This is a genomic window from Aeromicrobium sp. Leaf289, assembly GCF_001423335.1.
Classification (GTDB): Bacteria; Actinomycetota; Actinomycetes; order Propionibacteriales; family Nocardioidaceae; genus Aeromicrobium.
Genome location: NZ_LMNK01000002.1, coordinates 446,340 through 500,699, shown reverse-complemented (window position 1 = coordinate 500,699; position 54,360 = coordinate 446,340). Strand labels below are relative to the sequence as shown.

Annotated in this window: 60 protein-coding genes and 2 tRNA genes (2 of these 62 running past the window's edge); 27 read left to right on the top strand and 35 right to left on the bottom strand. The window is 71.5% G+C overall.

Features of this window, described 5'->3' with window-relative positions; genetic code table 11:
- Together ASF37_RS06365 and ASF37_RS06360 are read right to left on the bottom strand one after the other, a co-directional pair.
- On the bottom strand, positions 1 to 232 hold the start of the coding sequence (locus tag ASF37_RS06365; RefSeq protein ID WP_056579550.1) for an MBL fold metallo-hydrolase. It extends 401 nt beyond the left edge of the window; only the first 232 of its 633 coding nucleotides appear in the window; its start codon is at positions 230 to 232; the stop codon falls past the left edge of the window.
- On the bottom strand, positions 232 to 1,320 hold the full coding sequence (locus tag ASF37_RS06360; protein WP_055962495.1) for an S-(hydroxymethyl)mycothiol dehydrogenase: 1,089 nt from the start codon (positions 1,318 to 1,320) through the stop codon (positions 232 to 234). The genes ASF37_RS06365 and ASF37_RS06360 overlap by 1 nt, the downstream gene beginning before the upstream one ends.
- A gap of 297 nt (positions 1,321 to 1,617) precedes the next feature.
- Here ASF37_RS06360 and ASF37_RS06355 point away from each other — a divergent pair, with 297 nt between their 5' ends.
- Positions 1,618 to 2,082, top strand: a complete 465-nt coding sequence (locus ASF37_RS06355) for a PGPGW domain-containing protein (protein ID WP_056574056.1) — start codon at positions 1,618 to 1,620, stop codon at positions 2,080 to 2,082.
- A gap of 13 nt (positions 2,083 to 2,095) precedes the next feature.
- Here ASF37_RS06355 and ASF37_RS06350 read toward each other — a convergent pair whose 3' ends face one another.
- Positions 2,096 to 2,422 carry a GNAT family N-acetyltransferase gene (locus ASF37_RS06350; protein WP_056579548.1) on the bottom strand — a complete coding sequence of 109 codons (327 nt, stop codon included), beginning with the start codon at positions 2,420 to 2,422 and terminating at the stop codon, positions 2,096 to 2,098.
- A gap of 24 nt (positions 2,423 to 2,446) precedes the next feature.
- The gene (locus ASF37_RS06345) at positions 2,447 to 3,436 is read right to left on the bottom strand and encodes a pirin family protein (protein WP_056557260.1); all 990 of its coding nucleotides are present in this window, start codon (positions 3,434 to 3,436) and stop codon (positions 2,447 to 2,449) included.
- A 162-nt stretch (positions 3,437 to 3,598) separates the two neighbouring features.
- Between ASF37_RS06345 and ASF37_RS06340 the strand changes: the two genes are divergently transcribed.
- A complete protein-coding gene (locus ASF37_RS06340) occupies positions 3,599 to 4,330 on the top strand; it encodes a DUF3152 domain-containing protein (RefSeq protein WP_156368135.1) in 732 nt (243 codons plus the stop codon).
- 24 nt (positions 4,331 to 4,354) lie between these two features.
- On the opposite strand, the gene ASF37_RS06335 is transcribed toward ASF37_RS06340, so the two are convergent.
- The 3 genes from ASF37_RS06335 to ASF37_RS06325 form a co-directional block, all read right to left on the bottom strand.
- Positions 4,355 to 4,642, bottom strand: a complete 288-nt coding sequence (locus ASF37_RS06335) for a hypothetical protein (protein WP_056556845.1) — start codon at positions 4,640 to 4,642, stop codon at positions 4,355 to 4,357.
- Between the two features lie 72 nt (positions 4,643 to 4,714).
- On the bottom strand, positions 4,715 to 5,626 hold the full coding sequence (locus ASF37_RS06330; protein ID WP_056579547.1) for a cation diffusion facilitator family transporter: 912 nt from the start codon (positions 5,624 to 5,626) through the stop codon (positions 4,715 to 4,717).
- The gene (locus ASF37_RS06325) at positions 5,626 to 6,057 is read right to left on the bottom strand and encodes a metalloregulator ArsR/SmtB family transcription factor (protein ID WP_235499961.1); all 432 of its coding nucleotides are present in this window, start codon (positions 6,055 to 6,057) and stop codon (positions 5,626 to 5,628) included. Before ASF37_RS06325 ends, ASF37_RS06330 begins: the two co-directional genes overlap by 1 nt.
- Before the next feature lie 143 nt (positions 6,058 to 6,200).
- Between ASF37_RS06325 and ASF37_RS06320 the strand changes: the two genes are divergently transcribed.
- The gene (locus ASF37_RS06320; protein WP_056579545.1) at positions 6,201 to 6,761 is read left to right on the top strand and encodes a copper resistance CopC family protein; all 561 of its coding nucleotides are present in this window, start codon (positions 6,201 to 6,203) and stop codon (positions 6,759 to 6,761) included.
- A 9-nt stretch (positions 6,762 to 6,770) separates the two neighbouring features.
- Here ASF37_RS06320 and ASF37_RS06315 read toward each other — a convergent pair whose 3' ends face one another.
- The 12 genes from ASF37_RS06315 to gyrB form a co-directional block, all read right to left on the bottom strand.
- Positions 6,771 to 7,136 (bottom strand): DUF1330 domain-containing protein, encoded by a 366-nt coding sequence (locus ASF37_RS06315; RefSeq protein WP_056556852.1) that lies wholly within the window; start codon positions 7,134 to 7,136, stop codon positions 6,771 to 6,773.
- A 57-nt stretch (positions 7,137 to 7,193) separates the two neighbouring features.
- Positions 7,194 to 7,997, bottom strand: coding sequence for a phosphatidate cytidylyltransferase (locus ASF37_RS06310; protein WP_200931187.1), 804 nt, complete (start codon positions 7,995 to 7,997; stop codon positions 7,194 to 7,196).
- Positions 7,997 to 9,724, bottom strand: coding sequence for a histidinol-phosphate transaminase (locus ASF37_RS06305; RefSeq protein WP_056579543.1), 1,728 nt, complete (start codon positions 9,722 to 9,724; stop codon positions 7,997 to 7,999). The genes ASF37_RS06310 and ASF37_RS06305 overlap by 1 nt, the downstream gene beginning before the upstream one ends.
- Positions 9,725 to 9,776: 52 nt before the next feature.
- Entirely contained in the window at positions 9,777 to 10,379 is a 603-nt protein-coding gene (locus tag ASF37_RS06300; RefSeq protein WP_056579541.1) for a response regulator transcription factor, read from the bottom strand.
- Entirely contained in the window at positions 10,376 to 11,506 is a 1,131-nt protein-coding gene (locus ASF37_RS06295; protein WP_200931186.1) for a sensor histidine kinase, read from the bottom strand. Before ASF37_RS06295 ends, ASF37_RS06300 begins: the two co-directional genes overlap by 4 nt.
- 17 nt (positions 11,507 to 11,523) lie before the next feature.
- Entirely contained in the window at positions 11,524 to 12,321 is a 798-nt protein-coding gene (locus tag ASF37_RS06290; protein WP_055962467.1) for an ABC transporter permease, read from the bottom strand.
- Positions 12,318 to 13,301 (bottom strand): ABC transporter ATP-binding protein, encoded by a 984-nt coding sequence (locus ASF37_RS06285; protein ID WP_056579539.1) that lies wholly within the window; start codon positions 13,299 to 13,301, stop codon positions 12,318 to 12,320. Before ASF37_RS06285 ends, ASF37_RS06290 begins: the two co-directional genes overlap by 4 nt.
- Positions 13,302 to 13,419: 118 nt before the next feature.
- A tRNA-Ala gene (locus ASF37_RS06280) sits at positions 13,420 to 13,492 on the bottom strand.
- A gap of 150 nt (positions 13,493 to 13,642) precedes the next feature.
- Positions 13,643 to 13,720, bottom strand: a tRNA-Ile gene (locus ASF37_RS06275).
- Between the two features lie 141 nt (positions 13,721 to 13,861).
- Positions 13,862 to 14,881: a DUF3566 domain-containing protein gene (locus ASF37_RS17570; protein ID WP_235499960.1), complete on the bottom strand. Its 1,020-nt coding sequence runs from the start codon at positions 14,879 to 14,881 to the stop codon at positions 13,862 to 13,864.
- Positions 14,878 to 17,436 (bottom strand): DNA gyrase subunit A, encoded by a 2,559-nt coding sequence (gene gyrA / locus ASF37_RS06265; RefSeq protein WP_235499984.1) that lies wholly within the window; start codon positions 17,434 to 17,436, stop codon positions 14,878 to 14,880. Before gyrA ends, ASF37_RS17570 begins: the two co-directional genes overlap by 4 nt.
- Before the next feature lie 189 nt (positions 17,437 to 17,625).
- A complete protein-coding gene (gene gyrB, locus ASF37_RS06260) occupies positions 17,626 to 19,734 on the bottom strand; it encodes a DNA topoisomerase (ATP-hydrolyzing) subunit B (protein ID WP_369815221.1) in 2,109 nt (702 codons plus the stop codon).
- Positions 19,735 to 19,955: 221 nt separating this feature from the next.
- Between gyrB and ASF37_RS06255 the strand changes: the two genes are divergently transcribed.
- The gene (locus ASF37_RS06255) at positions 19,956 to 20,795 is read left to right on the top strand and encodes a phosphatase PAP2 family protein (protein WP_055962458.1); all 840 of its coding nucleotides are present in this window, start codon (positions 19,956 to 19,958) and stop codon (positions 20,793 to 20,795) included.
- A 26-nt stretch (positions 20,796 to 20,821) separates the two neighbouring features.
- Here the strand turns inward: ASF37_RS06255 and ASF37_RS16785 are convergent, their stop codons facing one another.
- The 5 genes from ASF37_RS16785 to dnaA all read right to left on the bottom strand — a co-directional run bounded on the left by ASF37_RS16785 (position 20,822) and on the right by dnaA (position 26,629).
- Positions 20,822 to 21,433, bottom strand: a complete 612-nt coding sequence (locus tag ASF37_RS16785; RefSeq protein WP_082480387.1) for a DUF721 domain-containing protein — start codon at positions 21,431 to 21,433, stop codon at positions 20,822 to 20,824.
- A gap of 1 nt (position 21,434) precedes the next feature.
- Entirely contained in the window at positions 21,435 to 22,568 is a 1,134-nt protein-coding gene (recF, locus tag ASF37_RS06245; RefSeq protein ID WP_055962455.1) for a DNA replication/repair protein RecF, read from the bottom strand.
- 3 nt (positions 22,569 to 22,571) lie between these two features.
- On the bottom strand, positions 22,572 to 23,492 hold the full coding sequence (gene gnd / locus ASF37_RS06240; RefSeq protein ID WP_055962451.1) for a phosphogluconate dehydrogenase (NAD(+)-dependent, decarboxylating): 921 nt from the start codon (positions 23,490 to 23,492) through the stop codon (positions 22,572 to 22,574).
- A gap of 45 nt (positions 23,493 to 23,537) precedes the next feature.
- Entirely contained in the window at positions 23,538 to 24,680 is a 1,143-nt protein-coding gene (gene dnaN / locus ASF37_RS06235) for a DNA polymerase III subunit beta (RefSeq protein WP_055962449.1), read from the bottom strand.
- Positions 24,681 to 25,120: 440 nt separating this feature from the next.
- Complete coding sequence (dnaA, locus tag ASF37_RS06230) at positions 25,121 to 26,629, bottom strand: chromosomal replication initiator protein DnaA (protein ID WP_055962446.1); 1,509 nt, start codon at positions 26,627 to 26,629, stop codon at positions 25,121 to 25,123.
- A gap of 346 nt (positions 26,630 to 26,975) precedes the next feature.
- Here dnaA and rpmH point away from each other — a divergent pair, with 346 nt between their 5' ends.
- Genes rpmH through ASF37_RS06195 form a run of 8 tightly spaced genes read left to right on the top strand, consistent with a single transcriptional unit; the run spans position 26,976 to position 31,791 of the window.
- Positions 26,976 to 27,113 (top strand): 50S ribosomal protein L34, encoded by a 138-nt coding sequence (gene rpmH / locus ASF37_RS06225; RefSeq protein ID WP_055962443.1) that lies wholly within the window; start codon positions 26,976 to 26,978, stop codon positions 27,111 to 27,113.
- Positions 27,114 to 27,116: 3 nt separating this feature from the next.
- Positions 27,117 to 27,500 carry a ribonuclease P protein component gene (rnpA, locus tag ASF37_RS06220; protein ID WP_082495337.1) on the top strand — a complete coding sequence of 128 codons (384 nt, stop codon included), beginning with the start codon at positions 27,117 to 27,119 and terminating at the stop codon, positions 27,498 to 27,500.
- Complete coding sequence (gene yidD / locus ASF37_RS16780; protein WP_082506424.1) at positions 27,497 to 27,790, top strand: membrane protein insertion efficiency factor YidD; 294 nt, start codon at positions 27,497 to 27,499, stop codon at positions 27,788 to 27,790. Before rnpA ends, yidD begins: the two co-directional genes overlap by 4 nt.
- Positions 27,775 to 28,746, top strand: a complete 972-nt coding sequence (gene yidC / locus ASF37_RS06215; RefSeq protein ID WP_055962440.1) for a membrane protein insertase YidC — start codon at positions 27,775 to 27,777, stop codon at positions 28,744 to 28,746. The genes yidD and yidC overlap by 16 nt, the downstream gene beginning before the upstream one ends.
- Positions 28,747 to 28,753: 7 nt before the next feature.
- Complete coding sequence (locus ASF37_RS06210) at positions 28,754 to 29,227, top strand: R3H domain-containing nucleic acid-binding protein (protein ID WP_055962437.1); 474 nt, start codon at positions 28,754 to 28,756, stop codon at positions 29,225 to 29,227.
- Positions 29,228 to 29,282: 55 nt separating this feature from the next.
- Positions 29,283 to 29,858, top strand: a complete 576-nt coding sequence (gene rsmG, locus ASF37_RS06205; RefSeq protein WP_235499959.1) for a 16S rRNA (guanine(527)-N(7))-methyltransferase RsmG — start codon at positions 29,283 to 29,285, stop codon at positions 29,856 to 29,858.
- Complete coding sequence (locus ASF37_RS06200) at positions 29,855 to 30,892, top strand: ParA family protein (RefSeq protein WP_369815220.1); 1,038 nt, start codon at positions 29,855 to 29,857, stop codon at positions 30,890 to 30,892. Before rsmG ends, ASF37_RS06200 begins: the two co-directional genes overlap by 4 nt.
- Positions 30,889 to 31,791, top strand: a complete 903-nt coding sequence (locus tag ASF37_RS06195) for a ParB/RepB/Spo0J family partition protein (protein ID WP_055962427.1) — start codon at positions 30,889 to 30,891, stop codon at positions 31,789 to 31,791. The genes ASF37_RS06200 and ASF37_RS06195 overlap by 4 nt, the downstream gene beginning before the upstream one ends.
- 669 nt (positions 31,792 to 32,460) lie before the next feature.
- On the opposite strand, the gene trxA is transcribed toward ASF37_RS06195, so the two are convergent.
- The 6 genes from trxA to ASF37_RS06165 all read right to left on the bottom strand — a co-directional run bounded on the left by trxA (position 32,461) and on the right by ASF37_RS06165 (position 37,539).
- Entirely contained in the window at positions 32,461 to 32,784 is a 324-nt protein-coding gene (gene trxA / locus ASF37_RS06190) for a thioredoxin (protein WP_055966076.1), read from the bottom strand.
- A gap of 47 nt (positions 32,785 to 32,831) precedes the next feature.
- Positions 32,832 to 33,830, bottom strand: coding sequence for a thioredoxin-disulfide reductase (gene trxB, locus ASF37_RS06185; RefSeq protein WP_055962424.1), 999 nt, complete (start codon positions 33,828 to 33,830; stop codon positions 32,832 to 32,834).
- 82 nt (positions 33,831 to 33,912) lie between these two features.
- Positions 33,913 to 35,493, bottom strand: a complete 1,581-nt coding sequence (locus tag ASF37_RS06180) for a protein kinase family protein (RefSeq protein ID WP_055962418.1) — start codon at positions 35,491 to 35,493, stop codon at positions 33,913 to 33,915.
- A gap of 80 nt (positions 35,494 to 35,573) precedes the next feature.
- A complete protein-coding gene (locus ASF37_RS06175) occupies positions 35,574 to 36,011 on the bottom strand; it encodes an HNH endonuclease (protein ID WP_056556876.1) in 438 nt (145 codons plus the stop codon).
- Positions 36,012 to 36,087: 76 nt separating this feature from the next.
- Entirely contained in the window at positions 36,088 to 36,426 is a 339-nt protein-coding gene (locus ASF37_RS06170; protein ID WP_055962411.1) for a hypothetical protein, read from the bottom strand.
- Between the two features lie 21 nt (positions 36,427 to 36,447).
- Positions 36,448 to 37,539: a YihY/virulence factor BrkB family protein gene (locus tag ASF37_RS06165; RefSeq protein WP_056579529.1), complete on the bottom strand. Its 1,092-nt coding sequence runs from the start codon at positions 37,537 to 37,539 to the stop codon at positions 36,448 to 36,450.
- Between the two features lie 194 nt (positions 37,540 to 37,733).
- Here ASF37_RS06165 and ASF37_RS06160 point away from each other — a divergent pair, with 194 nt between their 5' ends.
- From ASF37_RS06160 to ASF37_RS06145, 5 genes are read left to right on the top strand one after another with little or no spacing between them, the layout of a single operon-like run.
- Positions 37,734 to 39,257 carry a circularly permuted type 2 ATP-grasp protein gene (locus tag ASF37_RS06160; protein WP_056557273.1) on the top strand — a complete coding sequence of 508 codons (1,524 nt, stop codon included), beginning with the start codon at positions 37,734 to 37,736 and terminating at the stop codon, positions 39,255 to 39,257.
- Positions 39,257 to 39,349: an alpha-E domain-containing protein gene (locus ASF37_RS17105; RefSeq protein WP_082495336.1), complete on the top strand. Its 93-nt coding sequence runs from the start codon at positions 39,257 to 39,259 to the stop codon at positions 39,347 to 39,349. The genes ASF37_RS06160 and ASF37_RS17105 overlap by 1 nt, the downstream gene beginning before the upstream one ends.
- Entirely contained in the window at positions 39,343 to 40,269 is a 927-nt protein-coding gene (locus ASF37_RS06155) for an alpha-E domain-containing protein (protein ID WP_055962403.1), read from the top strand. Before ASF37_RS17105 ends, ASF37_RS06155 begins: the two co-directional genes overlap by 7 nt.
- Positions 40,266 to 41,150: a transglutaminase family protein gene (locus ASF37_RS06150; protein WP_200914418.1), complete on the top strand. Its 885-nt coding sequence runs from the start codon at positions 40,266 to 40,268 to the stop codon at positions 41,148 to 41,150. The genes ASF37_RS06155 and ASF37_RS06150 overlap by 4 nt, the downstream gene beginning before the upstream one ends.
- 22 nt (positions 41,151 to 41,172) lie before the next feature.
- Positions 41,173 to 41,799 (top strand): hypothetical protein, encoded by a 627-nt coding sequence (locus ASF37_RS06145; protein ID WP_056579527.1) that lies wholly within the window; start codon positions 41,173 to 41,175, stop codon positions 41,797 to 41,799.
- Between the two features lie 67 nt (positions 41,800 to 41,866).
- Here ASF37_RS06145 and ASF37_RS06140 read toward each other — a convergent pair whose 3' ends face one another.
- Complete coding sequence (locus tag ASF37_RS06140; protein WP_056579525.1) at positions 41,867 to 42,289, bottom strand: hypothetical protein; 423 nt, start codon at positions 42,287 to 42,289, stop codon at positions 41,867 to 41,869.
- Positions 42,290 to 42,432: 143 nt separating this feature from the next.
- Positions 42,433 to 42,948 (bottom strand): hypothetical protein, encoded by a 516-nt coding sequence (locus tag ASF37_RS06135; RefSeq protein WP_056579523.1) that lies wholly within the window; start codon positions 42,946 to 42,948, stop codon positions 42,433 to 42,435.
- A gap of 64 nt (positions 42,949 to 43,012) precedes the next feature.
- Between ASF37_RS06135 and ASF37_RS06130 the strand changes: the two genes are divergently transcribed.
- Complete coding sequence (locus ASF37_RS06130) at positions 43,013 to 44,143, top strand: aldo/keto reductase (protein WP_056579521.1); 1,131 nt, start codon at positions 43,013 to 43,015, stop codon at positions 44,141 to 44,143.
- Positions 44,144 to 44,257: 114 nt separating this feature from the next.
- On the opposite strand, the gene ASF37_RS06125 is transcribed toward ASF37_RS06130, so the two are convergent.
- Positions 44,258 to 44,944, bottom strand: a complete 687-nt coding sequence (locus tag ASF37_RS06125) for a pyridoxamine 5'-phosphate oxidase family protein (protein ID WP_055962388.1) — start codon at positions 44,942 to 44,944, stop codon at positions 44,258 to 44,260.
- A 55-nt stretch (positions 44,945 to 44,999) separates the two neighbouring features.
- Here ASF37_RS06125 and ASF37_RS06120 point away from each other — a divergent pair, with 55 nt between their 5' ends.
- Positions 45,000 to 46,382 carry a PLP-dependent aminotransferase family protein gene (locus ASF37_RS06120; protein WP_055962385.1) on the top strand — a complete coding sequence of 461 codons (1,383 nt, stop codon included), beginning with the start codon at positions 45,000 to 45,002 and terminating at the stop codon, positions 46,380 to 46,382.
- Between the two features lie 40 nt (positions 46,383 to 46,422).
- Positions 46,423 to 46,761 carry an MGMT family protein gene (locus ASF37_RS06115; RefSeq protein ID WP_055962382.1) on the top strand — a complete coding sequence of 113 codons (339 nt, stop codon included), beginning with the start codon at positions 46,423 to 46,425 and terminating at the stop codon, positions 46,759 to 46,761.
- Positions 46,762 to 46,774: 13 nt separating this feature from the next.
- Here ASF37_RS06115 and ASF37_RS06110 read toward each other — a convergent pair whose 3' ends face one another.
- Positions 46,775 to 47,383, bottom strand: coding sequence for a hypothetical protein (locus ASF37_RS06110; RefSeq protein ID WP_056579519.1), 609 nt, complete (start codon positions 47,381 to 47,383; stop codon positions 46,775 to 46,777).
- 183 nt (positions 47,384 to 47,566) lie between these two features.
- Here ASF37_RS06110 and rpsF point away from each other — a divergent pair, with 183 nt between their 5' ends.
- From rpsF to ASF37_RS06080, 6 genes are all read left to right on the top strand, one after another.
- Positions 47,567 to 47,857 (top strand): 30S ribosomal protein S6, encoded by a 291-nt coding sequence (gene rpsF / locus ASF37_RS06105; protein WP_055962375.1) that lies wholly within the window; start codon positions 47,567 to 47,569, stop codon positions 47,855 to 47,857.
- Positions 47,858 to 47,970: 113 nt separating this feature from the next.
- Positions 47,971 to 48,528 carry a single-stranded DNA-binding protein gene (locus ASF37_RS06100; RefSeq protein ID WP_055962371.1) on the top strand — a complete coding sequence of 186 codons (558 nt, stop codon included), beginning with the start codon at positions 47,971 to 47,973 and terminating at the stop codon, positions 48,526 to 48,528.
- A gap of 41 nt (positions 48,529 to 48,569) precedes the next feature.
- The gene (gene rpsR / locus ASF37_RS06095) at positions 48,570 to 48,806 is read left to right on the top strand and encodes a 30S ribosomal protein S18 (protein ID WP_055962368.1); all 237 of its coding nucleotides are present in this window, start codon (positions 48,570 to 48,572) and stop codon (positions 48,804 to 48,806) included.
- A 15-nt stretch (positions 48,807 to 48,821) separates the two neighbouring features.
- A complete protein-coding gene (gene rplI / locus ASF37_RS06090) occupies positions 48,822 to 49,268 on the top strand; it encodes a 50S ribosomal protein L9 (protein ID WP_055962365.1) in 447 nt (148 codons plus the stop codon).
- A gap of 116 nt (positions 49,269 to 49,384) precedes the next feature.
- The gene (locus ASF37_RS06085; protein ID WP_162239944.1) at positions 49,385 to 51,025 is read left to right on the top strand and encodes an ABC transporter family substrate-binding protein; all 1,641 of its coding nucleotides are present in this window, start codon (positions 49,385 to 49,387) and stop codon (positions 51,023 to 51,025) included.
- Between the two features lie 23 nt (positions 51,026 to 51,048).
- Positions 51,049 to 51,867 carry a siderophore-interacting protein gene (locus ASF37_RS06080; RefSeq protein WP_056579515.1) on the top strand — a complete coding sequence of 273 codons (819 nt, stop codon included), beginning with the start codon at positions 51,049 to 51,051 and terminating at the stop codon, positions 51,865 to 51,867.
- A 19-nt stretch (positions 51,868 to 51,886) separates the two neighbouring features.
- Here ASF37_RS06080 and ASF37_RS06075 read toward each other — a convergent pair whose 3' ends face one another.
- Positions 51,887 to 53,194, bottom strand: coding sequence for an MATE family efflux transporter (locus ASF37_RS06075; RefSeq protein ID WP_055962356.1), 1,308 nt, complete (start codon positions 53,192 to 53,194; stop codon positions 51,887 to 51,889).
- 434 nt (positions 53,195 to 53,628) lie between these two features.
- Between ASF37_RS06075 and dnaB the strand changes: the two genes are divergently transcribed.
- Positions 53,629 to 54,360: the 5' portion of a replicative DNA helicase gene (dnaB, locus tag ASF37_RS06070; protein WP_200931213.1), read on the top strand. It continues 666 nt past the right edge of the window; 732 of the gene's 1,398 nt are visible here — the first part of the coding sequence; the start codon lies at positions 53,629 to 53,631; its stop codon lies off the right edge, out of view.

Sequence of the window (54,360 nt, the reverse complement as noted above, 5' to 3'; positions counted from 1 at the left end):
CGCGCAGCTGCACCGAGGCGTTCAGGTGGTCGTTGTGACCGTGCGTGAGCACGATGGCCCGCACCGTGCGACCGTCGACGGCCGCGGCGATGGCCTCGGCGTCGTGCGGTGCGTCGACGACGACCACCTCGCTGTCGTCACCGACGATCCACACGTTGTTGTCGACGTCCCAGCTGCCGCCGTCGAGCGCGAACTGCCCCGACGTGACGACCTTCGTGACCTGTGCCGACATCAGATCATCACCACCGAACGCAGGACGTCGCCGCCGTGCATCTTGTCGAACGCGGCCTCGACGTCGTCGATGCCGATGCGCTCGGTGACGAAGGCGTCGAGGTCGAGCCGGCCCTGGCGGTACAGGTCGACGAGCATCGGGAAGTCGCGGCTCGGCAGGCAGTCGCCGTACCAGCTGGACTTGAGCGAGCCGCCACGACCGAACACGTCGATGAGCGGCAGCTCGGGGACCTTCATGTCCGGCGTGGGCACGCCGACCAGGACCACGGTGCCGGCGAGGTCGCGAGCGTAGAAGGCCTGCTCCCAGGTCTCGGGGCGGCCGACCGCCTCGATCACGACGTCGGCGCCGAACGTGTCGGTGAGCTCCTGCACCTTGGTGACCACGTCGTCCTTGGACGCGTCGATCGTGTGCGTGGCACCGAGGGCCGTGGCCTGCTCGAGCTTGCGCGGGTCGAGGTCCACGGCGATGATCTTGGCCGCTCCGGCCAGACGAGCTCCGGCGACCGCGGCGATGCCCACGCCGCCGCAGCCGATGACGGCCACGGAGTCACCGCGACCCACGTTGCCGGTGTTGATCGCGGCACCGATGCCGGCCATGACGCCGCAGCCGAGCAGGCCGACGGCGGCCGGGTCGGCCTCGGGATCGACCTTGGTGCACTGGCCGGCAGCCACGAGGGTCTTCTCGGCGAAGGCGCCGATCCCGAGCGCCGGAGAGAGCTCGGTGCCGTCCTCCAGCGTCATCTTCTGCTCGGCGTTGAAGGTGGAGAAGCAGTACTGCGGGCGGCCCCGCTTGCAGGCCCGGCAGTCACCGCACACGGCACGCCAGTTGAGCACCACGAAGTCGCCCGGGGCCACCTCGGTGACACCCTCGCCGACGGACTCCACGACACCCGCGGCCTCGTGGCCGAGCAGGAACGGGAACTCGTCGTTGATGCCGCCCTCGCGGTAATGCAGGTCGGTGTGGCAGACCCCGCAGGCCTGGACGGCCACGACCGCCTCACCGGGCCCCGGGTCGGGCACGACGATGTTCTCGACGGTGACGGGTGCGCCCTTGCTGCGGGCGACGACGGCCTTGACGGTCTGCGGCATCGGGTTCCTCCTGGGGGTGGCGTGGCTCACCGCCGACGCTAGCGGAGGCGTGGGCGGCTCGCTCGGTCCCGCTGGGCGGGAGTCGAGGTCTGCCGTGCGGGACGGCCCGAACGGGCCTACCGTTCAGGCACCCACGCGACCGGCGCGTGCGGTCGAAGGAGCGTCCCATGCGCATCGTCCTGCTCATCCTCGTGGTCGTCGCCGTCATCTACCTCGTCCGGATGCTGATGGCCAAGCGCTGAGCCACCTGTTCAGATCCACCCGCTACGCTCCGGCCAGCGACGACGGAAGGACCACATGGGCGTCATCGACCACGGCAAGACCCTCGCGCTCGAGGTGCTCGGCTGGATCATGGTCCTGCTCGGCCTCGCCGCGATCTTCCTCCCCGGGCCCGGCCTGCTGCTGCTGTTCGGCGGCCTGGCCCTGCTGTCGCAGCGCTACGAGTGGGCGCGCCGACGCGTCGAGCCCGTCAAGGACGCGGCCCTGCGCACCGCTGCGCAGGGCGTGCAGACCTGGCCAAGGGTCGCGCTGTCGCTGCTCGGCGTCGTGTGGCTCGCGGGGCTCGGCGTCGTGTGGGGGCTGCGTCCGCCGGCCCCCGACTGGTGGCCGCTGCGCGAGTCCTGGTGGCTGCTCGGCGGCTGGGGCACGGGCGCCACGCTCATCTTCTCCGCCGCCATCGCGCTGGCGACGATCGTCTACAGCTTCCGCCGCTTCCGCGGTCGACCGATGGCCGACGTCGAGCGAGAGATCGCCGAGAGCTAGACCGGGCCGAGCCTCAGGCGGGCCAGTCGACGAGGTCGTCGAACCGACCCTCGTGCTTGCGGATCCAGCCCGCGACGTAGGGGCAGTGCGGCACGATGCGCAGGCCCGCCGCGCGCACGTCGTCGAGGGCGAACTGCACCAGCACCGACGCGAGCCCACGCCCGCCGTAGGCGTCGTCGACCTCGGTGTGCACGAAGTCCCGATGGGTGATGGTTCCGTGCGGCTCCAGCTCGCGGTAGTCGGTGTGGCCGATCACGTCCTCGCCGTCGACGAGCTCGTAGCGGTGCCGCTCCGGGGCGTGGCGGACGACGATGCCGTCGTGCTCGACAGGGAGGCTCATGGATGCTCGCTCTCGCTCGGTGGGTCAGCTGCGGGGTCGGATGCGGGCGTTGGGCAGCTCGGGGGCGGGGAGGGCACGCTCGGGGTCGCCCTCGGGCAGGCCGTACGGACCGTCGGACGAGGCACCGGCCGCCTTGCCGTCGATCTCGTCCATCCACGCGGCGCGGTACTCCACGACGTCGTCGTGGCTGCGGCCGACGAAGTTCCACCACATGACGATCTGCTCGCCGAACGGCGGCCCGCCGATGAGCAGCACCCGGCTGTCCTCGCTCGCGCGCAGCGTGATGCGGTCACGGCCGGGGGCGAGGTACCCCAGCTCGTCCTTCGCGATCGGGTCGGCGTCGGCGAGGACGGCGCCGGTGTCGACGAGCACGCCGTGCTCGAACGTCGGGTCCACGTCGAGCTGCAGCACCGTGCCGGCGTCGAGGCGCAGCTCGGCACCCAGCAGCGGGGTGTGGGTGGAGATCGGGGACGTGGAGCCCAGCAGGCTGCCGAGGAACACCTGCGCGCGCCAGGAACCTCCGTCGGAGCTGCCCTCGAGGGTCGGTGGGGCGTAGTGCTCGAAGGTCTTGTCGACGAAGCGCGCCTCCTGCGGCAGCGCCACCCAGAGCTGGGCACCGTGCAGCACCGTCGTGTCGTGCGTGGAGCGCTCGGAGTGGCTGATGCCGCGGCCCGACGTCATGAGGTTGAGCTCCCCGGGTCGCACGTCGGCGTGGAACCCGGCGCTGTCGCGGTGCTCGATGGTTCCCGAGAACAGCCAGCTGACGGTCTGCAGCCCGGTGTGCGGGTGGGGCGGCACGTCCATGCCGCCGGACTCGGACACGTCGTCCGGTCCGTAGTGGTCGAGGAAGCACCAGGCGCCGATGAGGGATCGCTGACGCTGGGGCAGCGTGCGGCGCACGGTCATCGCGCGCGGCCCGCCGAGCGGCACGTCACGCGGCGTGAGGACCTGCAGCTCGGCGGCGGAGTCCTCGCCGCACACCAGCTCGTCGGGCGATGTCTCGGTGTTGCTCATGGGCTGCTCCACCCCTTCGTCGCGACGGTGCCGTGTCGCGTCACCGGTCGTCGCCAGAGTAGCTCCGCGTAGTCTGTGCAGGTGACAGAGCGCGAGCCCGACCCCTCGCGCCGCGCGAGCTCCACCGCCGTGGGTCGCCACCGCGCGGCGAGGCAACGTGCCATGCGTCGACGTCGCCGGCGGGCGGCTGCGCTCGGCGGATCGATGCTCGTCACCCTCGTCGTGGTGGTGCTGGCTGCCGTCCGTCCGTCGTCGGACGAGCCCGCCGCCTCGGCCGCCACGAACGTGTCGTGGGCCGACGACGCCGTCATGCCGACGCTGACCCCGGCACCGAAGCCCACTCCGAGGAAGACCACGCCCGCTCCGGAGCCGACGGACTTCCCGCAGAGCGGCGAGGGCACGTTCGCCACCGCCGCGGTCGCCGACGTGGCGGGGGCCGGCTCCGGACGCAACCGTCGCTACTCCGTGGAGGTCGAGGGAGGCCTGCCCCAGGACCCCGATCGCTTCGCCCGGCAGGTCGCGCAGGTGCTGGGCGACGAGCGCGGCTGGCGCTCGGACGGCTGGTCCTTCGAGCAGGTCGAGGGCGGCGGCGACTTCCAGATCATGCTGGCGAGCCCCGACACCGTCGACCGGCTGTGCGCCCCGCTGCTCACTCGGGGCGAGGTCTCGTGCCGCAGCGGCTCGCGGGTCGTGCTGAACGTCAAGCGCTGGGCGCTGGGCGTCCAGTACTACGGCGCCGACCTCAGCGGGTACCGCACCTACCTCGTGAACCACGAGGTCGGGCACGCCCTCGGCAAGTACCACGTCGGCTGCCCGGCGCCCGGGGCGAAGGCACCCGTCATGCTGCAGCAGACCAAGGGCCTGCAGGGCTGCGTGAAGAACCCCTGGCCTTAGTCGCCTACCGCCGGTCCCCGTGCGTCAGGTCCCGTGCTCGCCTAGCGTCGTGCGCATGCGCCGAATCGTGATCAGGCGGAGCATCGCGCTCGACGGCTCATCGCCCCCAGCGCTGCAGGACGACCACTCCGGAAATGATCCACGGCCATGAATCTCAAGATCCTCATCGGCGCGCTCGTAGCGATCGTCGTCGTCGCGACGCTCGACCACGTCATGGGTGTCGACGACCGAGTTCTTCAGGTCGTCGCCTTCATGGGCATCGCCTTCGTCGGTGGGACGCTCGGCGATCGGGTACGACGACGCCGGCGTCATGAAGACCCGAACGGACCCGGGAACCTTACGTGAAGACCGCCGGCAACGCCTGAGGACGAGTGACAGTCGGCGTCACCAGTCGACGCTGTGGCACTCCGGTGCGCGGGCGCCCTCGACCTGCAGGGTCGCGTGCTCGACGTCGTGCCGGTCGCGCAGCGCGGCTCTGGCCTCGGCGAGGATCACGTCGACGTCGGCGCTGCCGTCGGCGACGAGGTGGGCGGTGGCCACGTTCATGCCGGAGGTGAGAACCCAGACGTGCAGGTCGTGCACGTCGCCGACGCCCTCGATCGCCCGCAGGTCGGCGACCACCTCGTCCACGTCGAGGCCCTCGGGGGCGTGCTGGCCGAGCACGGCGAGGACCTGTCGTCCGAGCATCACCGCCCGCACCGCCACGAAGGCCCCGATCGCCAGGGCGACGCCGGCGTCCCACCCGGTCTGCCCCGTGGTGGCCACGAGGACACCGGCGACGACCACGCCGACGGACCCGGCGGTGTCAGCGACGACCTCGAGGTACGCGCCGCGCATCACGAGCGACTCACCGGCGCCCGCGCGAAGCATCACGAGGGCGACGACGTTCACCACCAGCCCGAGCGTGCCGACGACGATCATCGGCCGGGTCTGGACCTCGACCGTGGAGCCGACCCGGGCCAGCGCCTCGACCACGACGTAGACGGACACCCCGAGCATGACGAGCACGGCGAACCCCGACGCGAACACCTCCGCACGGTAGGAGCCGAACGTCCGTCGTCCGGTGGTGTCGGGCCGGGTGGCCACCTTGGTGGCGGCGAGCGCGGCACCGAGCGTGACGACGTCGGCGGCCATGTGACCGGCGTCGGACAGCAGGGCGAGGGATGACGCGAGGATGCCGTAGACGAGCTCGACGACGAAGAACGCGGCGATGATGACGAACACCACGGTCAGCCGCCCGCGGTGCCGACCGCTGGCGGGTCCCCCGGCGTGACCGTGCGCATGGCCGTGACCCATCAGGCCGCTCCGGTCGGCTCGGTCGCGTCGGGGCCCGGGGTTCCGCCGACGGTGCGGTCGAGCAGCAGGCTGCTCGTCCGCAGCAGCGCCTCGGTGGCCTCCGGGTGGGCCAGTCGGTAGTACGACGAGCGACCCTCGTGGCGCACGTCGAGCAGGCCGCAGTCGCGCAGGCACGCCAGGTGGGCCGAGACCGTGGACTGGGCGAGCCCCAGGTGGGCGGTCAGCTCGACCACGCGGTGCTCGCCGAGCCGGAGGTGCTCGAGGATCCGCAGCCGGCCCGGGTCGGCGAACCCGTGGAGCAGCCGGGCGACCAGGTCGGTGCCGTCGGTCCCGACGTCGAGGTCGGCGTGCCGGTGCTGCTCGTGGGTGCGCGCGCCCGCTCCGGTCCGCCGGGTGACGTGGCCGTCGGACGGGTGATGCTTCATCGCCATACGACGATGATAGCGTCGTCCGGCGCTGATGTTCCACCCTCGAGGCACCTGCCACGAGCCGCACTGCGTCCCGGCGCTCAGGCGAGCGCTACTACAGTGCGTCGTAGCCGACCTGTTCCCGCCGCCGCTCCTGGAGGTAGCCCGTGCGCTCGTTCGTCCTCGGTCTCGTCGCGACCCTTGCGTTGCTCGCCGTGCCGACGCCGGCCCTCGCGCACGCGTCCGTCGAGTCGTCCGACCCCGCCGACGGCGCCACCCTCAGCGCGCTGCCGCAGACCGTCTCGGTGACGTTGAACGAGGAGATCGGCAGTGGCGCGGTGCTGCGCGTGATCGACTCCTCGGGCACCCGGCTCGACGACGGCGAGGTGACGGTGGCCGGACGTCGGGTCCTCGTGGGCGTGCGCACCGCCGACGCCGAGCCCGGCGCCTACCGGCTCGTCTACCGCGTCGTCTCGGCCGACGGCCACGCCGTGAGCGGCCAGGTCGGCTTCACGGTGAGTGCCGGCGCGAGCGCCTCGGAGCCGTCGGCGTCGGCCGGCACCTCCGGCAGCTCCCAGGACGACGTGACCATCACCGAGGTCGAGGACGAGCCCACGCAGAAGTGGGCGCCGCTGTGGGTCCTGGGCTTCCTCGTGATCTCGTCGGCCCTGATCGTCTACATCGTCAAGGCCGGCCTCACGTCGGCCGACGGCGAGGACGAGGCCTGAGCCGGTCCGTCAGCCCCACGCCGAGGTCGGCTGCAGCACGGCCTCGCTGAGCGCCTCGGTCCGCAGGTGGGTGACCTGCTGGTACTCCGGGTCCGCGACCATGCGGGCGAAGGCCGCGCGCGAGGGGTAGCGGACCAGGAGGACGGCGTCCCAGGCCTGACCGTCCTCGGCGACGAGTGCGGCGTGGCCCCGGCCGGCGTACACCACCTCACCGCCCACCCGCGGCAGGAACGTCGAGACGACGGCGCGGGAGTACTCGGCGTACAGCTCGCGTCCGCCGGGGGCGAAGCGCAGCAGGTTGAGCATCACGACCGGTCCCTCGTCGTCGGCCGCGAGGAAGGCCTTGAGGTCAGAGCCGGTGGGGTCGACGGCCATGGGTGGTCCTCTCGTCGGGGTCGGTCCAGTGTGCCCAAGGGTCAGCCCAGCACCAGGTCAGCCCAGCACCAGGACGACGGCCAGGGCCATCAGCAGCGAGTCGATGCGGTCGAGCAGCCCGCCGGCGCCGGCCATCATCGTGCCGGAGTCCTTCACCTTCGCGCCGCGCTTGACCATCGACTCGAACAGGTCACCCACCGGCCCGCCCACGGCGGCCGCGGCCGCGGTCGGCCAGGTGAGAGCACCCAGCGCGGCCAGGGCTGCCACCGCCGCGAGCGACCCTGCGAGGGTCCCGCTCCACCGCTTCCCCGGGGAGAGGGGAGAGAGGTGTGGACCCTTCAGCAGAGGGCCGGCGAAGTAGGCGACGACGTCGGCCACCGACACCGCCACGAACAGGGCGAGCGCCGTGGTGCCGAGCGAGCCGAGCCCGGCCAGGGGGACCAGCCACGCCAGACCGAGCAACCCGGCCAGGACCCTGCGCAGCCCGTGCTCGGCATCGCCGGTCAGGACGGGCACGGCGACGACGGCGAGGGCGCCACCACCCGCCACCTGGACGACGTGCTCGGGCGCGAGCCACGCGGTCAGCACGACGGCGACGAGCGCGGCCGCGAGCACCAGCCGGTCGGGCCGCGGGACGTCGAGCATGGCGCCCAGCTCCAGCGCGGCCACCACCACGACCACCACGGCGAGCAGCGCCAGGCCGGGCTCGCCCCACCAGAAGAGCGCCAGCACGATCGGCACCGCCACCGCCCACAGGCACCACCGGCGCAGCAGGTCCCGCCGACCCGACACCGCGATCGCGACCCCGGCCACCGCGATGAGGCCCCCGATCCACGGGGCGACCTCGACGACGTCGACCATCAGGAGGCGCCCGCCCGCACCGACGGACGCAGCACCTCCATGGCCCGCAGGCAGGCCGCGACGATCCGCGCGTTCTCGGCCTCCTCGCGCACGGCGATGCGCACGGTGCGCCCCTCGTACGACGGGGAGAGCGGAGACAGGTCACGCACGTACACGTCGTCCTGGCGACACTGCTCGACGAAGCGTGTGGCGCTGGGACCGTCGGCCGGCAGGCGCAGGCACACGAAGTTGGCCACCGACGACTCGACCTCCACCCCGTCGAGGACGGCCAGGTCGGCCACCAGCGCCTCGCGCAGGTCATGGGTGCGCTGCCACAGCGGCGGGTAGTGGTCGACTTCGCGCAGGGCAGCCACCGCAGCGAGCTGCGCGGGAAGACCCAGCTGCCAGGGCGGTGTGAGCCGGCGCATCGTCGCAGCGACGGTGGGCTCGGCGACGAGGTACGCCGCGCGGACGCCCGACAGCGCGTACATCTTCGACATCGACGTGCACACCACCAGTCGCGGGTCGGTGGCCGCGAACGGGGCCAGCGACTCGTGCAGGCCCACGTAGCCGACGTAGGCCTCGTCGACCCACCAGCGGGTGCCAGCAGGGGACGCCTCGACCGCGGCCCGCAGCTCGGCGGCCGGGGCGTGCCGGCCGGTCGGGTTGTTCGGGTTCACCACGACGACGAGGTCGTACGCCCCGTCGCCCACCGCTTCGGCGAGCCGCTCGGTGTCCAGACGCCACCCCTCGGCATGGCGCAGCCGGAACCGGTCGACCTGGCAGCCGATCACCCGCTCCGTCACGTGGGCGTACTCGCCGTAGCCGGGGTCGACCAGGAGCACCCGGCTCTCGCGCGTCAGCCAGTGGCCGAACGCGCGGAAGACCAGGTCCGACGAGCCCGCACCGACGGCGAGCGACTCGACCGGAAGGCAGCGTGCCTCGGCGATCGCGTCCAGCAGCCCGCCGGCGTCGGTGGGCGGCGAGCTGCGGGTCATCCAGGCGACGTCCTCGGTGAGCGCGGCCTGGGCGTGGGGCGACGGCGGGAACCACGCGTCGAGGACGTCGGCCACCACCACCTCCCGACGTCGCTCCAGCGTGCGGAAGTCGGTGCCGATGGCGCCGAACGAGGCACCACCGTGCTCGCACCCGTCGGCTCGCGGCGCGAACGGCGTGTCCACCTGCCAGTCGACCTCGTCCCTCCACTGCTGCACCAGCGACGCGAACGGACCGAGCGCGAGCGCCGTGAGGTCGGCCACGGACGCGGTCATCACCTCGAAGCGCACCGTCCCGCTCGTGATGACGCGCCCGGTCGGCACCAGACCCACCCCGCGGTACAGGTCGAGCAGGTCGTCGCGACCCATCGCGACGATGGTGCGCCCGGCCCGCCCGGCGATCCACCGCATCGCGGCGTACATGAGCAACGTGGCCACGCCGGCCGAGCGACGCCCGGGCTCGACGGTGAGGATGCGGACCTCGAACACGTCGGGCTCGTCGAGCAGGGGCAGCTCCTCCCGGCTCAGGTACTTGTCGAGACCGAAGCTGCCCGCCCAGGGCGGCGTGAGGCTGACGAACCCGACGGGACCGTCGGCGTCGGCGGCCACCAGGTAGACGTTGCGGCCGTCGAGCGCGTCGACGAGCACGCCGTCGGCGTTGACCGGGTGCTGGTCCAGCTCCTCGGCGTAGACCCGGTGACGGAGCTCGTGGATCCACGTCCGGTCCTCGGGCGTGGCGTTGCGGACCTGCACGACTGACCCCCTGCTCGTCGGATCGGGACACGGTAGCGCGGAGTGGGGGCCGTCAGAGCCATCCCTGCCGCTCCGCCTCGCGCACCGCCTCGGCGCGGTTGGCGGCCCCGGTCTTGCCGATCGCCGCGGACAGGTGGTTGCGCACCGTGCCCTGCGATAGGTGCAGGCGACCGGCGACCGCGGCCACGCTGGCGCCGTCGCGCGCCTCCCTCAGCACCTCCGTCTCGCGCTCGGTGAAGGGAGAGTCCCCGCTGACCAGGCTGTCGGCGGCCAGCGTCGGGTCCACGACCCGCAGCCCGGCGTGCACGCGGCGCACGGCGTCGGCCAGCTGCGTCGCGGGGACGTCCTTCACGACGAACCCGGACGCGCCGGCCTGCAGCGCCCGGCGCAGGTAGCCCGGCCGTCCGAAGGTCGTGACCACCAGCACCCGCGTCGCGGTCTCGGCGACGACGCCGCGGGTGGCCTCGATGCCGCCGAGTCCCGGCATCTCGATGTCGAGGAGAGCGACGTCGGGGGCGTGCTCGCGGACGGCGGCCAGCACGTCGGCACCCGACCCGACCTGCGCGACGACCTCCAGGTCCTTCTCGAGGTCGAGCAGCGCCGCGAGGGCTCCGCGCACCAGGGCCTGGTCGTCGGCCAGCAGGATCCTGATCATCGCTCGCCTCCCGAGACCACGCGCAGGCTGAGCCCGGGCTCGAGGTCGCGCAGCACCACGGCGGCCCCGGCCTCTGCGGCGCGCTCGCGCAGGCCGGCGAGCCCGTGGCCGTCGCCTGGAGACGCGGACCGGAGTCCCTGGCCGTCGTCGCGCACCTCGACCGACGTGGCGTCCACCGTGACCACGCACGCGCGGGCGTCGGCGTGACGCACCACGTTGGTGACCCCTTCGCGCACGGTCCAGGCGAAGAGGTCGCGCAGGTCACCCGGCACCTCGTCGACCGTGCCGGGAAGGTGGGCCTCGACACCGGCGGCCCGGAGTGCCTCGCGGGCGCGGGAGATCTCCCCGGGGAGCGTGATCTCGCGGTACCCCTCCACGGCGCGGCGCACGTCGGCCAGGGCGTCGCGGCCGAGCCGTTCCAGGTCGGCCACCTCGGCCCGGGCCCGGTCGCGATCGCCCGCGTCGCCGGACTCGAGCAGACGTCGGGCCAGCTCGGCCTTCACGGTGATCACGGTGAGCGAGTGGCCGAGGATGTCGTGCAGGTCGCGGGCGAAGCGGCTGCGCTCGTTCTCCACCGCCAGCTCGGCGTTCTCCTGCTGCGCCAGGAGCAGGTCGCGGTTGCGGGCGAGGAGGGCCCGCAGGCCGAAGATGGCCACCGAGCCGGCCAGGGTGCCGAAGGCGACACCGGCCTGGCTGCCCCAGTCCTCCACAGCGCCGAGGCCGAGGGTGCCGAGCACGCACACCAGGACCACCACGAGGGCGAGGCGTCCCGGGAAGAGGACGACCGACGAGATCGCCACGTAGACCACGCAGGTCAGGCCGACCTCGCCGAGCAGCGCGATGTCGAGCCCGGCGAGCAGGACCAGCCCCGCGAACAGGGCGAGGCCCGTCCGCCCGACGCCCTCCGACGCCCCTCGGGTCAGCCAGCGTTCACGGCGCACCCGCACCCACGTGAGCATGTACAACGCGGCGAAGGCGACGGTGACGACCAGCCCGAGCACGCCCGCCAGCTCGTCGCGTCGGTCCCACGCGGCGAGCAGCGGGTCGCCCAGGAAGAACAACCACACCAGCGCGAACCACGGACCCAGCCGTCCTGGGGAGGACGGCCGGGTCTCGGTGGTGCTCACGTCGGGCAGCGTACGACTCACACGCGCCCCGTGTCCTTGCTCATGCGCCACGCCGCGCCGGCGACGAAGACGCTGACCCAGACGAGGGCGTTGACGACGGCGTACCAGGGCAGCTCACCGGTCAACGGGGCACGGCTGATCTCGGCCACCCCGAACATCGGGGTCAGGGACGCCACGTGCCACATGACGGAACCCTCCGAGATCGGGATGAAGACGTTGCCGAGGAAGGCCAGCACGGCCAGGCCGGGGCCGAGCACCTGCATCGCGTTCTCGCCCGGGACCACGTATCCGACGAACAGCCCCAGCGCGGCGAACACCGACGAGCACAGCAGGGCGAGGACCGCGCAGGCCACCCATCGGACGACCGGCATGTCGGCGTTGCCCTGGGCGATGCCGGCCACGTTGACCGCCCCGACCGCGAGCGCACCCAGCGCGAGCGCGCAGAGCGCCTTCGTGGCGATGTAGGCCATGGGGTGCAGCGGGGTCAGGCGCAGCTGGCGCGACCAGCCCACCGCGCGCTCGAGGGCGACCGACGAGCCGGCCACGGCCGTCGTGATGGCCGCGCCGTACAGCGCCATCGAGACCATGACGTACGCCGAGACGTTGCCGTGGCCCACGCTCTCGTTCATGTCGCTGCCGCTGCCGAAGGCGAAGAGCAGGGCCGGCGGGAACAGCAGCGTGAAGAAGAGGGTGCGCTTGTTGCGCAGCATCCTGCGCAGCTCCAGGCCGAAGAGGGTCCCGTTGAAGCCGCCGAGGCGTGGGACGCGGCGCTCGCTGTCGGTCGTGGTCGTCGGGGCGGTGCTGAGGGTGCTCATGGGAGGCTCCTGTCGGACGAGGTGGCGAGGGGCTCGCCCGTGGGATCGGCGGTGAGGGCGACGAACGCGTCCTCCAGGCCGCGCGCGACGATCTCGAGGTCGTGCGCGTCGGTGCGGGTGAGCAGGTGTCGCGCCACGGCGTCGGTGTCCGTCCCGTGGACCATCAGCGTCTCGCCGCGCACGTCGACGCCCTCCACGCCGGCGAGCGCGGTGATCTGCGCGACCGCGGCGTCGTCGAGACCGGGGCAGGTGGCGCGCACGGTGCGGCCGGCTGCCCGTGCCTTGATCTGTGCTGCGGTGCCGTCGGCGACGATCCGGCCGCGGCTCACGAGCACGATCCGGTCGGCGTAGGCGTCGGCCTCCTCGAGGTAGTGCGTGGCGAACATGACGGTCCGGCCCTGGCGGGCGTCGTCGCGGATCGCGCTCCAGAACGCGCGGCGGCCCTCCACGTCCATGCCGGTGGTCGGCTCGTCGAGCAGCAGCAGCTCGGGGTCGCTCAGGAGCGCCAGCGCGAACCGCAGGCGCTGCTGCTCACCTCCGGAGCAGAGGCCGACCGTGCGATCGGCGAGATCGGCGATCCCAGCTCGCTCGAGCACGTCGTCGACCGGGCGGGTGTGGGTGAAGAGGCTCTTCACGTACCGGACGGTCTCGACGACGGTGAGGTCCTTCAGCAGCCCACCGCTCTGCATGACGGCGGCCACCAGCCCGTTGGCGACGGCGTCGCGCGGGTCCCGGCCCAGGACCTGGACCGAGCCGGACGTGGGCCTGCTGAGGCCGAGGATCATGTCGATCGTGGTGGTCTTGCCGGCCCCGTTCGGGCCGAGGAAGGCGACGACCTCGCCGGGCCGGACGGTCAGGTCGATGCCGCGGACGGCCTCGACGTCGCCGAACGAGCGTCGCACCTGCTCGAGGCGGACCGCGTCGGGCCGGGCGTCGTGCCCGGGCGTCCCCTGCTGGGAGACGGTGCTGGTCTGGTTCATGCTCCGAGCATCGTCGGACGCCGACCGCCGTGCCCCGTCCGCACGTCACGACCTGACCGTGACGGATGTCAGGGGTGGTGGGGCGGTCCACCTCCGCAGCGATGCATGGTGACCAGGGTGGAGCTGAGGGGACTCGAACCCCTAACCCCCTGCTTGCAAAGCAGGTGCGCTACCAATTGCGCCACAGCCCCTCAGAGGATCAGACCGGGTCGGTCGCCTGCTCCCAGGTGGTGCGCGTGACCGCGACTCCGTCGTCACGACGGGACCGGACCCACAGCACCCCGAGCGCCGCGAGGACGAGGGCGAGAAGCTTCTTCATCGTGTCCTCCTCGTGCGTCCGGTGGTGGGCCCAGCTGGACTTGAACCAGCGACCTCTTCCTTATCAGGGAAGCGCTCTAACCGAGCTGAGCTATGGGCCCGCAACAGCGATGAACTCTACCCCACCGTCCTCGTGCCGGACCAATCGGGTCATGCGGCACGGTCGTTCCCCGCCATCGGTGGATCATCAACCGCAGAAGCGTTGCTGCGGTTGACGATCCACCGATGGGGGCGAAGCCGGATCAGCTGTCGGTGAAGGTGACCTCGATGCCGCCGAGGAGCTGGGCGGCGAGGTTGTACAGGTGGGCGGCGACCGTGGCGATCGCCGTCATGAGCACCACGTTGATGGCGCTGAACACCAGCGTCAGGCCCACGAGTCGGCCGAGGCCCAGGTAGTCGGTGAGGTCGAAGCTGCCCTCGCTGTCGGACAGCACGTTGGTGACCGTGCCGTTCAGCTGGTCCCAGATGCCCGTGAGGTCGAGCACGACCCAGAAGATCGTGACCGCGACGACCGAGACGATCATCAGCGCGACCGACACGACGAAGGCCAGACGGGTGACCGACCACGGCTCGACGTGCGTGAGCCGCAGACGGGCCTGGCGACCCGACGCGGACGCGGCGGAGGCGGCCGGAGCAGGGCTGGTCGCTGCGGGAGCATCGTCCTTGACCGCCGGGATGACGGCCGTGGAGTCCGGGCTCTGGCGCGTGGTGCGGGCGTAGTCGCCCGCCGTCGGCGTCGATGAACGGGACGAGCTGGACGACGTCGCGGTGGACGAGCCCGAAGCAGGAGACTTCGCCGGCGTGGACTCCGGGGTCCTCGGCGACTGCGAGGTCTTCTTGGCCTCGGCGGCCTTCTTGGCCTCGGCGCGCTTCGTGGCCGCCGACGCAGCACCCGATCGCGGTGCGCCGGGTGCGGCCTTGTCGCGCGGCGCGGCCTTGTCGGTGGGCTTCTCGGTCGACTTCGCCGCGGGCGTCCTCGGTGCAGGCTTCGCGGCGCTGCTCTCCGACGAGCTCGAGGCCGATGACGGCCTACCGCTCGCGGCCGGACGTGCCGGACCCGCCGGTCGGCGGGCCGTGCCGTTGGACTCGTTCCTGGTCGACTCCTCCGGGGACTGGCGCGCCTCTCTCAGCGCGTCGGCCACCGTCTTCTGCGAACGGACGGGCTTGCCGTCGCGACCGAGTCGGGGGATCTGCTGGGTGCGCGCGGCGTCGCCGGCGCCCGGGCGCGGAGCCCGGTCCTCAGGCTTCTGCGGATCGCTCACTCGTCCTGCCCCTCGTCGGTCGTGTCGGGCCCAGCGGCTTCGGCCTCGGGCGTCACGGATTCCACCGTACCGGGAGCAGCCGCCTCGGCATCTGCGTCGGGCTCCGCCGCGCCGCTCAGATCGGTGTTGCGGGCGATCGTGACCACCCGGTCGGAGCCCTTGAACTTCACGAACGTCACGCCCATCGTGCCGCGACCCTTGGCCGGGACCCCAGCCACCTGGCTGCGCGTGACCTGACCGCTGGCCGTCACCGAGATGACGTCGTCGGTGTCCTTGAGCACGAGGCCACCGACCAGCTCACCGCGGTTCTCGGTGATCTGCATGGCCTTGATGCCCAGACCACCGCGGCCCTGCAGGCGGTACTCGTCGATCGACGTCTTCTTGGCGTAGCCACCGTCGGTGACGGTGAAGACGTAGAGCCGGTCCTCCTCGGGCACGTCCTCGACGGCGACGTCGGCGTGCTCGTGACGGATGACCGTCATCGACAGCAGCGCGTCGTCGCCGCGGAACTTCATGCCCGTGACGCCCGACGTGGCGCGACCCATGGGCCGCAGCTGGTCGTCGTCGGCCCGGAAGCGGATGGCCTGGGCCTTCTTGCTGATCAGCAGCAGGTCGTCGTCGGGGCCGGCCACGTCGGCACCGATGAGCGCGTCGTCGTCGTCGCGGAAGTTGATCGCGATGACGCCGGCCTGGCGCGGGCTGTTGTAGTCGGCCAGGCGGGTCTTCTTGACCAGGCCCTTGCGCGTCGCGAGCACCAGGTACGGCGCCTGCTCGTAGTCGCGAATGGCCAGCACCTGCGCGATCTCCTCGTCGGGCTGGAAGCTCAGCAGACCGGCCACGTGACCACCCTTGGCGTCACGTCCGGCCTCGGGCAGCTGGTAGGCCTTGGTGCGGTACACGCGGCCCGCCGTGGTGAAGAACAGGATCCAGTGGTGCGCCGTGGTCGGGAACAGGTGCTCGACGAAGTCGCCGTCGCGCAGCTGGGCCCCGCGCACGCCCTTGCCGCCGCGACCCTGCACCCGGTACAGGTCGGTGCGGGTGCGCTTGGCGTAGCCGCCGCGCGTGATCGTGACGACGACGTCCTCGTCGGGGATGAGGTCCTCCATCGAGAGGTCGCCGTCTGCGGCCACGATGGGCGACCGGCGGTCGTCGCCGTACTTGTCGGCGATCTCGGCCAGCTCCTCGGACACGATGGTCCGCTGGCGCTCCGGCTTGGCGAGGATGTCCTTGTAGTCGGCGATCTCGCGCTCGAGCGCGGCGAGGTCGTCGATGATCTTCTGCCGCTCGAGGGCCGCCAGGCGCCGCAGCTGCATCTCGAGGATGGCGCGGGCCTGCAGCTCGTCGATGTCGAGCAGCCCGATCAGCCCGTCGCGGGCCTCCTCGACGGTGGGGCTGCGACGGATGAGCGCGATGACGTCGTCGAGCGCGTCGAGCGCCTTGACCAGGCCGCGCAGGATGTGGGCGCGCGCCTCGGCGTCGTCGAGCAGGTACTGGGTGCGTCGCTGGATGACCTCGATCTGGTGGCTGATCCAGTGCGTGATGAAGCCGTCGAGGGTGAGCGTGCGGGGCACGTCGTCGACGATCGCCAGCATGTTGGCGCTGAAGTTCGACTGCAGCTCGGTGTGCTTGTAGAGGTTGTTGAGCACCACGCGGGCGACCGCGTCGCGACGCAGCTTGACCACCAGACGGCGACCGACGCGCGAGGACGACTCGTCGTTGACGTCGGCGATGCCCTGCACCCGGCCGGTGAGGGCGAGGTCGGCGATCTTCTCGGCGAGGTTGTCGGGGTTGACCTGGTACGGCAGCTCCTTGATGACCAGGCTCAGGCCGCCCTTGACGTCCTCCTCGATGTCGACGATGCCGCGCATCGTGATCGATCCGCGCCCCGTGCGGTACATCGTGTCGATGCCCTGGGTGCCGACGATGAGGCCGTGGGTGGGGAAGTCCGGACCCTTGATCCGCTCCATGAGCGCCTCGAGGAGCTCCTCGCGACCGGCCTCGGGGTGGGCCAGCGCCCACTGGGCGCCGTCGGCGACCTCGCGCAGGTTGTGCGGCGGGATGTTGGTGGCCATGCCGACGGCGATGCCGGCCGAGCCGTTGACGAGCAGGTTCGGGAACCGGGCCGGCAGGACCGTGGGCTCCTGGGAGCGGCCGTCGTAGTTGGGCCGGAAGTCGACGGTGTTCTTGTCGATGTCGCGCACCATCTCCATGGCGATGGGCGCGAGCTTGCACTCGGTGTACCGCATGGCCGCGGCGCCGTCGTTGCCCGGCGAGCCGAAGTTGCCCTGGCCCGAGATCATCGGCGCGCGCATGACCCAGTGCTGCGCGAGGCGCACGAGGGTGTCGTAGATCGCCGTGTCGCCGTGCGGGTGGTACTGACCCATCACGTCACCGACGATGCGCGAGCACTTGGAGAACCCGCGGTCGGGGCGGTATCCGCCGTCGTACATCGCGTAGAGCACGCGACGGTGCACGGGCTTGAGGCCGTCGCGCACGTCGGGCAGCGCGCGCGACACGATCACGCTCATGGCGTAGTCGATGTAGGAGCGCTGCATCTCGACCTGCAGCTCGACGGGCTCGGTGCGGTCGTGCTCGGTGGGGATATCAGTCACGGCTAGTTCCTGTCAGTGGTATCGGACGCCACGAGGTGCGTGCGATGGCAAGGTCGAGGAGCGACGCTGGCCCGGGGTTGGCCTGCGAGCGACGAGAAACGCCGCCAGCGTGCGTGCATCGTGGTGATCCGATCAGATGTCGAGGAAGCGGACGTCTTTGGCGTTGCGCTGGATGAAGGAGCGACGCTGCTCCACGTCCTCGCCCATGAGGATCGTGAACATCTCGTCGGCCATGGCACCGTCCTCGAGCGTGACCTGGCGCAGCACGCGCTGCGCCGGGTCCATCGTGGTGTCCCACAGCTCGGAGTCGTTCATCTCGCCCAGACCCTTGTAGCGCTGCACCGGGGCCTCCTTGGGCAGACGCTTGCCCGCCTCGGCGCCGGCCGCGAGCAGACCGTCGCGCTCGCTGTCGGTGTAGGCCAGCTCGTGGGGCGAGTTCGTCCACTTGATCCTGTACAGCGGCGGCTGTGCCAGGTACACGTGGCCGCCGTCGATGAGCGGCTTCATGAACCGGAACAGCAGCGTGAGCAGCAGGGTGGAGATGTGCTGGCCGTCGACGTCGGCGTCGGCCATCAGCACGATCTTGTGGTACCTCAGCTTGGCCATGTCGAAGTCGTCGTGGACGCCGGTGCCGAGCGCGCTGATGATCGCCTGGACCTCGGCGTTCTGCAGGATCTTGTCGATCCGGGCCTTCTCGACGTTGAGGATCTTGCCGCGCAGCGGGAGGATCGCCTGCGCGTACGGGTCGCGACCACCCTTGGCCGAACCACCGGCCGAGTTGCCCTCGACGATGAAGATCTCGCACTCCTCGGGGTTGCGCGACTGGCAGTCGGCCAGCTTGCCCGGCAGACCACCGCCGCCCATGAGGCCCTTGCGGTTGCGGGCGAGGTCGCGCGCCTTGCGGGCGGCGAGACGTGCCGTGGCGGCGTCGATCGACTTGCGCACGATGACCTTGCCCTCGGCGGGGTTCTGCTCGAACCAGGCGCCGATGTAGTCGTTGACGACCGACTGCACGTAGGAGCGGGCCTCGCTGTTGCCCAGCTTGGTCTTGGTCTGGCCCTCGAACTGCGGCTCCTCCAGCTTGATGGAGACGATCGCCGTGAGGCCCTCGCGGATGTCCTCGCCCGAGAGGTTGTCGCTGGCCTTCTTGATGAGGCCCTGCGCCGTGGCGAACTTGTTGACCGTGGTGGTCAGCGCCGCCCGGAAGCCCTCCTCGTGCGTGCCGCCCTCGTGGGTGTTGATCGTGTTGGCGAAGGTGTGCACCGACTCGGTGAAGGAGTCGTTCCACTGCATCGCGATCTCCAGCGACAGGCCCTTGGCCTCGTCCTCGGCCTCGATGGAGATGACCTCGCGATGGATCGGCGACTTGCTGCCGACGTTGATGTGCTCGACGTAGTCGACGAGTCCGCGGTCGTAGCGGAACTGCACCTCGCGCTCGATCTCGTCGACGACCGAGTCGTCGGCGGCGGCCTCGACGGCTGCGTCGCGGTCGTCGCGCAGCCGGATCTCGAGGCCCTTGTTGAGGAAGGCCATCTCGCGGAACCGGGTCTTGAGGGTGTCGAAGCTGTACTCGACGGAGTCGAAGATCTCGGCGTTCGCGTAGAAGGTCTGCGCCGTGCCCGTCTCGTCGGTGGCCTCGCCCTTCTCGAGCTCGGCCGTGGGCACGCCGTTGTCGAATGTCTGCCGCCAGACGAAGCCGTCGCGCTTGACCACCGTGTGCATGGTCGTGCTCAGCGCGTTGACCACGGAGATGCCGACACCGTGCAGACCGCCGGACACCTTGTAGCCGCCACCGCCGAACTTGCCGCCGGCGTGCAGCGACGTGAGCACGAGCGTGACCGCGGGGATGCCCTCGGTGGGGTGGATGTCGACCGGGATGCCACGACCGTCGTCGACGACCTTGACGCCGCCGTCGGCCTGCAGCGTGACCTCGATGTGGGAGGCGTGACCGGCCAGGGCCTCGTCGACGGAGTTGTCGACGACCTCGTAGACCAGGTGGTGCAGGCCGCGCTCACCGGTGGAGCCGATGTACATGCCGGGGCGCTTGCGGACCGCCTCGAGGCCCTCGAGCACCTGGATGTTGCTGGCGTCGTAGGAGCCGGCCACCGGGCCGCCGCGCTGCAGGGCGGTTCCGCCGTCAGCAGCTCCACCCTCGTCCGTCACGGTGCCATCGGTCACGATGTCCTCGTTCGTCGGCGCTGAGTTCTCGGGAGTCGCGGCGTCGTCTGGAGTTGTGGTCACCGAATCAGTATACGGGCGATTCTGTGGCTCCCAGCGCACTGTCCCCAGTGTCAGCCGCGGACTTTTCCCGCTCAGATGCCACTGGGAGGCCACAGAGCATGCCTGGGAGCCTCGCGCAGGGTGGTCACCCATGGCCCGATCGCCCGCCGGTCCTGTTCGAGCGTCTGCGGCCACTCTGGCGTCGTTCGACGGAGGTTGCAGCCATGCGTCATCGTTGAGCCATGGCGCTCACCGAACCCGACCCGACCACGGTACCGACGCCGCAGCGTCCGGTCCGCGGCTCCGCGGTGCGGGGTCCGGCCGCTCTCACGGCGGTCGCCGCCGTGGCCCTCGGGGGCGTCCTCGTCTGGTTCGTCCTGCTGACGCCGCTCGGCCAGCGCCTCGACGAGCGCGCCATGAACACCGTGGTCGCCGGGCGCGAGACCCAGCTGCAGGTGCTGAGCGTGCTCGGCTACGTCTCGATCGGTGCCATCGGGATCGTGTCGATCGTCTGCGTGGCGCTGGCGCTGTCGCGTGGACGGGTTCCCCTGGCTGTGGGGGCCCTGACGATCATCGCCGGGGCGAACGTCACGACGCAGGTGCTCAAGCACGTGCTGCTCCAGCGTGCCGACCTCGTCGACGGCGTCGTGGCGTCCAACAGCTTCCCGAGCGGCCACACCACCGTCATCGCCTCGGGCGTCGGAGCGCTGTGCCTGGTCTCCCCGCGGTGGATGCGCCCGCTCGTGGTCCCCGTCGGCGCGTTCGCCGTCGCCCTGACCGGAGCCTCGACCGTGGTCGCCGGCTGGCACCGTCCGTCCGACGTCGTGGGCGCCGTGCTGGTCACGACCGCGTGGACGGCCGCCGTCTCCGTGCTGCTGGGCAGCGACCACGAACGGGTCCCCGGCACCTGGCTGCTCGCCCTCGTCGGATCGATCGGTGCGATCGTCGCACTCGTCGCCATCGGTGTGCGCCCGTCGTACGGGTGGGACGGCTTCACCGACGCCGCGCTCGTGCTCGGAGCCCTGGGTGTGGCCCTCGGCCTCGGCGTCGCCGCGGCCAACCGGGTCACGCCGACGTCGTAGGGGCTGGCCAGCGGAGGTCGGTGACCTCACCCGTAGGTGTCGCGCGGGCCGCGACCCTTGACCGAGCGGAGGCCACGCTTCCACGACGGGGCCTGGGGACCGCGCACCTCGATGCGCAGGACCGAGCCGTCGCCGAGCTCCTCGTTCAGGCGTGCCACGAGGCGCGGGGCGAGCAGACGCAGCTGGGTGGCCCAAGCCGTGGAGTCCGTCTTCACGTGCACGATGCCGTCGGCGTACCCGTCGACGGCCGAGTGCGTGGCGATCTCCGGACCGACGATCGAGGCCCAGTCGGTGAAGACGCGTTGAGCCGAGAGACGTCCGTCCCAGCCCTGCTGGCGCACCAGGTCGCCCAGGGCGTCGGCCACCGACGACGGGTCCTCGCGACCCTTGCGCCGAGCCGGGGTGGAGCCGTGGACCCGACGCCGCCGTGGTCGAACCGGTGCGCCCGTGCCGCGGTAGGAGTCGGCGATCTCGCGCGCCAGGCTGAGCGGGTCCGGCTCGACCGCCCCGGTGTCCGGCCGATCGGGCGGGTCCGTGGGGGCGTGGTCAGCAGGACCGTCCGAGCCTGGGGTGGCCCTGTCGGGTGCGTCCTCGCCGGAGGTGTCGTCACCGGGGGCGTCGTCGTCCGGACCGCTCACGTCATGCTCCGGTGACCTGTCCGCCGTGGACGTCGAACCGCTGCCCGGCGAGCGCCTTGGGAACGTCCTCGGCCACGGCCGCGGTCACGAGCACCTGCTCGGCATCGCCGACCAGCTCGGCGAGCTGCTCGCGCCGACCCTGGTCCAGCTCGGCGAAGACGTCGTCGAGGATCAGCACGGGGTCGTCGCCGTCGTCGTCGCGCAGGAGCGTGAACGACGCGAGCCGCAGGGCCAGGGCGAGCGACCACGACTCGCCATGGCTGGCGTAGCCCTTGGCGGGCAGGGTGCCGATGGCCAGCTCCACCTCGTCGCGGTGCGGACCGACGAGCGTGACCGCTCGGTCGAGCTCGTCGCGTCGACGCTCCTCGATGCCGGCGAGCAACGCCTCCCGGACCCCGGCGGGCGACTCGTCGTCGGCCGGGGTCGACGCACGGTAGAGGGCGGTGACGTCGCGCCGGTCGGCCGCCGCCTCGGTGGCCACCGTCCGGTACGAGTCGACGAGGAACGGTGCCAGGTCGTGCAGCAGCGCGATGCGCGCGGCCACCAGCTCACCACCCAGGGTCGCCAGCTTGTCGTCCCAGATATCGAGAGTCGACATGTCGACTTGTCGATTCGAGAACCGTCCACTGCGGGCAGACTTCAGCAGCGCGTTGCGCTGACGCAGGACCCGCTCGTAGTCGGCCTTCACGCCGGCGAGCCGCGGGGTGCGCAGCACGAGCAGTCCGTCGAGGAACCGGCGCCGGTCCGACGGGTCGCCCTTGACGAGCGCCAGGTCCTCGGGGGAGAAGGTCACCGTGCGAAGCACGCCGACCAGGTCGCGGGTGCGCGGCAGTGCGGCGCGGTTGACCCGGGCCCGGTTGGCCCGACCCGGCGTGATCTCCAGCTCCAGCAGCGCGGTCCGATCACCCCGCACGACCTCGGCCCGGACCACGGCGCGGTCCGTGCCGGCCCGCACCAGGGGCGTGTCCGACGAGACCCGGTGCGAGTCGAGCCGCGAGAGGTAGTCCACGGCCTCGACGAGGTTGGTCTTGCCCTGGCCGTTCGCCCCGATGAACGCGGTGGGTCCCGGCTCCAGAACGATCTCGACCTCGGGGTAGGACCGGAAGTCGTGCAGCGAGAGACGGGCGACGTGCATGCGTCAGGAGGGGCGTGCGTCCATGTCGGCCGGGTCGTGACCGGCCTCGGACGCAGCCTGCACGGCGTGACCACCGAACTGCTGACGCATGGCCGCGACGGCCTGCATGGCCGGCGACTCGTCCTGGCGCGACACGAACCGCGCGAAGAGCGACGCCGCGATCGTGGGTGCCGGGACCGCGTGGTCGATGGCCGCCTCGACGGTCCACCGTCCCTCACCGGAGTCCTCGGCGTAGCCGCGGATCTTCGACAGGCCGGGGTCGTCCTGCAGGGCCTTGACCAGGAGGTCGAGCAGCCACGAACGGACCACGGTGCCCACGCGCCACGAGTCGAAGACGTCGGTGACGTTGTCGACCAGCTCGGCCTTCTCGAGCAGCTCGAAGCCCTCGGCGTAGGCCTGCATCATGGCGTACTCGATGCCGTTGTGGACCATCTTGGAGAAGTGCCCCGCGCCGACACTTCCCGCGTGGACGAAGCCGGACTCACCCTCGGGCTTGAGCACGTCGAACGCGGGCTGCACCTTCGCGATGTCGTGCGCGTCGCCACCGGCCATGAGCGCGTAGCCGTTCTCCAGACCCCACACGCCGCCGCTCACGCCGCAGTCGACGTAGCCGATGCCCTTCTCGGCGGCCAGGGCCGCGTGCTTCTCGTCGTCGGTCCAGCGGGAGTTGCCGCCGTCGACGATGACGTCGCCCTCGCCGAGCAGCCCGATGAGCTCCTCGACCGTGGCGCGGGTGATCTCGCCCGAGGGCACCATCACCCAGACGACCTTGGGCGAGGGGAGCTCGGCGACGAGCGCCTCCAGCGAGTCGACGTCGGTGACGTCGGGGTTGCGGTCGTAGCCCGTGACGGTGACACCACCGTCGCGCAGCCGGGACCGCATGTTGCCGCCCATCTTGCCGAGTCCGACGAGTCCGAGGTGCATGGATCTCCCTCCCAGGAGTCGTGGTGTGCGAGGTGGTGGCGCAGGTCAGCCCTGCAGACGCACCGGCATGATCAGGTAGCGGAAGGCGCCGTCGGGTGAGTCGCCGATCTCGCGGACGCCCGAGATGGCGGCGGGCTTGGTGTGCTGGGTGAACGCGAGGTGCACGACCGGCTCCGACATGACGCCGAGCCCCTCGAGCAGGTAGCCGGGGTTGAACCCGATCGAGATGTCGGCACCGTCGATGGTGGCCTCGATCGACTCCGACGCCTGCGCCTCGTCGCCGCTGCCTGCCTCGAGGAGCACCTGGCCCTCGGAGAAGGTGAGCCGGACCGGGGTGTTGCGCTCGGCGACCAGCGACACGCGCTTGACGGCGTCGACCAGGTCGGACGTGCGTACGTACGCGACCGTCTCGGCCTGCGCCTGGAAGAGCTGGCGCACCCGCGGGAAGTCACCCTCGAGCAGGCGGGTGGTGGTGCGGCGGGTGCCGTTGCCCACGGTGCCCTCGAAGCCGATGAGGCCGTCGCCGGCCTCGCCCGAGGAGATCGCGATCGTGATGTCGGAGCCCGACACCAGTGACCGCGCGGTCTCGCCGAGCACGCGGGCCGGCACCAGGGCGTGGCCGGAGGCGTCGCCCGCCTCGGGGAACCACTGCATCTCGCGCAGGCTCGCGCGGAACCGGTCGGTCGCCATCAGCGAGATGGTGGAGCCGTCGATCTCGAGCCGAACGCCGGTCAGCAGCGGCAGCATCTCGTCGCGGCCGGCCGCGGCACTGGCCTGAGCGACCGCGGTGGCGAACTCGTCGGCCTTGATCGTCCCGGACGAGCTGGGCATCTGGGGCAGCTGCGGGTACTCCTCGACCGGCATCGTCGACAGGCTGAACCGGGCACTGCCGCAGGAGACCTGGACCTTGGTGCCGTCGAGGCTGACGTCGATCGGCTTGGCCGGCAGCGACTTCACGATCTCGGCGAGCAGACGCCCCGAGACCAGCGCACGCCCGTCGTCGGCGACCTCGGCGGGCAGGGTCGCTCGCGTGGAGGTCTCGTAGTCGAAGCCCGACAGCGTGAGGCCGTCGCCGGACGTCTCCACGAGCAGGCCGGCGAGGACCGGCACGCTCGGCCGGGTGGGCAGGCTGCGCGCGGTCCACGCCACGGCGTCGGCGAACGTGTCGCGATCGATGCGGAATCTCAAGGATCGAGGCCTTTCGGGCATGAAGAGACTAGGACTGCATCCTGCCACGGACGCGGTGGGACAGGTAGGTCGGGAGAGCACGGGTTCGGCCGTCGGGTCGGTCGTCCACATCCCACCCCGCAGGACACTCTTGCGGAGCATCCGGACATGTAACTCTCTCGTCGTCGTCGTAGCCGGTGTGGATTCGGTGGACAACTGCCGTTCGTGCAGGTCAGGTCGCCTGCGAGCCCGTGGACAGGCCTGTGCGTGGTCCGTGGACGGCCCCCGGTGCCCTGTGCAGCGCGTGGCGCCGTTCACATCTCGTTCACACGGACGTCGTGTGTGTCCACCTCGAGTCGAGACTTTCCCACAGAGTCGTCCCCAGGTGTGCATGAACGATGCGGGCGCAGCACGACGAGACCGACGCCCGTGGGGGCGGCGGCCGTGGAGGGGCGACCAGGTCAGTTCTGGCGAGCCTGCTGCTTGATGCGGTTCGTCAGCTCCGTGACCTGGTTGTAGACGGCGTGCTTCTCGGCCATGAGCTTGCGGATCTTGCGATCGGCGTGCATCACGGTGGTGTGGTCGCGGCCGCCGAAGTCGGCGCCGATCTTGGGCAGCGACATGTCGGTGAGCTCGCGGCACAGGTACATCGCGATCTGACGGGCGAGCACGAGGTCGCGGCTGCGGTTCGTGCCGCACAGCTCCTCGATGGAGAACTCCGAGTAGGCCGCGGTCTGGGCGAGGATCACGCCCGAGGTGATCTCGGGCTCCTCACCTTCGGCGACCAGGTCCTTGAGCACGATCTGCGCCAGCTGGAGGTCGACCGTGGTGCCCTGCAGGTTGGCGAAGGCGGTGGCGCGGATGAGGGCGCCCTCGAGCTCGCGGATGTTCGTCTGGACCTTGCTGGCGATGAACTCCAGCACGTCGGCCGGGGCGGTGAGCTTCTCGATGGCCGCCTTCTTGCGCAGGATCGCGATCCGCGTCTCGAGGTCCGGCGGCAGCATCTCGGTCTGCAGGCCCCACTCGAACCGGTTGCGCAGCCGCTCCTCGAGCGTGCGCAGGTTCTTGGGCGGGCGGTCCGACGTCATGACGATCTGCTTGTTGGCGTTGTGCAGCGCGTTGAACGTGTGGAAGAACTCGGTCTGCGTCGACTCCTTGTTCTCCAGGAACTGGATGTCGTCGACCAGGAGGACGTCGATCTCGCGGTACTTCTGGCGCAGCGCCGACGTGCGGTTCTCGCGGATCGCGTTGATCACGTCGTTGGTGAACTCCTCGCTGTTGACGTAGCGCACGCGCGAGGAGGGGTAGAGGTTCAGGACGTAGTGACCGATGGCGTGCAGCAGGTGGGTCTTGCCGAGGCCGGAGTCACCGTGGATGACGAGCGGGTTGTAGGCCTTGCCGGGCGCCTCGGCCGCGGCGACGGCGGCGGCGTGGGCGAAGCGGTTGGACGAGCCGATGACGAAGTTCTCGAAGAGGTAGCGCGCGTTGAGTCGTGCCTCGTGGACGCTCGTGCGTCGCTGGTGGGGGTCGGGCTCCTGGGCCCAGCTGGGCTTGAACTCGTCGGCGTCGATCTCCTCGACGTCCTCGTCAGGGGCCTGGTTGACCAACGTCAGTGGATATGTCGACTTGTCGTCTTGTGGACTTCTCTCGACGGGAGGTCGCTGCTCGTCGGGCTGTGCCGTGGCAGCCGACGACTTCTCGCCCAGGGCCGGCTCGATCGTGACGACGAGGCGGACCTGCTCGCCGAGCTCTGCCGAGAGGGCGTGCTCCAGGGCGGGCCGCACCCGCGACTCCAGCTGCGCCCGGCTCAGGTCGTCGGGCACGCCGACGATGAAGATCCCGGGGTGCCGGCTGATCGGCTCGGCGTTGTAGACCCAGACCTTGGCGCCCATCGAGAGTGTGGACACCGCCTGCTCCCACGCGGCAGCGAGGTCGCCGACCTCATTGCTCGGCTCTGAGCCCTCGGTCATGCATCTCTCCCGGATGGTGGTGTGGTCCACAAGGTTTTCCACACGGTGTGCATCCAGCTCCCCGATGGCCGCGCGCTGTGGAAAAGTCGCAGACGGGCGACGCTAGCAGCGCGGCCAAGGCTCGATCAAGCGACTTCGGAACATTCGTGTGGATCGTGCGGCGTGTCGGTTGGACCAGCGTCAGCGTAGTGCCCTATGGGGTCAGTTTGACCGTCGTCCGGCGCCCCCGTACCGTGGAGCAGTCGTGCAACACGACCGTTGCCGCATGCCCACGGATCGAGATCCTCACCGCGGGCGAGCGGTGGCCGTCGATCCCCGGCCCGAAACGTCGAAGGACCTGATTCTCGTGAGCAAGCGTACGTACCAGCCGAACAACCGCCGTCGCGCCAAGAAGCACGGCTTCCGCCTCCGCATGCGCACCCGCGCGGGGCGCTCCATCCTGGCCAACCGCCGCCGCAAGGGCCGCGCGAAGCTGTCTGCCTGAGCCGTGCTCCGACGGGCCCACCGCATGCGTGAGGCAGGTGACTTCAAGGTCGCCGTCCGTCGCGGGGCGAAGGCCTCGACGCCGACCCTCGTCGCGCATCTCTCGATCGGAACCGACGGAGACACCTCCGTCGGTTTCGTCGTGTCCAAGGCCGTCGGTCCCGCCGTGGTGCGCAACCGGGTGAAGCGTCGACTGCGCCATCTGGTGGCGCCTCACCTGGTCGGTGGCACGCCGGCGTCGGTGCCGCAGGGCTCCAAGCTGGTCGTCCGCGCCCTGCCGGCGTCGGCCCGTGCCGACAGCGTGCGGCTCGGTGCCGATCTCGACCTCGCGCTGACCACGGTCGTGCGCAAGGCCGAGCAGCGGATGCCGGCCGGAGCCGGTCGATGAGGACCGTGCTGGTGGCCCTGCTGAAGGCGTATCGTTTCGCGATCAGCCCGTTGTACGGCCAGGTGTGCCGGTACTACCCGACCTGCTCGGCCTATGCTCTCGAGGCCGTCGAGACGCACGGTGCGCTGCGCGGTTCCTGGATGGCGGCACGTCGAGTCGGACGCTGCCACCCGTGGGCCGCCGGCGGCGTCGACCCGGTCCCCCCGCGCCGTGGGTCGGGCCCCCCTGATTCTCTCGCCGTCACGACGGCGACCACCCCCACCCCTGGAGAACCATGTTCGACTTCCTAGGCTCGATCGGCTCGGCCATCATGACGCCGCTGTACTACGCGGTGTCCGGCATCCTGCTGGTCTGGCACGAGCTGTTCACCCGGATCGGGCTCGACCCCGCCGGTGGCTGGTCGTGGGCACTCGCGATCGTCGGCCTCACCGTGACGATCCGTGCCCTGCTGATCCCGCTCTTCGTCAAGCAGATCAAGAGCAGCCGCAACATGCAGCTGCTGCAGCCGCACATCAAGGAGCTGCAGAAGAAGTACGGGCACGACCGGGAGCGTCTCGCCCAGGAGCAGATGAAGCTCTGGAAGGAGCACAACACCAACCCGTTCGCCTCGTGCCTGCCGCTCCTGCTGCAGATGCCGGTGTTCTTCGCCCTGTTCCGGGTGATCGACCAGGCGGCGAAGAACGGTGCCGAGGGCGCCCGCGGCTTCATGACCGAGAAGCTCGCCGAGCAGCTGCAGGACGCGATCTTCCTCGGCGGACGCATCGCCGACACGCTCGTGAACGCCACGCACGTCGAGACGCGCATCATCGCCATCGTCATGGTGATCACGATGTGCGCCACGCAGTTCCTGACGCAGCGCCAGCTGATGAGCAAGAACATGCCGCCCGACGCTCTGTCCGGCCCGTACGCCCAGCAGCAGAAGATGCTGCTCTACGTTCTGCCGTTTGTCTTCGCGATCGGTGGTGTGGCTTTCCCCGTGGGTGTGCTCATCTACTGGACCACGTCGAACTTCTGGACCATGGGCCAGCAGTTCTACGTCATCCGCAACAACCCCGCTCCTGGCACCCCGGCCTTCAAGGCCAAGCAGGAGCGCGACGTGAAGCATGGCAAGAACGTGGCCGAGGATCCTCTGAAGGAGCTGGAGAAGCCGCACCCCGGCGTGACGCGCAACCAGCCCAAGAAGCAGACCCGCAACCAGCGTGTGTCGGGATCGCGACCCAGCCCGAACAAGAAGAAGAGGAAGTGACCGGCGCATGACGGATGCAGACAAGCTCGAGGCCGAGGGCGACATCGCTGCGGACTTCCTGGAGGAGCTGCTGGACATCGCGGACCTGGACGGCGACATCGACATGGACGTGGAGAACGACCGCGCGTCGGTCTCGATCGTCGGTGGCGACCTGGACCAGCTGGTCGGCCGTGACGGCGAGGTGCTGGAGGCCCTGCAGGAGCTGACGCGTCTCGCGGTGTACCGCGAGACCGGCGAGCGCAGCCGACTCATGCTCGACATCGGCGGTTTCCGCTCGCAGCGTCGTACCGCTCTGGAGTCCGTGGCTGCCGGTGCCATCGAGCGGGTCCGCGCCGGCGAGCCGAGCGTCGCTCTCGACCCGATGAGCCCGTTCGAGCGCAAGGTCGTCCACGACGCCGTTGCGGCAGCCGGCCTGGTCAGCGAGTCCGAGGGCGCCGATCGTTCGCGCCACGTCGTGGTCCTGCCAGCATCGGACGACTGATCTCCGGATGACTGTTTCACGTGAAACACCCCCGCCGCCGCCCGTGGCTGCGGGGGTGTTCCATGACCAGCTGCCGTTGGTCTCCCGGTACGCCGGCATCCTCGCCTCCGACGGTGTCGAGCGGGGGATGATCGGACCCCGCGAGGTGCCCCGTCTCTGGGACCGCCACCTCGTGAACAGCGGCGTCGTACTGCCTCGCCTCCCCCAGGGAGCCACCGTGGCCGACGTCGGCTCCGGCGCCGGGCTGCCGGGTCTCGTGTGGGCCATCGGCCGACCCGACCTGCAGGTCACGCTGGTCGAGCCGCTGCTGCGTCGCACGACCTTCCTGGACGAGGTCGTGGCGGAGCTCGACCTGACGAACGTGAGGGTGGTGCGCTCGCGTGCGGAGGACGTCGACGAGACCTTCGACGTGGTGACCGCGCGCGCCGTGGCCGCTCTGGAGAAGCTGGCGAAGTGGTGCATGCCTCTGGTGAAGCCGGGAGGGGTGCTTCTGGCACTGAAGGGGCAGTCGGCGCCCGAGGAGCTGGAGAGTGCGAAGCGCACCCTCGGACGCCTCGGTGCCACCGATACGCTGATCCGGACGTACGGTGAGGTCGAGGTCCCGACGACGGTGGTGGAGGTGACGAAGTGAACGCCCATGACGGTGGAAGCGGCCTCGGCGGCGTTTCACGTGAAACACACCCCCTGCACGGCATCTCCGAGCAGGCCAGCCCGGCATCGACCTACGCCACCACGGCAGCCGAGACGGCCGCAGCGACGCCGATGCCGGACGACTCGACACCCCTGGCCCGTGAGGCGCAGGACCATGTGGACCTGGCGCGCCGGGCGCGCAGCACGAGTCAGCTGCCTCGTCCGTCCTCGACCCGCGTCTTCGTCGTCGCGAACCAGAAGGGTGGCGTCGGCAAGACGACCACCGCGGTGAACGTGGCCGCGGCGCTGGCGCAGAAGGGTCTGCGCATCCTCGTGGTCGACCTCGATCCTCAGGGCAATGCGTCGACGGCTCTCGACATCCCGCACAGCGAGGGCACGCCGGGGGTCTACGAGGCCCTCGTGGAGGACGTGCCGATGAGCGACCTGGTGCAGCGCGCACCCCAGCTCGAGGGACTGACCGTCCTGCCGGCCACCATCGACCTCGCCGGTGCCGAGATCGAGCTCGTCTCGCTCGTGGCACGCGAGACGCGGCTGAAGCGGGCTCTCGAGACCCACCTCGACGAGCGTGAGCGCGCGGGGGACCGCATCGACTACGTGATCATCGACTGCCCGCCGTCCCTGGGTCTGCTCACGGTGAACGCCCTGGTGGCGGCCCGCGAGGTGCTCATCCCGATCCAGTGCGAGTACTACGCGCTCGAGGGTCTGGGTCAGCTGGTGCGCAACATCGAGCTCGTGCGCGCCCACCTGAACCAGCGGCTCGAGATCTCGACCATCCTGCTGACCATGTACGACGCCCGCACCCGGCTGTCGGCCGGCGTCGCCGAGCAGGTGCGCGAGCACTTCGGCCCGAAGGTGCTGGCCACGGCGATCCCGCGCTCGGTGCGCATCTCCGAGGCACCCAGCTACCAGCAGACGGTCCTCACCTACGATCCCGGCTCGTCCGGGGCGTTGTCGTACCTCGAGGCGGCCCGCGAGATCGCGCAGGCCGCGCACACCAGCGAAGGGGATGCATGATGGCACCACGCCGTGGACTCGGACGAGGTCTGGAGTCGCTGATTCCCTCGACCCCCGCTGAGGCCGAGGCGTCGGGCTTGAAGGAGGTCGCGGGGGCGCGGTTCGCCGAGCTGCCCCTGGACTCCATCGTGGCGAACCCCCGCCAGCCGCGTCAGGTCTTCGACGAGCAAGACATGTCCGAGCTCGTGCACTCCATCAAGGAGGTCGGCCTGCTCCAGCCCGTGGTCGTGCGGGAGGTGTCCCCGGGCTCGTTCGAGCTGATCATGGGCGAGCGCCGGTGGAGGGCGAGCCGCCTCGCCGGCCTCGACACCATCGGCGCCATCGTGCGGGACACGACCGACGAGGACCTCCTGCGCGACGCGTTGCTGGAGAACCTGCACCGCTCGCAGCTGAACCCGTTGGAGGAGGCCGCCGCGTACCAGCAGCTCCTCGAGGACTTCGGCTGCACCCAGGAGGAGCTGGCCGACCGGATCGGTCGCTCACGTCCCCAGGTCACCAACACGCTGCGTCTGATGAAGCTGCCGCCCGCGGTCCAGCGTCGCGTGGCGGCCGGTGTGCTCTCGGCGGGTCATGCTCGTGCGCTGCTCTCGGTGGGCAACCCCGAGGTGCAGGACCGGCTGGCCGCCCGGGTGGTTGCCGAGGGCATCTCGGTGCGTGCGCTCGAGGAGATCGTGAAGTTCGGCGACTCCGAGGACCAGGCCACGTCACGCTCGCGCACGCAGGGCCGCACGGTGACGGCACCGCGCCTCGCCGACCTGGCCTCGCGCCTGTCCGAGCGCTACGACACCCGGGTGAAGGTCGACCTCGGCAAGTCCAAGGGCAAGATCACCGTGGAGTTCGCGACGGTCGACGACCTCGAGCGCATCGTGGCCATGATGGACCCGCCGCGGAACCACTGATCAGCAGATCAGACAGCATACAAATCGACAAATCGACAAATCGACAAGTCACTTTAGCGTTTCGCCGACTCGGTGATCGGCGTCCGTCGTCGCCAGTCGCTGCGGCGCTGGGGTGGGCTCTCAGGTGCCGCTGCGTCGCTGGGGCTCCTCCTCGACCTGCGCTCCGAGAGGCCTCGACCGGCGGCGGGGTCCAGGCTCGGGCGGGCTCGCGGAGCGCGGCCTGGGTGACGCAACGTTCTGCGTTCGCGCGTGAGGGGGCAAAGGATGCTGCGTTCGCTACGAGATCCCGTCGCGAACGCAGCACCGTTCGAGCTTCTGCGCACAAAGGCAGAATCCTGCGTCCCGGTGGGCGGGGGTGGGCAGTGATTCTCCTTCGTCGTGGACCGTTCCGCACGAAGGGAGGACCTCTGCCCGCACGGGCCCCTGGCCGGGCCCCGCAGACCCAGCCGGCACGAGACCGCTGCTCCGGTCGAGGCCCTTTCGGAGACCACCCTCACTCGCAGTCACAGCGGCGCAGCAGCACGCGAAGACCCACCCGCAGAGACGCAGCACCACGCGAGACCCAGCCCAGCGCCCACCAGGTACGGGCCCACGCGTCCTCGAGGAACGACGAAGCCCCGGCGCGGTGCACCGGGGCTTCGTGACGTCAGGCGCACAGGCGCCTACGGGTCAGGCGTACTCGGACAGCTCGCCGAGGATGGCCGACTTGGGGCGGACGCCGACGATCGACTTCACGACCTCGCCCTTGTAGTAGAGGTTCATCGTCGGCAGGCCGGTGACCCGGTACTGCGACGGGGTGACGGGGTTCGCGTCGGCGTCCATCTTGACGATGGTGAGCGCCTCGCCCTTCTCGGCGGCGATCTCCTCGAGGATCGGGGCGAGCTGGCGGCACGGGCCGCACCAGCTGGCCCAGAAGTCGACGAGCACGGGGCCGTCGGCCTTGAGGACCTTCTCGTCGAAGTCGGCGTCGGTGACGGGGGTGATGTCAGGCATGGGGTTCTCCTTCAGCAGGTGGGGTCGGTGGTCGGTGGGCGTGCAGGTCACTCGGCGTACTGGGCCATGGCGACGTCGGGAGTGGGCAGCCCGGCCTGCTCCATGTCGGCGAGGAACCGCTCGGCGTCGAGCGCGGCCGAGCAGCCGGTGCCGGCGGCGGTGATGGCCTGGCGGTAGGTGTGGTCGACGAGGTCGCCCGCGGCGAACACACCGGGCAGGTTGGTCGCGGTGCTGCCAGGCTTCACCAGCACGTAGCCCTCGTCGTCGAGGTCGACCTGGCCGGTGAGCAGCTCCGAGCGCGGGTCGTGGCCGATGGCGATGAACAGGCCCGTGGCGTCGAGGTCGCGGGTCTCGCCGGTGACCGTGTCGCGCAGGGTGATCTTCTCGAGCCGGCCCTCGCCGTGCAGCTCGGCGACCTCGGAGTTCCAGGCGAACTCGATCTTGTCGTTGGCGATGGCGCGGTCCTGCATGATCTTCGACGCGCGCAGCTCGTCGCGACGGTGCACGAGCGTGACCTTGGAGGCGAAGCGGGTGAGGAAGGTGGCCTCCTCGACGGCGGAGTCGCCGCCGCCGACGACCACGATGTTCTGCTCGCGGAAGAAGAAGCCGTCGCACGTGGCGCACCAGCTGACGCCGTGGCCGGACAGCTCGTCCTCACGGTCGACGCCGAGCTTGCGGTAGCCCGAGCCCATGGCCAGCACGACCGCGTGGGCGCGGTAGGTGCTGCCGTCGGCCAGGCTCACGGTCTTGACGTCGCCGGTGAGGTCGACCTCGGTGACGTCGTCGGAGATCAGCTCGGCACCGAAGCGCTCGGCCTGAGCACGGAAGTTGTCCATGAGCGCCGGGCCCATGATGCCGTCGGGGAAGCCGGGGAAGTTCTCGACCTCGGTGGTGTTCATGAGGGCACCGCCGGCAGTGACCGAGCCCTCGAACACGAGCGGCTCCAGGTTGGCGCGCGCCGCGTACACCGCTGCGGTGTAGCCGGACGGGCCGGAGCCGATGATGATGAGGTTGCGGACGCCATCGGTGGACGACTGAGTACTCATGGATGCCTTCTCGTAGACGGGTCTCTCCCTGCTCCAACGCAGTCTAGGTGCCGAACATTCCAGGCACCGCCGACAGCACGGGTCAGCGTCGGCCCTGCACGGTGACCTCGCGCACCTCGCCCTGGAAGTCGCCGGGCCTGACCTCGGGGAGCCGGGTGAGCCACAGGACGATCCGCCGGGTGTAGGTGCCCTCGGGGAAGCTCACGGTGACGTCGCTGCCGAGGTCGTCGAGCGCCGCGATGCGCTGCAGGTCGGCGAGCCGGGTGGGAACCTCGCCGCCAGGGCTGGAGGCGTACACCGACAGCGACGTGCCGGCACCACCGAGGAGCACGCGCACCGACTCGACCTCGCGCGGGCCGCCGAGGTCGAGCACCAGCCCGACGCCGTCCTTGAGGCCGCCCAGGTCGGCGCGGTTGAAGTAGGTCGTGGTGCGCCAGGCGGTGTCGGGGTCCCCGTCGACGGCCAGCGGCACCTCCTCGGGGTTCTCCTCGCCGTCCTCTCCCTGGGGGTCGAGGTCCTGGACGTCGACCACGGGCAGCGTCTCGACCGCGGCGCGGTCCCCACCGGGGGTGGTGCCCGCGACGGGGGCGTCCTCGTCGGTGGACCGACCCACCACGAAGGCCAGGCCGGCAGCGATCAGGAGCACCATGACGATGCCGGCGAGCACCAGCTTGCGGTCACCGGTCGACGTCGCCCGCCGGGCGCGGGAGACGCCCCGCTCGAAGGTCGTGGGCGGAGCAGGCTCGAAGGCCTTGGGCCGGCGGCGCGGCGGCTCCAGGCCCGGGGGTGGCCCGGCCGGCACGATCACCGGGTCGAGCCGCAGCAGGTCGGGCGACGAGATGTGCAGCGGGCTCGGGTCGTCGACCTCCGACTCGTCCTCACCGGTCAGCCGCAGGGCCCGGGCGATGTCTGCGGCCGTGCGCAGCGGGGTGCGGTGGTGCATCGGCGGACGGCCGAGGATCCGGTCGCACACGGCGTCGACGTCGCGCGAGACGCCGGCCCTCACCTGCCGGGGGCGCAGGAGCCGTCCGTGCTCGACGGGCGCCGACCTCAGGCCGTCGACGGGAACCCCGGGCCACCGGCTCACCAGGCAGGCGTAGAGCAGCTTGCCCAGGGCCTCGACGTCCATCTGCTCGTAGGCCTGCAGGTCGTCGAAGGTGTCACGGTGGCCGGCGGGCGCGAGAGCGGTGGCCACCCCCAGACCCACGATGCGCACGGCACCGGTCTGCTTGAGCAGCACGTGGTGCGGGGTCAGACGTCGGTGGAAGAGGTTCTTCTCGTGCGCGTGGGCCAGCGCCTCGGCGACCTCGGCGACGACCGTGGCAGCACGACGGTTGGGCAGCGCCGACTGCCGCAGCAGCTGGTCGAGGGGGAACGCCCGCGCCCACTCCCGGACGATGACGTGGTGGTCGTGGTCGGACTCCACGAGGTCCAGCACCCGCAGGAACCGCGGGTCGGTGACGGTGGTCGACTGCCGGGCGGCCTCGAGGAAGTTGTCGGCTCGCGGGTCGGTGCTCGGGAGCATCTCGATGCCGACGTTGCGCGCCAGCACGGTGTCGTGAGCGCGCCACGTGGTGGAGCCGAGCTTCTCGGTGACGAGGTCCTGCAGCACGTAGCGTCCGTCGAGCTCGTCACCGGCCCCCAGGGCCCGCCGCTCGGTCATCGCCACCTCTTCCGTGTGCGCTCCCATCGTAGGACGCGGCACCTGGCCCGGTGGGCGCCACGCAGCGACGGGACGACCGGTCAGCCGACGAGGAAGCCCGGTGGGGGGACGGCGGGGGTGACGAGCAGCGTCATGCCGGCCTCGGCAGGGGTCCGGTCGGCCTTGCGGTGGTTGCACCGCAGGCACGCGGCCACGGCGTTCTCCCAGGTGAGCGTGCCCCCACGGCTGCGCGGGACGATGTGGTCGACGGTCTCGGCCCGGCCACCGCAGTAGCCACACATCTTGTCGCGCGCCTTGACGGCCGACTTGGTGCACAGGTGACCCCGACGGTGCCGCCAGCGGGCCACCACGTAGCGCACCAGCCGCAGCACCTTGGGCTTGGGGAACGGGCCGAACGTGCCCTCGTCCTCCTCCTCGATGACCGCCACCTCGCGCACGAGCATCTTGATGGCGTGGCGCAGCGAGACGCGTTGCAGCGGCTCGTAGCTGGCGTTGAGGACGAGCACGTGGTCGGCCATGGGCGCACCCTTTCCGCGACCAGGGTAGCCGCCGCGCCCGACACCGGGGGGTGAAGACTTCGTGTCGGGTGGGTGGTCAGAGCACCCAGAACAGCCCGGCCGCCGAGGGCACGAGCGAGACGAGCGCCCACGGCCAGGAGAGGTAGGGTGTCGCGGCGAGGATGGCGCGGGTCGCGATGCTGATGCCGACGGCGAGCAGGGCGGACATGACCACCAGCACGATCGCACCGCTTCGTCGGTCCTGGCCGGCGATGACCTCGGCCACCACCACGAGGCCGATGACGCCGTGGATCGCCACGACGAAGAAGCAGATGGCGGTCGTGCGACGGCGCACCTTCTGCAGCGCGGCCGTCTCCTCGGCACTCATGGTGCGGGACACCGTGCGCCGGACGTCGCCCTCGGCCTGGTCGTTCACAGGCCCAGGGTACGACCCGGCTCAGTCGTCGCGCGTGGACCGGCCGAGGAGGCCTCCGAGCAGGGCGCCCAGGCCGAACCCGACGGCCAGGGGCCGCACGTAGCCGACGTCGGCCGGCTCGACCTCGACCACGTCGTCCTCGACCCACGCCCCGTCGTCGTCGGCGACCCGGTCGCGCCCGTCCTCGCCGAGGCCCGCGCCTTCCAGCGCAGCGATCTCGGCCAAGGTCTCCTCATCGGTGCAGGCCCACGAGACGCCGTACATCACGAGCCGGGAGAAGTAGTAGATCCACACGACCAGGGTCAGCGCGATCGCGAGCGACGCGACGGGCACCGAGCTGGCGCCACGGAGGATCAGGCTGGCGAACTGCTTGATCAGCTCGAAGCCGACCGCCGAGAACAGTGCCCCGCGCCAGAGGGCGGCGCCCGGGAGGTCGGGCTTCGGCAGCAGGCGGAAGATGGCCCAGAACAGCAGGGTGCTGACCGCCACGCCGACCGCGACCGACAGCAGCGTGAGCAGCACGGTGCCGAGCGGCCCGGGCAGCCCGACCGCGTCGAGGATCGTCGACCCGAGCGCGACCGGCAGACCACCGATCGACACCGACGCCACGAGCACGAGCCCCAGGACCACGAGGGTCACGAGGTCGGTTCCCTTGGCCTTGACGATGTTGCCGGCCTCGGTGGTGGGCAGGTCGAGCATCTGGTTGAGGCCGTCGCGCAATCCGCTGACCCAGTTCAGCCCCGCGTAGAGCGCCGTGGCCAGACCGATCGTGTAGATGGCCGGGGCGTTGGAGGCGATGTCGGACAGGGCGATGCGCCCAGGCGCGGGATCGACCGACACGATCCCCGGCAGCACCCCGCTGAGGGCGTCGACGAAGTCCTGCTGGGCGTCGGGGTAGACCTCGGCGAGCTGGCCGACGACCGCGAACGAGACCGCCAGGAGCGGGAAGAAGCTGAGGAACCCGAAGTAGGTGGCGCCACCGGCGGCCAGGTTCCCGCGGCGCTGGCCGTAGTGGTCGAGCATCCGGATCACGTGGGCCAGGAACGGGCTCGCCGCAGCGATGCGCTCCTTGATGCCGGGCTTCTCGTGCGGTCCGCCCCCGTCGTCGCTCATGCTCCGACCCTAGGAGTCCTGGAGGTCCGGTGCGACTCGGTGGGCGCGAGCCGGATCCCCTGCGGGGGTGCACGGGGCGCCGGGGTCCGCTAGACAGGAGACGAAACATGACCGACACCTCCTCTGCCTAGGGTGGCCACGTGAGCGACGCGCACCTCTTCGACGGCTACGGGCCCGTGGCCGGGTTCGACGAGATGTTCGACGCCGACAGCCTGCGCAACGAGTACGCGCGGGTGCACTCCGCCTTCTCGCAGATGGGCAACGAGGAGATCCGCTCGAGGGCGGAGTCGCTCGCGTCGGCCTACCTCGACCAGGGCGTCACGTTCGGCGTCGGGGGCGAGGAGCGGCCGTTCCCGCTCGACATCGTCCCCCGGATCATCGAGGCGGCCGACTGGGCGCACGTCGACACGGGCGTGCGGCAGCGGGTCAAGGCCCTCGAGGCGTTCCTGGCCGACGTCTACGGCCCCGGCGAGGTGTTCACCGACGGCGTCGTCCCGCGCGAGACGGTGCTGACGTCGCCGCACTACCACCGCGTCGTGGCCGGGCTGGAGCCTCCCAACGGGGTGCGGGTGCACATCTCCGGCATCGACCTCATCCGCGACGGCGACGGCCGGTTCCGGGTGCTGGAGGACAACTGCCGCGTGCCGTCGGGCGTCTCGTACGTGATGACGAACCGGCCGGCCATGTCCGCCGCGCTGCCGGAGGTCTTCGCCGACCACCGCATCCGCCCGGTGCAGCAGTACTCGCGCAACCTGCTCGCCGCGCTGCGGGCGTCGGCACCGTCGGGCGTGAGCGACCCGAACGTCGTGGTGCTCACCCCGGGCGTCTACAACTCCGCCTACTTCGAGCACACCCTGCTCGCGCGCACGATGGGCGTCGAGCTGGTCGAGGGTCGCGACCTGGTCTGCCAGCAGGGCCGCGTGTCCATGCGCACCACCCGCGGCCTGGAGCCGGTGCACGTCATCTACCGGCGCATCGACGACGAGTACCTCGACCCCATGCAGTTCGTCCCCGAGTCGGTGCTCGGCGTCCCCGGTCTCGTGAACGCGGCCCGCGCGGGCAACGTGACGATCGCCAACGCCGTGGGCAACGGCGTGGCCGACGACAAGCTGATCTACACGTACGTCCCCGACCTCATCCGCTACTACCTGGGCGAGGACCCCATCCTCTCCAACGTCGACACCTGGCGCCTTGGCGACGTCGACCAGCGCGAGGAGGTCCTCGACCGGCTCGACGAGCTGGTCCTCAAGCCGGTGGACGGGTCCGGCGGCAAGGGCATCGTCATCGGTCCGGCGGCGTCGGCCGAGGAGCTCGACGAGCTGCGCGGCAAGATCCACGCGGACCCGCGTGCGTGGATCGCCCAGCCGGTCGTGTCGCTGTCCACCGTCCCGACGCTCGTGGACCAGGGCATCCGGCCCCGGCACGTCGACCTTCGTCCGTTCGCGGTCAACGACGGCGACGACGTGTACGTGCTGCCCGGCGGCCTCACGCGCGTGGCCCTGCCCGAGGGCGAGCTGATCGTGAACTCCTCGCGCGGCGGCGGCTCCAAGGACACGTGGGTGCTGGCCGACCCGTTCACGCCCGCCGACCCGAAGGACACGGTCGACGAGGACGACGACGTGCCGGACAAGAAGCCCAAGCGGTCCGCCCAGACGCAGACCCAGGACGGGCAGTCCCAGTCCCAGGGTGGCCAGTCCCAGATCGGTGGAGGTGCCTGATGCTGAGTCGCATCGCCGAGTCGTTGTTCTGGATCGGCCGCTACCTCGAGCGCGCCGACGACCCCCAGCGAGAGGTGGCGGGCGGATGCTGAGTCGCATCGCCGAGTCGTTGTTCTGGATCGGCCGCTACCTCGAGCGCGCCGACGACACCGCGCGCATCCTCGACGTCCAGCTGCAGGTGCTGGTCGAGGACCCGGCCATCGACGAGGCCGCGTCGTGCGAGCAGCTGCTGAGCGTCATGGGCGTCGAGGACTACGCCGGGTCGATCAACCGGTGGACGATCCTCGACCTGCTGGCCCACAACGTCGACTCGCCGAGCTCGATCGCCGCGGCGATCACCGCCGCGCGCGAGGGCGCCCGAGGTGCGCGCGAGACGTTGTCGACCGACATCTGGGCCTCGATCAACACCATGTGGCGCGGGCTGCCGTCGGCACGCACGAAGCGTCCGCCGGACATGTTCGCGTGGGTGCGCAACCGTACGGCCATGATCAACGGCATCGCCGACGGCACCATGCCGCGCGACGAGGGTTGGAACTTCTTCGTGCTCGGCCGCAGCATCGAGCGGGTCGACATGACCGCTCGGCTGCTCTCGACCGCGGCGCTCGCGTCGGACACGCAGGTCGCGTGGCCGACGACGTTGCGCGCGTGCGGGGCCTACGAGGCGTTCATCCGGGCGTACCGCGGGCTCGACGGCGACCGCCAGGCGGCGGAGTTCCTGCTGCTGGACCGCTGGTTCCCGCGGTCGGTGGTCTCGGCGCTCATGGAGGCCGAACGGGCGCTCAGCCGGCTCGAGGCGCGGGGCCAGCGGTCCGGGTTCGGCGACGAGGCGCAACGTCTGCTCGGTCGGGCGCGCACCGAGCTGGAGTACCGGCCCCTGGCCGAGATCGTCGAGGCGATGCCGATCGAGATGGAGCGGCTCCAGCGCACCTGCGGAGCGGCCAGCGAGGCGGTCTCGGCGCGGTACTTCTCGCACTCGGAGAACCACGCGTGGACGGGAGGGGTGGCGCTGTGAACGGTCAGCTCCAGTCCCAGACGCAGGGCGGTGGCTCGGGTCGGCCCATGCAGCTGCGCATCCGTCACGTCACCGGCTTCACGTACGACGAGGGCGCGGCGGCCTCCTACAACGAGGCGCGCCTGACGCCGCTGACGACGCCCGACCAGTTCGTGCTGCGCTCCCGCATCGAGGTCACCCCCACGGCGTGGTCGCAGGAGTACCGCGACTACTGGGGCACCGTGGTCACGGCGTTCGAGGTGCACGAGCCGCACGACGCGCTCACGGTGGTCGCGACGTCGACGGTCGAGAGCACCCCGCACCCGGTCGACGAGCCGACGGTGGGGTGGGACGCCCTGCCGGCCGTGGCCGACGAGTGGTGCGAGTTCCTGGTGCTCGACGACTGGGTCCGGCCCGACGTCGCCCTCGAGTCACAGCTCGACGGCCTGCGGGCCGGCTCGGCCACGCCGGGCGAGTACGCGGACGCGGTCTTCGGACTCGTGCACGACCACCTGCGCTACCTGCCGGGTGCGACCGTCGTGTCCACCACGGCCGCCGAGGCGTGGCAGGCCGGTGCGGGCGTCTGCCAGGACCTCGCGCACGTGACGGTCGGCGCACTGCGACGGGCGGGCATCCCGGCCCGGTACGTGTCGGGCTACCTGCACCCCGCGTCCGAGCCGGTCGTGGGCGAGACGGTGCAGGGCGAGTCGCACGCGTGGATCGAGTACTGGGACGGCGACTGGCGCGGCTACGACCCGACCAACGCCGTGGTGCCCGGAGAGCGGCACGTGCTCGTGGCCCGCGGACGCGACTACTCCGACAGCACCCCGCTGCGCGGCATCTACTCCACGCAGGGGGAGTCCGAGCTGTTCGTCTCGGTCGAGATCACGCGCCTGCGTTGAGCCCCGGGCGTACGTTCGGCCCATGGCACTCCTGCACGGCGGCGCGCAGATCCGTCCGACGAAGCCCGAGGTCCTCGCGACCTACCTCGCGGACCGACCCTGGGCGAGCGATGGCGAGATCGAGGTCCTCGGCGCCTACCGGCTGGAGGATCCCGACGGCGAGGTCGGCCTCGAGACGCACCTCGTCCGCACCGCCGACGGCACGGTCGTGCAGGTGCCGCTGACCTACCGGGGTGCGCCGCTGGCCGGTGCCGACCCGTATCTCGTGGCCACCATGGAGCACTCGGTGCTCGGCCCGCGCTGGGTGTACGACGGGTGCGGCGACCCCGTCCACGTGGCGGCGCTCGCGGCGTCCGTCCTCGCCGGTGGCACCCAGGCCGAGCTGGTGCGCGAGCTCCCGGACGGCTCGTCGAGCGTCGTCGACCCGTCGGTCCGGGTGCGTGGGACCGGCCACGAGGCCCACCCGGGGTCGGTGGGGCTGGTCGACGTGCGCGAGGAGGGTGACGTGACCGTCGTGGTCACGTCCGTCGGCGACCTGCTCGTGCGGCGGGTGCTCGACGAGGCCGTGCCCGAGGGCGGACCGCTCCTCGAGGGGACGTGGCCAGGTGTGGAGCAGCCGGTCCCGCTCGTCGTGCTGCGCCCTCACTGATCGGTCCCGCCTGATCGTTGCCGCCAGACCGGCCGGGACCTCGGTCCGGGCTCGTCGGCGGCGGGGGTCAGACGCCGGTGTTGAGTGAGGTGGTCTCGGCTCCGGGCCGGTCCCGGCCGGGCATCGACGAGGCGGAGCCGGCGACCACCAGGAGCGCGGCGAGCGCGAGCGCAGCCGTGGACGAGCCGAGGTCGACCATCGAGTCGATCGCGTCGGGAGCGCCACCGACCGCGTTGTCGTGCCCGAACCCGCGCAGCCAGGCGAGCCACGCGACGATCGCACCCGCGGAGCCGACGGTGGTCAGGGCCACGGCGGCCGTGCGGGCCGACCGGGCCGCCGACGGCTGGGCGAGGACGGCGAGCATGGCCACGCCGATGAGGCCGACGCCCCACGGGGTCGGCAGCACCAGGAGCGGCGCCTTGCCCAGCGCCGCTGCGGCGACGAGCGCGACGGCGCAGACGCCGAGCACCACCCCGATCACCGTCTTCATGGGTCCAGGGTGACGGGTCGGGGACGATACGTCACGTCGAGTCGGAACCCGTTCCACCCGGCAGGTCCCTCCGTTTCGGACAGTTGCGGGGCATGGGCGACACCCCGAGTGCCCCGGAACTGTCCGAGACGCAGGGACGGCGGTCACTGAACCGGGTCGCGGAGCGCCACCCATGCGGCGACACCGGCGCAGACCGTGAGGGCCGGCAGGAGCACCAGCTGGGTGACGGCGAGCGGCTGGAACGCGGCGTGGGTGGCGAGCAGCCGCACGATCCAGGTCGCCGCGAACAGCGCGGTGGTCAGGTCGAGCCAGACGTAGCGAGGACGGTCCCCGAGCGGGACACCCCTGGCCCGCAGCGCCGCGTCGACCCGTGGTGCCGATCCACGCCCGGCCGCACCGAGCGCCACCGCCGCACCCGCACCCGCGGCCCAGAGGGTCCAGGACCCGTCGAGCGACGCGAACGCCGACCCGCAGGCGACCACGCACACCGCGAAGGCGCTCGCGGGCAGCACCGCGTCGCGTCGGCGCAGGAACGGTGCGGCTCGTCGCAGCTCCTCGTCGTCGAGACGCCGCGCGCGGTGGGCCAGCAGGGTGGGCTGCAGCACCTTCACCACCGCCAGGAAGGTCAGCGCACCGAGCACCGCGATCGCCACGACCATGCCCGCACCCTCCCACGGTCGGCTCGACGGGTGAGGAGTGGCGTGCCTCGGTAGCGTCGGGTCCATGACCGAGGAGCGCTACTGGGCCGACGCCGTGCCCGAGACCCACCGTCCGTACGTCGCCGCCGAGGACCGGTACACCCACCTCGACTACCGCCGGGTCGGCACGAGCGGCCTGCTGCTGCCGCCGATCTCGCTGGGGCTGTGGTGGAACTTCGGTGACGACCGGCCGTTCGCGACGCAGCGCGAGATCCTGCGGCACGCGTTCGACAAGGGCGTCACCCACTTCGACCTCGCCAACAACTACGGCCCGCCGTACGGCTCGGCGGAGGAGAACTTCGGGCGGATGATGCGCACCGACTTCAAGCCGTACCGCGACGAGCTGGTGCTCTCGAGCAAGGCCGGCTGGGACATGTGGCCGGGCCCCTACGGCAAGCTCGGGTCGCGCAAGTACCTGCTCAGCAGCCTCGACGCGTCGCTGGAGCGGATGAGCGTCGAGAACGTCGACATCTTCTACTCCCACCGCACCGACCCCGGCACGCCGGTCGCGGAGACGATCGGCGCGCTCGACACCGCGGTGCGCCAGGGCAAGGCGCTCTACGTCGGCATCTCGTCGTACTCGCCGGAGATGACGGCCGAGGCGGTGGCGGTGGCCCGCGACCTGGGCACGCCCCTGGTCATCCACCAGCCCTCGTACTCGATGCTCAACCGCTGGATCGAGTCCGGCAGCACCGACGCGCGCCCCGCCGGGTTCGGCGCGACCGGTGGCGCCGGGAGCGGGTCGAGCCTGCTGTCGGTCCTCGACGAGCACGGCATGGGATCGATCGGCTTCACCCCGCTCGCCCAGGGCCTGCTCACGTCGAAGTACCTGGGCGACGAGCCGGCGGAGCGCTCGGGCGAGCGCGGCTCCTTCACCGACGACGTCGTCACGCCCGACATGGTCGAGCGTCTGCGCGGGCTGAACGCGATCGCCGAGGAGCGCGGCCAGACCCTCGCGCAGCTCGCGATCTCGTGGGTGCTCCGGCCCGGCGGCGTCACGTCGGCGCTCATCGGCGCCTCGTCGACCGAGCAGCTCGACGAGAACCTCGCCGCCGCGGCGAACGTCGACTTCAGCGACGAGGAGCTGTCACGCATCGACGACCTCGCCGGCAGCGTCGACGGCGTCAACATCTGGAGCGTCTCCAGCGACCTCTGACCCGTCCTGGTGATTCCCATCGGCTGATGGGAATCGCGAGCCCACCATGGTGCTCCCCCACCCACCTGCGGGTGCATCCCGTGGTGAGTGGGGGTGAACGGTGGTGAGTGCGGGTCAGGCCCCCAGCCGGGCGGCCCGCTCGGCGACGTCGGTCGGCACGACGTCGTGCGAGTCCGCCGCCGACACCGGGCTCGACGCGACGACCGACAGCGGCACGACGCCGGCCCACGCGCCGACCTCGACGTCGGCGTCGTCGTCGACCGGGTCCCCGGCGCGCACCTTCACCGACGCCTCGCGCAACGGGACGGCCAGCACGGCGGTGGCCGCGACCTCCTTGCGGGTGGGCCGGCGCAGGGTGGCCGACCGGCCCGGCACGACGTGGTCGACGGTCAGGTCGAGCGCGCGCGCCTTCTCGTCCGGGTCGTCCACGATCCGCGCCTCCCCCACCACCACCGCGGAGCGGTAGTTCATCGAGTGGTGGAAGCCCGACCGCGCGACGACGAGCCCGTCGAGCAGCGTCGCCGTGACGCAGACGGTGCGTCGGCGCGATCGGGTCATCCACCGCGCGGCGACCGAGCCGTGCACGTAGAGGGTGCCGTCGGCGTCGGGGCCCTCGGGATCGACGGCGATGGCGACCGGCAGGACCACGGGATGGTCGCCGACGTCGACGCCCAGGTGCGCGACAAGCGCCTCGTCGAGGATCGCGTGCAGCGCGGCACGGTCGGTGAGCCCGCGCTCGCGCGAGCGACCCAGGGTCGTGCGTGGGGTGGGGGAGAGCGGTGACGTGTCGATCGCGGCCATGACCTCAGCGTGCCGACCAAGTGGTCCGACGTCGAGGGCCACTATCGTCGCGGTTGTGCAGACCACTTCGCGCTCGCCCGCGCTGCCGGTGCACCTCGACCGAACCGCCGCCACGCCCCTGCCGGCGCAGCTCGCCGCCGACGTGCGGCGGCTCGTCGCGGCCGGCACGCTGCGGCGGGGCGTGCGGCTGCCGGCGAGTCGCGCCCTCGCCCTCGAGCTCGGGGTCTCCCGCTCCGTGGTCACGCAGGCGTACGAGCAGCTGGTCGCCGAGGGCTGGCTCGACGCGAGCCACGGCTCGGGCACCTTCGTCGCGGGGACGGCGACGGCCCACCCCTCGCCCGCCGTCGCTCAGCAGGCAGCGGCGGCGACGACGGACCCGCGCCTCGTACGACTCGACACCGGCACGCCGTGGATCGATCCGCGCCACCGGGCGGGATGGAGCCGAGCCTGGCGCGACGTCGCCGCCGCCACGCCACCGGCCGGCTACGACGACCCCTGCGGCATCCCCGACCTGCGCGCCGCGATCGCCGAGCGGCTCGGTCGGCTCCGCGGCGTGGAGTGCGGGGCCGACGACGTCGTCGTCACGCAGGGCACCACCGACGGCCTGCGCGCCCTGCTCGAGGTGCTGCCCGCCGGTGCGGTCGCGGTCGAGGACCCCGGCTACCGGGCGGCGGTCGCCACGGTCCGTTCCACGGGGCGGACCGTGGTCGACGTGCCGGCCCGGGGGACCCCGACCGTGCCACCCGACGTCGTCGCGACCTACGTGACCCCCGCGCACCAGCACCCGCTCGGCCACGTGCTGCCCGCCGCCGACCGCGTGGCGCTGCTCGCGGCGGCGAGGGAGCGGGGCGCCGTGGTCGTCGAGGACGACTACGACTCCGAGTTCCGCTACGACGTCGCGCCCGTCCCCGCGCTCGCGTCGCTCGACCGCACCGGCGTCGCCTATCTCGGCACCGCCTCGAAGTCGGTCTCGCCGAGCCTGCGCCTCGGCTGGCTCGTCCCTCCCCCGCACCTGCTCGACGCCGTCCGCTCCGCTCGCGCGGTGCGGCACGAGGGCATCTCGTGGCCGGTCCAGCGCGCGTTCCTGTCGATGCTGCGCGACGGGTACGTCGACCGGGTGGTCCGCTCGGCCCGACGGGTCTACGCCGACCGGGCGCCGCGCGTCGCGGGCGTGCTCGCACCGCACGCCGAGCCGGCGGGTCCGAGCGCCGGCATGTACTCGACCTGGCTGCTCCCACCGGACCGGGCCGACGCCGCCGTCCGCTCGGCGGCCCGTGCCGGGTTCGACGTACCGCTGCTGTCCGACTACGCGCGCAGCTCCGGACTCACCGGGCTGGTGGTCGGCTTCGGCGGCGTGAGCGACCGCGAGCTCGACGCCGCCCTGGGCGCCCTGGTCCGGGGTCTCGACGACCGTCCGTCCCGACGTCGGCCCCGCTGACGCGGCTGCACCCACGACAGGTCTGGGGTTCACTGGGGACATGGCTGACGACGCCTCCACCATGCCGTTGCCCGGTGGCGGGCACGCCGACCCGCCGGACCGGCTCACGCCGTTCCAGCAGCGCGTCGCCGACGTGGTCGGCGCCCTGCCGCCCGGCGAGCTGCTGACCTACGGCGAGGTGGCCCTGGAGGCTGGTCACCCCGGTGCGGGCCAGGCGGTCGCGAACGTGCTGCGTCGCGTCCCGGGACTGCCCTGGTGGCGCGTCCTGCCCACGAACGGCCGGCTCTACCGCCAGCACCGCGAGGCGGCCACCTCGCTCCTGCAGGCGGAGGGGCATCGCGTGGACGACGAGGGACGGGTCCGGCCGGCGCGCGGCTGAGCCGGGGTCGACGTCAGCCGCGTCGGGCCGCCGCCAGCGCCTCGCGCCGCAGCTGCGCCGCGTCGTCGGGGCTCAGGTGTCGCACCACCACCAGCCGCGCCGGGCCGACGGCCAGCTCGCCGTCGTCGAGCGGCTCGGACCGGATGCCCGCGTGCCCCCGCATGGCCTGGTGGGCCCCCGGCGCCAGCACGACGTCCATCCACGCGCAGGGGTTGGCCCGGGTGAGCGAGCGGAAGGTCAGGCGGGCCCCGCCGACCTCGAGCGTGAACTCGCTGTGCACCAGCGACTCGACGTCGAGCCCCCGGGTGAGCACGTTGCGGCGGGTGAGGAAGGGATCGAGGGGTTCGACGGCGAGGTCGCGCTGCACGCGCTCCAGCTCCTCCACGGCGAGGAACGTGACCGCGGCGAAGCGGTGCCGGGTGCCGAAGTAGCGGTCGCCCACCAGACCCTTGCCGGCTCGCACCTGCACCGACGACACCCGCTCCGTGCCGCCGGTGGCCTCCGCGACGGACGGCCTCGGTCCGTCGGAGGGGCGCCCGTCGTAGCGGTGCCGTGGAGAGACGACGAGCCCGACGATCTCGAGGTCGACCGGCTCGAAGCCGGTGGGTAGCGCGTCCTGCACCCCGCCACGCTAGCGCCGACCCCCACCGACCGGGGGGTGCGACGGGGACGTGCGACCGGGTCTGGGCCGGATTTGGCCCGCGATCACCGGCACGGCTAGACTTCCGTGGTTGCCCGTTCTGGGCACACCTCCTGCTGCGGACCGTCCGTAGCCGTTCAGACCGAAGGAGGACGCACCTTGTCGTTGCGTCACTACGAAGTCATGGTCATCCTCGACCCCGATCTCGACGAGCGCACGGTCGCTCCGAGCCTCGACACCTACCTCAACGTCGTGAAGAACGACGGAGGCAGCGTGGAGAACGTCGACGTGTGGGGCAAGCGCCGCCTCGCGTACGAGATCGACAAGAAGAACGAGGGCATCTACGCCGTCATCGACTTGACCGCCACCCCCGACACGGTCAAGGAGCTCGACCGTCAGCTCGGGCTCAACGAGTCCGTCGTCCGCACGAAGGTCACCCGACCCGACGTGAAGTAAGGGCTCTCGAGCTCCCTGTGGACGACGGCACCGCCGTTGTCCGCGCCCTGGGGTTGACTGGCGTCGACCCCCACCCAGCACCGCAACCACAGCCACACCGAAAGGCTGGTCCCATGGCAGGCGAGACCGTCATCACCGTCGTCGGCAACATCACCGACGATCCCGAGCTGAAGTTCACCCCGTCCGGCGCGGCGGTCGCGAACTTCACCGTCGCCTCGACGCCCCGGTCCTTCGACCGGCAGTCGAACGAGTGGAAGGACGGCAACCCGCTGTTCATCCGCTGCTCGGTGTGGCGGCAGATGGCCGAGAACGTCGCCGAGTCGCTGCAGAAGGGCCAGCACGTCATCGTGCACGGCGCCCTGAACGTGCGTCAGTACGAGCGGCAGGACGGCGGCCGGGGCACCAGCGTCGAGATGAACGTCTACGAGGTCGGAGCATCCCTGCGCTTCGCCACGGCCAAGGTCACCAAGGCCTCCCGTGGCGGTGGCGGCGGTGGCGGCGGCGACTTCGGTGGCGGCTCCGGCGGTGGCGGTGGCTACGGCGGCGGACAGGGCGGCGGAAACGCCGGTGGCGGCAGCGCCAACCCCTGGTCCTCGCCGCAGGCTGCACCGCAGGGTGGGAACGACGCCTGGGGCGGCGGCGGCGCCGCTGCCGAAGAGCCCCCGTTCTGAGTCACACACCCCGTTCTTAGATTCACAGTTCAAGGAGAACCATGGCGAAGCCAGTCATCCGGAAGCCGAAGAAGAAGAGCAACCCGCTCGCGGCCGCCGGTGTCACCACGATCGACTACAAGGACACGGCGCTGCTGCGCAAGTTCATCTCGGACCGCGGCAAGATCCGCGCGCGCCGGGTGACCGGTGTGTCCGTGCAGGAGCAGCGTCAGATCGCCAAGGCGATCAAGAACGCCCGCGAGATGGCGCTCCTGCCCTACACGTCCAGCGGACGCTGAGAGAGGGCTGATCCGATGAAGCTCATCCTCACGCACGAGGTCACCAACCTCGGCGAGCCCGGCGACATCGTCGAGGTCAAGGACGGCTACGGCCGCAACTTCCTGCTCCCCCGCAACTACGCCATCCGGTGGAGCAAGGGCGCAGCCAAGCAGGTCGAGTCCATCAAGGCCGCGCGCGACTCGCGCGCCGTGCACGACCTCGAGGAGGCCCAGCAGATCAAGGGTCGCCTGGAGGCCGAGCCGGTCAACGTCCCGGTGCGCGCCGGCGAGAGCGGTCGCCTGTTCGGCGCCGTCACCGTCTCCGACATCGCCTCCGCCCTCGAGGCGGCCGGCGGCTCGGTCGACAAGCGTCGCATCGAGGTCGGCAACCCGATCAAGTCGCTCGGTGCCCACCAGGTCACCGTGCGCGTCCACCCCGAGGTGACCGCCGAGGTCCGTCTCAACGTGGTGGCCTCCAAGTAGTTCGACGTCGGGGTCCGGATCGGCAGCGCCGGTCCGGACCCCGTCCTCGTTCCACGAGCCCTCTCCTCATGTCGCAACGCCGAGCGCACCCGCGCCGCACGCGCACCGTCGCCGCCGTGGCAGGTTCGATCCTGCTGGTCGGCGGCTGCTCGTGGTTCTCCGGCGACACCGAGCAGCCCGAGGGTGCGACCACGCAGCAGGCCGCCGACACCCGCACGGCGTGGGAGCGCGCCGACGTCGCCGACGTCGAGCCCGGCGGCACCCTGCGGCTGGCCGTCGCGGAGCAGCCCACGAACTTCAACCCCGCCCACGCCGACGCCGCCGGCAGCGAGGTCGAGCGCCTGCTGGGACCCACCAGCGGCAACGCCGTCCGCATCACCGCCGACGGCGGCTGGGAGGTCGACCCCGACTACGCGCGCGACGTCGAGGTCGTCGACGAGGACCCCTTCACGGTCCGGGTGCGGCTCAACCCCGACGCCGTGTGGCAGGGCGGCACCGCCATCACGGCCCGCGACATGACGGCCTACTGGAAGGCGCTGCGCGGCAGCGACGACGCCTACCAGGTCGCGAGCAGCGACGGCTGGGACGACATCGAGGACGTCACCACCGACGACGACCCGTACGAGTACGAGGTCGAGTTCGAGGACCGCCGGCCCGACTGGCCGCTGTTCGTCTACCCGCGCCTGCCCGCCAACGCCTCGTCGAAGCCCAAGACGTTCAACGCCGGCTTCGTCGACCGGCCGACCTCGTCCAACGGTCCGTTCGTGGTCACCTCGGTCGACGAGTCCACCGGCACCATCACGCAGGAGCGCAACCCGCGGTGGTGGGGCGAGAAGCCTCGGCTGTCGAAGGTCGTGTGGCGGGTGGCCCAGCCCGCGGTGCAGGCGGCAGCCTTCGACGCCGACGAGCTCGACGTCGCGACCCTCGACGCCGAGGGCTACGACAAGGTCGACGAGGACCGGGTGCAGCACGCCGGCGGCTCGCAGTGGTCGCACCTGACCGTCAACGCCGGTCGCGGGGCGCTGCGCGACGTCGAGGTGCGTCGCGCCGTGGCGGCCGCGCTCGACCGCGAGGCCCTCGCCGCAGCCGTGGCCACCCCGGTCGGGGCCGAGCCCAGCACCGCCGACAGCGTGCTGGTCCTGCCCGGACAGGCCGGCTACGACGAGGTCGCCGAGCCACGGAAGCGCGACCTCGCCGAGGCCCGGTCGCTGCTCGAGGAGGCCGGCTACGAGGTCTCCGGCGGCGAAGCACCGAAGGCCACGAAGGACGGCGACCAGCTCACGCTGACCCTCCCCGTGGTGGGTGGCTCACCGTCCATCGCCGCCCGGGCCAAGAGCATCGCCGCGCAGCTGGCCGAGGTCGGCATCGCCGTCGAGGTGCGGTCGGTCGAGCCCGACGCCTTCACCGCCGACGTCCTCGTGCCGCTCGACTTCGACCTGCTCACCTTCAGCTGGGGCCCGTCGCTGCTCGGTGCCGAGGCCGCCCGCGACCGGTTCCGCCCGATCACCTCCACCTCCAACTTCACGGGCGTCTCGTCGCCGGCGAAGCCGTGGAACGTCGCCCGCGACGCCGACGACGAGGACGCGCTCGTCGACGCCCTGCGCGACCTCGAGGCCGACCTGCGCAAGGACGCGGTCGTGGTGCCGCTGGCGGTCACGCCGTCGGTGGTCGCGGTGCGCGAGGGCGTGGTGAACGTCGGCGCCACCTCCTTCGAGCAGCCGCAGTGGACCACCGTGGGCTTCCGGGCCGGCGACTGACCCGCACCGCCTAAGGTGTCGGCGTGCCGAAGCTGAGACGGACCACGACCACCCACCTCGCGGTGCTCCGCGAGCTGGAGGTCGTCCGCGTCCACGACGTGACGCCGGGGATGCGTCGGCTCACGGTGGCCGGTCCGGCGCTCGGGGAGCGGGTCGTCGAGGGACCGGACGGGCAGCCGGTGACGCTGCCCGCGTTCACGTCACCCGGCTTCGACGACCACGTGAAGGTGTTCGTGCCGCCGTCGGGTGCCGAGCGTCCCGTCCTCCCGCGGCAGCGGCCCGACGGGCTCGACTTCACGACCGAGGGCGTGCGTCCGCTCGGCAAGGACTACACGCCCCGGCGGGTGACGCCCGACGAGGTCGAGCTCGACTTCGTGCGCCACGGCCACGGGCAGGCGGCCGGCTGGGCCGAGCGGGTGCGTCCGGGCGACCTGGCGTGGATCGCCGGGCCCACGATCGGACAGGCGTTCCCGCACGGTGTGGACGCGTTCGTGGTCGCCGGCGACGAGACCGCCCTGCCGGCGATCGGACGGTTCCTGGAGGAGCTGCCGCCGGGGGTGCCCGCCCAGGTGGTGGTGGAGGTCGCGGGACCGCAGGACGAGCAGGACCTCGTGGTCCGGGAGGGCGTCGACGTCACGTGGCTGCACCGCGGTGCGGGGATGGAGCCGGGCACCACGACGCTCCTGGCCGACACCGTGCGCGCCCTCCCGTGGCCGGCCGGGGACGTGTACGCCTGGATGGCCGGTGAGTCCACCGCCGCGCGCGACGTGCGCACGCACTGGCGCTCCGACCGCCGCGTCCCCCGCGACTGCCTCGACGTCTCCGGCTACTGGCGCCGCTGAGACCTCCCGGCGCGAGGACTCAGGCCCCCAGGACCAGCCAGGCGTCACCACGCTGCCGGAGCCACAGGGTGACGAGCCGGGCCAGCTGGAACACGCCGTAGGCCGCCCACAGCCAGGCCAGCCCGGCGCCGAGCGACCCGGCGAGCAGGGCGAGCGGGGCGTACGCGACCAGCACGGCGAGGCCCGCCCAGGCGAGGTAGACCCCGTCGCCGGCGCCGATGAGCACGCCGTCGAGCACGAACACCACGCCGGAGATCGGCTGGACCAGGGCGACCACGACCAGGGCGGGCACGAGCGCGTCGTGGACGGTGGCGTCGGGGGTGAACCAGCCACCGACGAACGGCGCGAGCACGAGCAGCAGCACCGCCGCGACCACGCCGGTGCCGAGGCCCCAGACGATCATGCGCCGGGTCAGGGCACGGGTTCCCTCCGCGTCACCCGCCCCCAGGGTGCGGCCGGTGAGGGTCTGCCCCGCGATCGCGACGGCGTCCAGCGCGAAGGCGAGGAACGACACGAGGGACGTCGCGATCTGGTGCGCGGCCAGGGGTGCGTCACCGAAGGTCGCCGCGACGGCCGTGCCGAGCAGCAGGGCCGCGCGCAGCGTGGCCGTGCGGGCGAGCAGCGGGACCCCCTGACGGGCCGCGGCGACCACGCCCGCGACGTCGGGGCGTCCGGAGGAGCCGGCGGCCCGCGCGCGCCGCAGCACCACGGCGACGAGACACAGTGCCGCGGCCCACTGGGCGATCGCGGTGCCGGCGGCCGAGCCACCGATGCCGAGGTCGAACCCGTGCACCAGCAGCAGGTTCAGCGCGATGTTCAGGAGGTTGGCGAGGATCGTCACGACGAGCGGCGTGCGCAGGTCGAGCACGCCACGCAGGGCGCCGGTGGCCGCGAGCACGAGCAGCATCGCCGGGACCGCGGCCGCGGACACGACCAGGTAGGTGACGGCGTGCCCCTCCACCTCGGGCGAGCTGCCGAGACCCCGGGCGACGGGTCCGGCCGTCGCCGCGACCAGGGCGCCGAGCACCACCCCGAGTCCCACGGCCAGCCAGAGCCCACCGGCGGCACCGTCGTAGGCTGCACGTTCCTGCCCCGCGCCGTGCAGCCGACCGACGGTGGCGGTGCTGCCGTAGGCGAGGAAGACGCAGAGCCCGACGACGGTGAGCAGCACGCTGGAGGCCACCGCCAGACCACCCAGCTCGGAGGTGCCGAGCCGACCGACGATCGCCGTGTCGGCGAGCAGCATGAGGGGTTCGCTGACGAGCGCGAAGAACGCGGGCACGGCGACCGCGACGATGCGCCGATCTTGTTCACCAAACTTGTTCACTCTGCGTCCTCAGCCTGTGGATTTCGTGGGGAGGACGGGGTTCTGTCGACATGTCGATGCGACGGGCGGGTGGACAGAACGTGGCGGGAAAGTATTCCGGCTCCACACTGTGTGCATCGTGTCTGCGCAGGTCAGAGGCCTGATGCTCATGCTTTTCCCCCACTTCTCCACAGTGTCGTCCACTGGCTGTGCACAGCGTGTGCGGCGTTTTCCACACTCTCCCCAGGGTTGTCCCCAGCCGTTGTGCAGCGCGCGCTTTGATCCGACCCCGTCGGGCACCTAGTCTGACGCGTCGGCAGACGTGCCGAGGGAGGGACCCGCCCGGCCGGTGAGGCTGTGCGCCATCACCAGGGGCGGCGGTGTCCGAGGTCCGACCTACCGTGGGGTGGGCGAAGAGAGGAAGGATGCCGGTGACTGTCGCCGATCTGCACGCGATGGGGCCTGAGCCCGACGACGTCCCCGCCGGACGCGTCCCGCCGCAGGACCTCCCGGCCGAGCAGAGCGTCCTGGGCGCCATGCTGCTCAGCAAGATGGCGATCGACCCGGCGGCCGACCTCCTCGAGGGCCGCGACTTCTACCGCCCCGCCCACGAGGCCATCTTCGAGACGATCGTCGACCTCGCCCAGCGCGGCGAGCCCGCCGACGCCATCACGGTCTCCGCCGAGCTGCAGCGCCGCGGCGACCTCACCCGCGTGGGCGGCGCCCCGTACCTGCACACGCTCGTGGCCGGCGTGCCCATCGCCTCCAACGTCGACTACTACGCCGAGATCGTCCGCGAGAAGGCCATCCTGCGCCGCCTCATCGAGGTCGGCCAGAAGATCGCCGGCCTCGGCTGGGCCGAGACCGGCGAGATCGCCGAGATCGTCGACCGCGCCCAGGCCGAGGTGCTCGACGTCGACGGCAGCAGCGGCACCGACGACTACCGGGTCATCTCCGAGCTGATGGCGCAGACCATCCAGGAGATCGACGACATCCAGAGCCGCGACGGCGACATGGCCGGCCTGGAGTCGGGGTTCCCCGACCTCGACAAGCTCACCACCGGCTTCCGTGGCGGCCAGATGATCGTCGTCGCCGCCCGGCCCGGCGTCGGCAAGAGCACCCTCGGGCTCGACTTCTGCCGCGCCGCCTCCATCAAGAACAACGTCCCGTCGGCCATCTTCAGCCTG

Coding starts and splice junctions, on each gene's coding strand:
- ASF37_RS06175 (WP_056556876.1), bottom strand. CDS start 36,011: ATGGCCGACCACGTGCTCGTCCTCAACGCCAGCTACGAGCCGCTGCAA.
- ASF37_RS06210 (WP_055962437.1), top strand. CDS start 28,754: ATGACGGATGCAGACAAGCTCGAGGCCGAGGGCGACATCGCTGCGGAC.
- ASF37_RS06145 (WP_056579527.1), top strand. CDS start 41,173: ATGGCACTCCTGCACGGCGGCGCGCAGATCCGTCCGACGAAGCCCGAG.
- ASF37_RS06335 (WP_056556845.1), bottom strand. CDS start 4,642: ATGACGCCGGCGTCGTCGTACCCGATCGCCGAGCGTCCCACCGACGAA.
- ASF37_RS06325 (WP_235499961.1), bottom strand. CDS start 6,057: ATGGCGATGAAGCATCACCCGTCCGACGGCCACGTCACCCGGCGGACC.
- gnd (WP_055962451.1), bottom strand. CDS start 23,492: ATGCACCTCGGACTCGTCGGACTCGGCAAGATGGGCGGCAACATGCGG.
- ASF37_RS06125 (WP_055962388.1), bottom strand. CDS start 44,944: ATGGCCGCGATCGACACGTCACCGCTCTCCCCCACCCCACGCACGACC.
- recF (WP_055962455.1), bottom strand. CDS start 22,568: ATGCACGTCGCCCGTCTCTCGCTGCACGACTTCCGGTCCTACCCCGAG.
- ASF37_RS06140 (WP_056579525.1), bottom strand. CDS start 42,289: ATGAAGACGGTGATCGGGGTGGTGCTCGGCGTCTGCGCCGTCGCGCTC.
- trxA (WP_055966076.1), bottom strand. CDS start 32,784: ATGCCTGACATCACCCCCGTCACCGACGCCGACTTCGACGAGAAGGTC.
- ASF37_RS06135 (WP_056579523.1), bottom strand. CDS start 42,948: ATGGTCGTGGCGATCGCGGTGCTCGGTGCGCTGACCTTCCTGGCGGTG.
- ASF37_RS06130 (WP_056579521.1), top strand. CDS start 43,013: ATGACCGAGGAGCGCTACTGGGCCGACGCCGTGCCCGAGACCCACCGT.
- ASF37_RS06360 (WP_055962495.1), bottom strand. CDS start 1,320: ATGCCGCAGACCGTCAAGGCCGTCGTCGCCCGCAGCAAGGGCGCACCC.
- ASF37_RS06180 (WP_055962418.1), bottom strand. CDS start 35,493: ATGACCGAGCGGCGGGCCCTGGGGGCCGGTGACGAGCTCGACGGACGC.
- ASF37_RS06160 (WP_056557273.1), top strand. CDS start 37,734: ATGTTCGACGCCGACAGCCTGCGCAACGAGTACGCGCGGGTGCACTCC.
- gyrA (WP_235499984.1), bottom strand. CDS start 17,436: ATGCAGCGCTCCTACATCGACTACGCCATGAGCGTGATCGTGTCGCGC.
- ASF37_RS06315 (WP_056556852.1), bottom strand. CDS start 7,136: ATGGCCGTCGACCCCACCGGCTCTGACCTCAAGGCCTTCCTCGCGGCC.
- ASF37_RS06195 (WP_055962427.1), top strand. CDS start 30,889: ATGATGGCACCACGCCGTGGACTCGGACGAGGTCTGGAGTCGCTGATT.
- ASF37_RS06155 (WP_055962403.1), top strand. CDS start 39,343: ATGCTGAGTCGCATCGCCGAGTCGTTGTTCTGGATCGGCCGCTACCTC.
- ASF37_RS17105 (WP_082495336.1), top strand. CDS start 39,257: ATGCTGAGTCGCATCGCCGAGTCGTTGTTCTGGATCGGCCGCTACCTC.
- ASF37_RS06310 (WP_200931187.1), bottom strand. CDS start 7,997: ATGGTCGACGTCGTCGAGGTCGCCCCGTGGATCGGGGGCCTCATCGCG.
- ASF37_RS06355 (WP_056574056.1), top strand. CDS start 1,618: ATGGGCGTCATCGACCACGGCAAGACCCTCGCGCTCGAGGTGCTCGGC.
- ASF37_RS06115 (WP_055962382.1), top strand. CDS start 46,423: ATGGCTGACGACGCCTCCACCATGCCGTTGCCCGGTGGCGGGCACGCC.
- rpsR (WP_055962368.1), top strand. CDS start 48,570: ATGGCGAAGCCAGTCATCCGGAAGCCGAAGAAGAAGAGCAACCCGCTC.
- yidD (WP_082506424.1), top strand. CDS start 27,497: ATGAGGACCGTGCTGGTGGCCCTGCTGAAGGCGTATCGTTTCGCGATC.
- ASF37_RS06350 (WP_056579548.1), bottom strand. CDS start 2,422: ATGAGCCTCCCTGTCGAGCACGACGGCATCGTCGTCCGCCACGCCCCG.
- yidC (WP_055962440.1), top strand. CDS start 27,775: ATGTTCGACTTCCTAGGCTCGATCGGCTCGGCCATCATGACGCCGCTG.
- rplI (WP_055962365.1), top strand. CDS start 48,822: ATGAAGCTCATCCTCACGCACGAGGTCACCAACCTCGGCGAGCCCGGC.
- trxB (WP_055962424.1), bottom strand. CDS start 33,830: ATGAGTACTCAGTCGTCCACCGATGGCGTCCGCAACCTCATCATCATC.
- ASF37_RS06285 (WP_056579539.1), bottom strand. CDS start 13,301: ATGAACCAGACCAGCACCGTCTCCCAGCAGGGGACGCCCGGGCACGAC.
- ASF37_RS06100 (WP_055962371.1), top strand. CDS start 47,971: ATGGCAGGCGAGACCGTCATCACCGTCGTCGGCAACATCACCGACGAT.
- ASF37_RS06255 (WP_055962458.1), top strand. CDS start 19,956: ATGGCGCTCACCGAACCCGACCCGACCACGGTACCGACGCCGCAGCGT.
- ASF37_RS06300 (WP_056579541.1), bottom strand. CDS start 10,379: ATGATCAGGATCCTGCTGGCCGACGACCAGGCCCTGGTGCGCGGAGCC.
- ASF37_RS06345 (WP_056557260.1), bottom strand. CDS start 3,436: ATGAGCAACACCGAGACATCGCCCGACGAGCTGGTGTGCGGCGAGGAC.
- ASF37_RS06290 (WP_055962467.1), bottom strand. CDS start 12,321: ATGAGCACCCTCAGCACCGCCCCGACGACCACGACCGACAGCGAGCGC.
- ASF37_RS06330 (WP_056579547.1), bottom strand. CDS start 5,626: ATGGGTCACGGCCATGCGCACGGTCACGCCGGGGGACCCGCCAGCGGT.
- dnaA (WP_055962446.1), bottom strand. CDS start 26,629: ATGACCGAGGGCTCAGAGCCGAGCAATGAGGTCGGCGACCTCGCTGCC.
- ASF37_RS06340 (WP_156368135.1), top strand. CDS start 3,599: ATGCGTCGACGTCGCCGGCGGGCGGCTGCGCTCGGCGGATCGATGCTC.
- ASF37_RS06165 (WP_056579529.1), bottom strand. CDS start 37,539: ATGAGCGACGACGGGGGCGGACCGCACGAGAAGCCCGGCATCAAGGAG.